A 57,121-nucleotide genomic window follows, 5' to 3' on the forward strand; every position below is an offset into this window, starting at 1 on the left:
CTGCTGCCGCGAATAGCCACTGGTCGCAGCGTTGGCGATGTTGTTACTGGTGACCGACAATGCCGCCTGGCTGGCACTCAGGCCACTCAGGCCGATGGAAATCAGGCTCGACATGATTTAGTCCTTTTATAGATTCGTGGTTCTGCCAGCCATGGCGTATTGCGGGGTTGCTTGCATTTGCCGGGCGATGCTGATGATTTTCTTCGCATAGCCCGGGTCGGTCGCATAACCTGCCTTTTGCAGCTCTCTTGCAAACTGCTCAGGGTTATCGGCCGAATTCAGGGCATCTTGATAGCGGGAATTGCTCTGCAACAGGCTTACCAGGTCGTGGAAGCTGTCCTGGTACGAGTCGTAGCTGCGGAATGCAGCCGTTTCCTTGACGAACTGGCCGTCACGGAACTCGCTGGTGATCGCCCGCGCCTGCTCGCCCTGCCAGTTGCCGGTGGCCTTGATGCCGAACAGGTTGTGGCTGCTGCTGCCATCGGTATTGCGCATTACCGATTTGCCCCAGCCGGTTTCCAGAGCGGCCTGGGCCACCAGGTAGCGCGGGTCGATACCAATGCGTTTGGCAGCCTGCTCGGCCATCGGCAGCATGGTGGCGACGAACTCGTCACTGTCGGCAAAGGCCTTGTTCGGGGCCAGTGGCGGTTGGGCCACGGCGCGGCCAAGTATGCGCAGGCCGTTGTCCGGCACGGCGAAGGCCTGGGCTACCTGCTGACCGTCACGGGCCGGCACGGCAGCGCTGTTAGCGGTGGCCGCCGACGGCACGATGCCGGCCAGCAGGCGGTCGGTGAGTTTGCTCGGCAACGCCAGTCGCCGCGCATTGAGCGCGGCAACATCGTTGCGGCCAGACGCCGAATCAGCGGCATGCGCCGGCTCCGCCACCTTGCTGCCCCACAATGCCGGGCCACTGGCATCGGCCCGTGGGAACGGGCTGGTGTTGATGGACGCACTACGGCCTTTGGTCAACTGGCGTACCAGCACATCCTGCAGGCCAATACCTCCACCTTCGCGGGACATGCTCACGGCCAGCTGCTGGTCGTACATGTCGCGGTACTGCTTCACCGTTTCGGTGTTCATCGGGTTGTCGTCGGCCAGCACGTCACTGGCCTTGCGCGAGGCCTTGAGCATTTCGCTGATGAACAGCGATTCGAACTCCTGGGCCACCTTGCGCACGTTGGCTTCGCTGTCGCGGTCACCCACCTTCAGCGAGCTGAGGCGGTTGAGGTCGGTGTAAGCACCGCTGTCGACGCTGCCGGAAACCAGGCTTTTGCTGTTCATCCGCACCGTCCTCAGATCACGATCAGGTCGGCCTGCAACGCGCCGGCCTGTTTCAGGGCTTCGAGGATGGCCATCAGGTCGCTGGGCGCTGCGCCCACCTGGTTCACCGCGCGGACGATTTCATCCAGCGTGGTGCCCGGGCCGAACTTGAACATCGGCTTGGCTTCCTGCTCGGCATTGACCCGCGAGCGCGGCACCACGGCGGTCTGGCCGTTGGAGAACGGCCCCGGCTGGCTGACGATCGGGTCTTCGGTAATGGTCACGGTCAGGCTGCCGTGGGTCACAGCGGCCGGCGACACCTTGACGTTCTGGCCGATGACGATGGTGCCGGTACGCGAGTTGATGATGACCTTGGCCACCGCCTGGCCCGGGTCAATCTCGAGGTTCTCGAGGATCGACAGGTAGTCCACGCGCTGGCTCGGGTCCATCGGCGCAGTAACCCGCACCGAACCGCCGTCCACGGCCTGGGCCACGCCCGGGCCGAGCAGGTCGTTGACCTTGTCGACGATGCGCTTGGCGGTGGTGAAGTCGGGGCGGTTCAGGTTCAGGGTCAGGCTGTTGCCCTGGTTGAAGCCGCTTGGTACTGCACGTTCGACGGTTGCACCACCAGGGATACGTCCGGCAGACGGAACGTTGACGGTGATCTTCGAACCATCACGGCCCTCGGCATCGAAGCCGCCCACCACCAGGTTGCCCTGGGCCACGGCATAGACGTTGCCGTCGATACCTTTGAGCGGGGTCATCAGCAGGCTGCCGCCGCGCAGGCTCTTGGAGTTACCGATCGAGGACACGGTAATGTCCACCACCTGGCCTGGCTTGGCGAACGCCGGCAGGTCGGCATGCACCGACACGGCCGCGACGTTTTTCAGCTGCACGTTGCCGGAGCCGGCCGGCACCTTGATGCCGAACTGCGACAGCATGTTGTTGAAGGTTTGCAGGGTAAACGGCGTCTGGGTGGTCTGGTCACCGGTACCATTGAGCCCCACCACCAAGCCGTAACCGATCAGCTGGTTGGAGCGCACGCCAGAAATGCTGGCAATGTCCTTCAGGCGCTCGGCCTGGGCGCCGAAGGCACAGGACAGGAGCAGGGTTGCGGCAATCAGCTGCCTCACGTTGAACATGGTCATCCGTACTCAGAAAGGCCAAAGCGGGCTGATGAAGAAGCGGTCCAGCCACCCGGGCTGGCTGGCATCGGCGAACGAGCCGGTACCGGAATAGGTGATGCGCGCGTCGGCCACACGGGTGGACGGCACGGTGTTGTCGGTGGCGATGTCGTCGGCGCGGATCATGCCGGCAATGCGCACCAGCTCTTCGCCAGTGTTCAGGGTCAGCCACTTCTCGCCGCGCACGGCGATGATGCCGTTGGGCAGCACTTCGGCGACGGTCACGGTGATGGAGCCGGTCAGGGTGTTGCCCTGGGTGGCCTTGCTGTCGCCCTTGGTGGCACGCTCGCCGCTGTAGCCGGCCTCCAGCGACAGGTCACCGCCGCCGAACGGGTTGTTGGTGCTCGGCGTGCTGCCGAACAACGAGGTCAGGCCGATATTGGCGTTGCTGTTCTTCTGGATCTGCGAGCCGGCGTTCTTGCTGGCCGAGGTGCGCTCGTTGAGGGTGATGGTGATGATGTCACCCACCCGGAACGCCTTGCGGTCGCTGTACAGGTTCTGCTCGAAACCGGCCTGGTAGATCGAACCGTTGTTGGCCGCTGCCGGCAACGGGGTGCGCGGCAGTACCGGCGCGTAGTACGGGTCGTTGGGCTTGGGCGTCGGCGCGACGCAACCTGCCAGCAACACCGCCCCCCCCAGGGCGAAAACGGACAACAGACGATTCATGACGCTTACCTCACGGGTGCAACAGAGTGACGGGGTTGGAGCTACCTGCTTCAGAGCTGCTGAGTAACGAACGACAGCATCTGGTCAGCGGTGGAAATGACCTTGGAGTTCATCTCGTAGGCACGTTGGGTGGTGATCATGTTCACCAACTCTTCCACGGTGCTGACGTTGGAGTTTTCCAGGGTCTGCTGCAGGGTGGTGCCGAAACCGTTCAGGCCCGGGGTGCCGACTTGCGGCGCACCACTGGCAGCGGTCTCGAGGAACAGGTTGTCACCGATCGCCTGCAGGCCGGCCGGGTTGATGAAGTCGGCGGTCTGGATGTTGCCGATCACCTGCGCAGCCGGGTTGCCGGCGGTGGTGATCGACACGGTGCCGTCCTGGCCGACGGTGAAGGTCTGCGCGTCGTTCGGCACGACGATGGCAGGCTCCAGGGCATAGCCATTGGCGGTGACGATCTGGCCGTCGGAGTTCAGGTGGAAGGTGCCGTCACGGGTGTACGAAACGGTACCGTCCGGCTGCAGGATCTGGAAGAAACCACGGCCGTTGACCGCCATGTCCAGCGGGTTCTCGGTGGTTTGCAGGCTGCCGGCGACGAAGCTTTTCTGGGTGCCGACAATACGCACACCGGTACCGACCTGCAGGCCCGAAGGCAGTTCGCTGTCCTGGGTCGACTGAGCGCCAGGCTGACGCTTGATCTGGTAGAGCAGGTCCGCGAATTCGGCGCGATCACGCTTGAAGCCGGTGGTCGAAACGTTGGCCAGGTTGTTGGAAATGACCGTCAGGTTGGTGTCCTGGGCGGACAGGCCGGTTTTAGCGACCCAAAGAGCCGGAAGCATGTTGATTCTCCTCGTGCGCCTGTTTTACGGCACCCGTTCAAAAGTGATTAGCCGATTTGCAAAACCCGAGCCATGGCTTCGTCGCCTTCCTTGGCCGCGTTCATCATCTTGACGTGCAGCTCGAACTGGCGGGACAGCGCCAGCACCGAGGTCATTTCTTCCACGGCATTGACGTTACTGCCCTCCAGGAAACCCGACACCACCCGCACATTGACGTCGGCGGCGGCCGGCTGGCCGTCGCGGGTATGGATCAGGCCATCCAGGCCCTTGGTCAGGCCTTGGGTGTCCGGATTGACCAGCTTGATGCGGTCGACCTCGGCCATCACCCGCGGGTCTTCACCCATGGAGCGAATGCTGATGGTGCCGTCGGCGCCCACTTCCACCTTCTGCTCCGGCGGAATGGCGATCGGGCCGCCGTTGCCGATTACCGGCATGCCGTTGCCGGCACGCAGGACGCCAAGAGCGTCGATGTTCAGGCTGCCGGTACGCACGTAGGCTTCGCTGCCATCGGGCGCCTGCACGGCAATGAAGCCTTTGCCGGTCACCGCCACATCCAGGTCACGACCGGTCTCGACCATCGGCCCTTCACTGAAGTCGGTGGCCGGGCGTTCGGTCATGGCAAAGGCGCGCGACGGAAAGCTGTCGCCGAACACCGGCATCGAACGTGCCTGCTCCAGGTCACGCTGGAAACCGTTGGTGGAAATGTTCGCCAGGTTGTTGGCGTGGGCCTTCTGCGCCAGCGCGTTCTGGCTGGCGCCGGTCATGGCCACATAAAGCAACTTGTCCACAGTATCTCCTCTGCGCGTAGCGGCCGCGCTGTCACTGCGCTGGTTCAAAGCAATAATCGAACCAAGTCTGAAAGCCCTTGATTACGGGGGCTTCAGCGTGGCGATGGGCAATAAACGTCAGTTTGTCGGCGGATGTTTGCCACTTGCGGCAAGGGTTTGCTCAGAAGGTGCGGCAAGCGGCGTTGTTGTAGGGGCCGGAATGGCGCACCCAGCCCTCACCAGGGTTGCTGGCCGAACACATGTAGCGACCGGTGGCCAAGCTTTGCCACTGGTAAAACGGGGCGGGAGCGGCCGCGAGCGGCAGGGCCATGGCCAACAGGGCTGTGAGCATTAGCCGTTTCATGCGTTGAGACCTCGAGAATTTGGGGCCGCTTTGCGGCCCATCGCGACACAAGGCCGCTCCTACAGAGACCGCGTGAGCATGTAGGAGCGGCATTGTGTCGCGACGGGCTGCACAGCAGCCCCAATAACCATCAGGTCATCTGGATGATGGTCTGCATGATGGTGCTTTCGGTAGAGATGGTCTTGGCGTTGGCCTGGTAGTTGCTCTGCGCCTTGATCAGGTTGACCAGCTCGCCGGTCAGGTCGACGTTGGAATCCTCCAGCGCCCCGCCGCTGATCTGGCCCAGGGTGCCGGTATCCGGAGCACCGATCACCGGTACGCCCGAGGCGTAGGATTCTTTCCAGGAGGTACCACCCACCGGGGTCAGGCCCTGCAGGTTGGCGAAGTTGGCGATGGCCACTTGGCCAATCACCTTGTCCTGGCCATTGGTGAAATTGGCGAACATCAAGCCACTCTGGTCGATGGTCAGCCCCGACAGCTCACCAGTGGCAAAGCCGTCCTGGCTTTTGGCCGTGGTAGCGCTCGCTGCGTTGTACTGAGTGGTGCCCAGCATGTCCAGGTTCACCCCGGCCAGGTTGGCAGTGGCGCCGTTCGGGCTCCATACGCCGGCAGCGTTCTTCTGCGCCGGGATCCAGTTGCCCAGGGTGAAGGTCTTGTCGGCAGCGATGGTCATGCCACCAGCTACCGGGCCTGCGGTCATGGCCGCGGTGTCCAGGGTGCCATCAGACTTGAACGGCAGCTTGTTGGTCAGTGGCGTGGTCAAGGTCGGGTCGGCCGGGTTACGCCCATCGATGGTGGTGTACATGGTCCAGGAGTTGCTGCTGGCATCCTTGACGAAGTACTGGTTCAACTGGTGCGCGTTACCCTGACTGTCGTAAACGTCGGTGTTGAATGTGTAGTTGTAGCTGCCGGTATTGGTGGGATCGAACGGCGTCACGGCCGGCGCGGTGGCACTGGAGTTCAGGTTGACGTTCTCGGAGATTTTTCCGGTCGGATTGGGCGTCAGGTTCGAGGTATCGATCTGCAGGTTGGTCAGCACGCCCTGCATGATCTTGCCATTGGCATCCACTGCATAACCTTGCAGGTTGGCGCCCGACGAGTTGACCACGTAACCATCCTTGTCGCTGTAGAACGCACCGGCACGGGTGTAGATCTTCGAACCGCCGTCGCTCATCACGAAGAAGCCGTTGCCATCGATGGCCATGTCCAAGGCCTGGCCGGTGCCGTTGATATTGCCCGGGGAGAACATCTGCGACACCGCAGCAGTCTTCACACCAGTGCCCACCACGGTCTTGCCGGCGCTGGTGCCGCGAATGGAGTTGGAATACTGGTCGGCGAATTCGGCACGCGACGATTTGAAGCCGGTGGTGGCAACGTTGGCAATGTTGTTGCCGGTAACGTTCAGGGCCTTGTTCGCTGCATAGAGGCCGCTAAGGCCGGTATTGAAAGACATGTGTAACTCCTGTCGTTTTGCTCAGGCCCTAGATGCCGATGCTTTGGATTTTGGAAAGCGCAACACTGCCCAGCCCAGCCAGGTTGAGCGTCATCTCCGAACCGTTGGTGCCCATGGTCACACTGGTGACCGAGGCCGGCAGGTTGGTGGTCATGGTGGTGGCCTTGCCATCGATCGAGGCGGTGGCCTTGAAGGTGTAGGTACCTGCTGCCACGGCTTCGCCGTCGTCGTTCAGGCCATTCCAGGTAAAGTCGATCTTGCCGGCTTTCTGCGTACCCAGGTCGATGGTGCGCACCAGCTTGTCGTCCTTGTCGTAAATGCCCACCGAGGTGGCGGTACTGGACGACGTCAGATTGACCGTGCCTTTCATTTCCTTGCTGGTGTCGACCACAGCCTTGTTGGTCTCGACAATTACGTTGCGCCCGACCAGTGACGATGCCTGCAAGGCCTGGGATGACTGCAGGCCCGCCGCGATATAGGTCACCGAATCATTCAGCGACTGCATGCTTTCGAGGCTGCTGAACTGCGCCAACTGTGCCACGAACTCGCCGTTCTCCTGCGGATCGAGCGGGTTCTGGTTCTTCATCTGGGTAACCAGCAACTGCAGGAATGCATCCTTGCCCAGGGCGCTGCCGGCACTACCGGTGCTGCTGTCGGTCTTCGACGTCTGTTTCTGCAGCGAGGTCAGGTACGCGCTACCGGCCTCGGTGGTGGAATTGGTGGTGGTCATGTCGGCTTCCTATCACTGCCCCAGGGTCAGGACTTTCTGCATCATGCTCTTGGCCGTATTCATCAGCTCGGCGTTGGTCTGGAACGCGCGGCTGGCGGAGATCATGTCAGCCATCTCTTCGACCACGTTGACGTTCGGGTAGTAGACGTAACCGTCCTTGTTCGCCGCTGGGTGGTTGGGCTCGTAACGGGCCTCCAGGTTGCTTTGATCCTCGACGATGCCTTTTACCTGCACGCCCTGCCCTGCCTCGCCCTGGTCTTCGAACAGCGACTGGCTACCGCCGGCCTGCGCGTCCTGGAAGGTGGTTGCGAACACCGGGTGGCGAGCGCGGTAGGTCTGGTCGATGCTCGAGGACACCGTCTCGGCGTTGGCGATGTTGGAAGCAACGGTGTTAAGGCGCGTGTTCTGCGCACTCATGCCGCTACCGGCAATGTTGAAGACACTGGAAAGGGACATGGTCATTCTCCCCGCAGGGCCGAAACCAGCCCTTTGAATTTACTGTTGAGCAAGGTGAAGCTGGCCTGGAAGCCGATGGCGTTTTCGGTGTAGTTCGATTGCTCGATCTGCGCGTCCACGGTGTTCTGGTCGATCGACGGCTGCGTTGGCGTGCGGTACTTGAGGGTATCGTCAACCATGGCCAGGCCCTCGGCCTCGATATGGCGGCTGTTGGTACGATCCAGGCTGAAACGGCCGCCGCTCTGCTGCTTGTCGCTCTCGGCAGCGAGCACCGAAGCGAAGTCCATGTCTCGCGCCTTGTAATTGGGCGTGTCGGCGTTGGCGATGTTGTTGGCCAGCACTTCGGCACGCTGGGCGCGGAAGCCCAGAGCCTTTTCGTGAATACCAAGCGCCTTGTCGAAGCTGATGCTCATGTCGGGGAAACCTTCGGAGGTTGACCGGAATATCGTTGGCCAAGGTTTAGCAAGGGCTGTGCCAAACAACCGAAAGCCCGGAAATACGGGCTTGGAGAGCGAGGTGCTGTCAGAGTGATGCCAGAAAAGCGGCAAAGGCCTTCCGCCTTCGGCCGCGAAAGCGGCAATTGCCGGGCGGCAAAAGCGGCAAAACAAAAAATTGACGTCAGCATTTCTCCTGCGCCGGCCTCTTCGCGGGTGCACCCGCTCCCACAGGTACCGCGCCGCCCCTGTAGGAGCGGGTTTACCCGCGAAGAGGCCGGCACAGGCAAACAAAAAGGCCGGCAACTTTCGCTGCCGGCCCTCTTGGTTACTTGGCCTGGTAGATGATCCCCGGACTGCACTGCACCATCTGGTAATGGTCCGGCAGCCCGTTCAGCGCCTCGGAAGCCCCGAGGAACAGATAGCCGCCCGGCTTCAAGGTGCTGTGGATACGTAACAGGATGTCCTTCTTCACCTGCGCCGAGAAGTAGATGAGCACGTTACGGCAGAACACCACATCGAACTTGCCCAGGCTGGCATAGCTGTCGAGCAGGTTGAACGAGCGGAACTCGACGCGGCTGCGAATCGCCGGCTTGACTGCCCAGCGCCCCGGCCCCTTGGTGTCGAAGTAGCGCTGCAGGCGCTCCTGGGACAAGCCACGGGCAATCGCCAGGCTGTCGTACTCGCCGGTCTTGCAGTTGGTCAGCATGGTGCCGGACAGGTCGGTGGCCACGATCTGCGCGCCCATCTTCAACTGGCCGAGGTTGCTGCGCTCGAACTCGTCGATAGCCATCGAGATGGAATACGGCTCCTGCCCCGACGAACAGGCCGCCGACCACATGCGCAGGCGCTGGCCAGGGTTGTTGCGGATGAACTCGGGGATGACCTTGTTCTTCAGCACCTCGAACGGGTAAGTATCGCGAAACCACAGGGTCTCGTTGGTGGTCATGGCATCGACCACCTGCTCGCGCAAGCCGCCGCGCGGTTGGGCCTGGATGCGCTGCACCAGTTCGCCCAGGCTCTTGATGCCCTGTTGCTCCATCAGCTTGTTGAGACGGCTGGAAACCAGATACTGCTTATTCTCGCCCAGCAGGATGCCACAGGCTTTCTCCAGGAAGACCCGGAACTGTTCGAAATCCAAATTACCCGTAGACACTACTGCCGCCTCTTTTCAATCACTGGTGCCGGGGGCCTGCCCCCGGCTGCTTCAATGCGCCGCCTTGATCCGGTCGACCACCCGCTGGGCCAGGTCGTCCGGCTTGAACTTGGCCAGGAAGTCATCGGCACCGACCTTCTTGACCATCGCCTGGTTGAACACCCCGGAAAGCGAAGTATGCAGGCAGATGTGCAATTTTTGCATGCGTGGGTCACTGCGGATCTCTGCCGTTAGCGTATAGCCGTCCATTTCCGGCATTTCAATGTCCGAGATCATCATCAGGAACTCTTCTTCCGGCTTCTTGCCCTCATCCACCAGCTGGCGCAGGTAGTTCAGGGCCTGACGGCCGTCATTGAGCGCCACCACCTCGACCCCCACGGTCTGCAGGCAGCGGCTGACCTGTTTGCGCGCCACCGACGAATCGTCGACGGTGAGCACCCGCAGCAGCACGGCCTTGTCCTGCACCTCGGCATCGATCACACCAGCCGACACCGACTCAGAGGACTGCGCCACTTCGGCCAGCACCTTCTCCACATCGATGATCTCGACCATGCGGTTGTCCACCCGGGTGACCGCGGTCAGGTAGTGGTCGCGGCCAGTGCCCTTGGGTGGCGGATGGATCTCTTCCCAGTTCATGTTGACGATGCGCTCCACCGAATGCACCAGGAAGCCTTGGGTCTTGGTGTTGTACTCGGTGATGATCACGAAACTGTTGCGCGTGTCTTCCTGCAGCGGCCGCAATCCGGTGGCCATCGACAGGTCGAGGATCGGGATGGTCGCCCCGCGAATATTGGCAACCCCACGCACCACCGGGTGCGCCTTGGGCAGCAGGGTCAGCGCAGGGCATTGCAGCACTTCCCTGACCTTGAATACGTTGATGCCGTAAAGCTGTTCGCCATTGAGGCGGAACAGCAGCAATTCCAGGCGATTCTGCCCCACCAGCTGCGTGCGCTGGTTGACCGAATCCATAACACCTGCCATGCCAGACTCCTTTATGTTTCAGCCTTTCGTTGCAACTCAGGTAGCGAGTCGGCACGGGCTTTGCTTTTTTGAGCGCCATGTACACGAAAACGACATTTTTCCGACGACTGACGCGCCTGCTGACTGGCTCGCTGGCCATGCTGTGCCTGCTGGTGCCCGGCGCTCGCACGGTAGCGGACGCGTTTACCTTGCCTGAACAACTTATCGGTGTCACTCAAGGGTTTCTTGAATTCAGCGTCGAAGATTATCTGGCCACCACCCAGACCGCCGGCCGTTACGAGATCCAGGTCAACCCGCTGGACCCGCGCCTGCGCATGCCGCTGTGCAGCCAGCAGCTGGACGCCTCGCTTGAAAGCCCGGCCCAGCCGTTGGGCCGCGTCACGGTGAAGGTGCGCTGCGAAGGCTCGGCGCCCTGGACCGTGTTCGTGCCAGCCACTGTGCGGCTGTTCCGCAACGTGGTGGTGGTGACCCGACCACTCAAGCGCGACAACGTGGTGGGCGAAGGCGACGTGGCCCTGCGCGAGCGGGATGTCGGAACCCTGGGCCAAGGCTTCCTGACCGAACTGGAGCAGGCGGTGGGCATGAAGATGCTGCGGCCCACGGTGATCGACCAGGTACTCACCCCGCAACACCTGGAACAGGCCGAAGTGGTACGCAAGGGCGACCACGTGGTGATCGTCGCCCGCAGCGGCAGCCTGAGTGTACGCATGCCCGGGGAGGCCCTGAGCAAGGGTGGCCTGAGCGAACAGATCCGGGTGCGCAACCTCAATTCCAAACGGGTGATCAAGGCCAGGGTGACCGGCCCTGGACAGGTCGAGGTGAGTATGTAGCCAGCCATTGATTTGCGCTGGCGGTGAGGAACCGCTTTTCCTAAACTGTGTCAGAAAACGGGTTCGCGAGCTTGCTGACAGGCGGCTATGCATTTGTGCCTAAAGTTTCTTTCGGGTTGGCCGAAAACAAGGCAAGCGTCCAAATACCCAGAGGTTTCTGATCATGGTCATCGACTTCAGTCGTTTGAATAATTCTCCGTCCGTCACGGGCGGCGTGCGCGGCAACACCGCGTCCGGCAGCGCCGAAAAACCGGCAGCCAGCCAGGAAGCGGCAACCGGCACCAGCGCCAGCGGAGAAGCGGTACACCTCAGCCAAGAGGCCCAGCAGTTGCAGAAGATCAGCGACAAGCTGCGCGACGAGCCGGTGGTCAACAGTGCCCGTGTGGCCCAGTTGAAACAGGCGATCGCCGACGGCAGCTACCAGGTCGATGCCGGCCGGGTCGCCAGCAAACTGCTCGATTTCGAAGCCCAGCGCTGACCGTTCGGCGCGCTGACTTCACGGACGCTAGAAAAGCCAAGAGTTAGCCATGCACGACACCACCTTGCTGCAACTGATCGAAGATGACATTGCCCCGCTGCAGGAACTGCTTGACCTTCTGCAAAAGGAAGCGATCGCCCTGCATGGCCGCGACATGCCGCTGCTGGAACAGATCCTGGCGCGCAAGCAGTCGTTGATCATCTTGCTCGAGCAGCACGGCCAGCGCCGGAGCCAGTTGCTCGGCAGCCTGGGCCTGAGTGCAGATCGGGCAGGTGTGCAGGCGCTGGCTGCGCAATCGGCCCATGGCGATACGATGCTGCAGCGGCTCGACATGCTTTCGCAGCTGATGGACAGCTGTCAGCAGGTCAACCAGACCAATGGCCGGATCATCCAGGTGCAGCAGCACGTCACCAACAACCAGATCCGCATCCTCATGGGCGGAGACTCTCCGTCGCTCTACGACAGCCGCGGCAGCACCTCGCCGCTGGCCAAGCCACGGGCGCTCAGCCAAGTGTGATTTTTCTATCAAGGCACGGAACATACTGGCAAAATGCCGTTAATTGCGTGTGTCGCTTTTGCCTGGAGAACGATAAGCCGTGTTCAATGAATCCGATGCCCCGCAGCCGCCAAAGGTGCTGAACACCCCTTTGGAGATTGCGGCCAATTTGCGGCAGCTGCAGGAAAGCCACGACCCCCTGATCATCACCTTCCACGACCGCAGCCAGCGCTTCCAGAGCTACGTGGTGCACGTGGACCGTGAAAGCAACACCCTGGCGCTGGACGAGATGATTCCGCGCGATGGTGAGAAATTCATCGAGAACGGCGAACACTTCCGCGTCGAAGGCTTCCATGATGGCGTGCGTATCGCCTGGGACTGCAACCAGGCGTTGAGGATCAGCGAAGTCGACGGCCACCGCTGCTACCGCGGCGCCATGCCTCAGGAGATGACCTACCACCAGCGCCGCAATGCCTTCCGCGCCGCGCTGAAGCTATCGCAGCTGGTCGATATCATCCTCGATGGTACCCACCTCAAGGGCAACGGCGCCCTGCGTGGGAAGCTGCTGGATATCTCCGCCACCGGCTGCAAACTGCGCTTCGAAGGCAATGTCGAGGATCGCCTGCAACTGGGCCAGGTATATGAACGCTTCAAGGCAGGCACCCCACTGAGCCTGGTCGATACCATGGTCGAGCTGCGCCACCTGCACTATGAAGAGCGGATCAATACCACCTTTGCCGGCGTGCGCTTCCATAACCTTACCGGGCAAGCGCAGCGCAAGGTCGAGAGCTTCGTGTACCAGTTGCAGCGTGAAGCGCGGCGGTTCGACAAGGACGACTATTGATCGTCGGCTGAATGAAAAAAACGCCACCTATCAAGGTGGCGTTTTCATTTGTGATTCTCCTGTGCCGGCCTCTTCGCGGGCACGCCCGCTCTCATAGAGCTGCACATAACTCATTGAATTAGCGGGGATTCTGTGGGAGCAGCTTTAGCCGCGAACACCGGCGCAGCCGGTGCCATGCACCGCGTTGGATTCTTCGCGGCTAAAGCCGCTCCCACAGGGTACGCGTACTGCTTGCGGATTCAGTTCTCTACGCGACAGATCTCCCACAGGTACAGCGCAAGCCTTGAGCCCGGCGCAACTTCATGTGGGAGCGGGCGCGCCCGCGAAGAGGCCGGCACAGGCCTACACCGACTTGCTGACCTCACCTTCCGGCTCAGGCTCCTTGTCAGCCCCCTTCTCCTCCGCCTCGGTATCCTCAGCCGCCACCGGCGCCTGCATTACCTCCTGCACCGTCTGCTCATCCACCCGTGGGTCCAGCGCCGCCGACAGTGGCGAACCGGCAGCCGGCATCGCAACGTGGCCCAAAGGCGCATCCTGCACCTGGTGCAGCCCGGTGACCGCCTTCGGACGAATGCGCCACACCAGCACCAGGGCAAAGAACACGAAGAAGGCATACAGCATCTGCGGGCCCAGCACCTTCATCAGCACGCCTGCCGCCAGCGGCCCGATACACGCGCCCACACCGTAGGTCACCAGCAGCATCGCGGTCAGCGACACCCGCCGCTCGCTTTCCACATGGTCGTTGGAAAACGCCACCGCCAGCGGGTAGAGGCAGAACTGCAGCAACGAAATCACGAAGCCTATGCCGAACAGCAACTCCAGCGGCACACTGGGCAGCATTGCAAGTGGCGCCGAGGCCAGCGCCAACCCCACGGCCACGCTGCGGATCAGCACCGCCCGATCGTAGCGGTCAGACAACCAGCCCAGCGGCCACTGCACCAGCAGGCCGGCAAAAATGCAGCTACCCATGAACAGACCGACCTGCTCGGTAGTCATGCCCTGACTGGAGGCATACAAAGGCGCCAGGCCATAGAACGAGCCGACGATCAGCCCCGAGCCCAGCACCGTGCTGAGCGACTGCGGCACCCGCTTGATGAAGAACTTCGGCTCCATCGGTGCCGGGCGCAACGGCGCCGGGTGTATGCGCCGGGTCATGGCGACCGGTACCAGGCACAGGGTGAAACACATGGCCACCAGCATCAGCAGCTCCAGGCCAAGCTGTGGGTGCACCACCAAAATCAGCTGGCCGAGCACCAGGCCCAGGTAAGAGGCGATCATGTAGCCACTGAACACCGCGCCGCGGTGCTTGACGTCGGCCTGCTCGTTCAGCCAGCTCTCGATGACCATGTACTGGCACATCATCCCCAAGCCGACGATCATCCGCAGCCCGACCCAGGCCGGCAACCAGCTGGTCAAACCATGGCCGAGCACCGCCGCACCGACGATGCCAGCGCAAGTGGCGTAGGCGCGAATGTGCCCTACCCGGCCAATCAACCGGTGGCCGACCTTGCCGCCGACCGCCAGGCCAAAGTAGTTGGCCGCCATCAAGGCACCCACCCACAGGCTGTCGACATGATCGGCTGCCAGGCGCAGGGCCAGGTAGGTACTGAGCAGGCCCGAGCCGATCAACATCATCAGCGCGGCGAAATACAACGACTGAAACGGCTTCCATATATTTCGCATAGGTCCCTTGCGGCTCCCGGGTCAGGTGGCGATGGGTTGCAGCCAAGCATAAAAGCAAAATTGCTGCGGCGCAGTCCCCTGCCTGACAAATCTTGAATCAAGGGCGCGTCCAGTATCGGTCATGTCGTGATCATGCACTTGCATCATGAGACCGGACTGCGCTCCAAGCGTTTCCATCTCATTGTTCGCCGGGCAAAGGCTTAGCTTGCCTCTTCCCATCCCGGGATCAACTGAGACTGGAGGTTACATGATCAAAGCTGATTTCACCGCCGAACTGCATACCCATGCAGGTCGAGTTGTAGTTGCAGAATCATCCGTCGGACAACACCCTTTCACATGGCTGGATGAGGATGGCTGGTTGTGCATCGATAATCACCGAAAGGCGCATGCGCGGGACGAGATCGTACGTATCGCGTTCGATTTCAAGTACATCACATCGGAGAAGGGACGGGACCTCTACTACATCTCATGCAACAACCACTGGAAATTCGCAGGCGCGAGGCTTGAGCAAAATCCGAGAGGCTGGCTCGGCTTGTATGGGACAGGCGTGATAGGCAGAGTCACGGATGCCGTGGCGAACTTCAAGCCGCAACTGGCAGGCCTTGGCGACTACTGGAAAATCGATACACACGATTATTGGAACGGCGACCTGAACAGCGCCGAAAGAGTTCCGTTCTACCTGCGCGACAAGCACGGCCATCGTGTTGCATCGACAAGGCCTGAAGACGCATCCACAGACCTGTGCCTCACCTTTGACAAATTTCTGAATGCAAGCGCAGCGCCGGGAGAAATACTCACGTTCTACTTGAAGAATATCCGGCTAGCCTGACACCCAGCATCACACCTGCGAAGTCTGCCAGAAGGTGCCCTGCCTCCCGGAACCAAAGAGGCGTTGCCACCGCCAACCCTCAGTCAGGCTACACCTATTCCCGCAAGGTCATGCCATTGGCAGGCAGCGGCAGGGCCGTCTTGTAGCGCACCTGCTTCAGGGCGAAACTGGAACGGATGTTGGCCACCCCTGGCAACCGCGTCAGGTAATCCAGAAACCGTTCCAGTGCCTGGATGCTGGGCAGCAGTACCCGCAACAGGTAGTCCGGATCGCCCGTCATCAGGTAGCACTCCATCACTTCGGGCCGTTCGGCAATTTCTTCCTCGAAACGGTGCAACGACTGCTCGACCTGTTTTTCCAGGCTCACATGGATGAACACGTTCACGTCCAGCCCCAACGCCTCGGGCGACAGCAAGGTCACCTGTTGGCGGATCACCCCCAGCTCCTCCATGGCCCGAACCCGGTTGAAGCACGGCGTGGGAGACAGGTTCACCGAGCGGGCCAGTTCGGCGTTGGTGATGCGGGCATTTTCCTGCAGGCTGTTGAGAATGCCGATATCGGTACGATCGAGTTTGCGCATGAGACAAAATCACCGGTTTTTTGTGTTTATGCGGAATGTTTATCTGCCCTGCTCGGCAAAGGCAACCAACTTGAGAGAAAAATTCTCCTGCCGGACCACTAAGATGTAGGGGACGCTGACCTACCAGTCACAAGCCGGTACTCAGCGGCGGCCGCTTCAGAGCTCACAAAAACAAATACCCGAGCGAGCGTAAAAAGCATGAACGAGTACGCCCCCCTGCGTTTGCATGTGCCCGAGCCTACCGGCCGGCCAGGCTGCCAGACCGATTTCTCCTACCTGCGCCTGAACGATGCAGGTCAAGCCCGTAAACCCCCAGTCGATGTCGACGCTGCCGACACCGCGGATTTGTCCTACAGCCTGATCCGCGTGCTCGACGAGCAAGGCGACGCGCAAGGCCCGTGGGCCGAAGACATCGACCCGCAAGTTCTCCGCCAGGGCATGCGCGCCATGCTCAAGACGCGGATTTTCGATAGCCGCATGGTGGTCGCCCAGCGCCAGAAGAAGATGTCCTTCTACATGCAGAGCCTGGGTGAAGAAGCCATCGGCAGCGGCCAGGCCTTGGCGCTGAACCGCACCGACATGTGCTTCCCCACCTACCGCCAGCAAAGCATCCTGATGGCCCGCGACGTGTCGCTGGTCGAGATGATCTGCCAGTTGCTGTCCAACGAGCGCGACCCGCTCAAGGGCCGCCAACTGCCGATCATGTATTCGGTGCGCGAGGCCGGTTTCTTCACCATCAGCGGCAACCTGGCGACCCAGTTCGTGCAGGCGGTCGGCTGGGCCATGGCCTCGGCGATCAAGGGCGATACCAAGATCGCCTCGGCGTGGATCGGCGACGGCGCAACCGCCGAGTCGGACTTCCACACCGCCCTCACCTTTGCCCACGTGTACCGCGCCCCGGTGATACTCAACGTGGTCAACAACCAGTGGGCGATCTCCACCTTCCAGGCCATCGCCGGTGGCGAGTCGACCACCTTCGCCGGCCGTGGCGTGGGTTGCGGCATTGCCTCGCTGCGAGTCGACGGCAACGACTTCGTCGCCGTGTACGCTGCCTCGCGCTGGGCCGCCGAACGCGCCCGCCGTGGCCTGGGCCCGAGCCTGATCGAGTGGGTCACCTACCGTGCAGGCCCGCACTCGACCTCGGACGACCCGTCCAAGTACCGCCCGGCCGATGACTGGAGCCACTTCCCGCTCGGCGACCCGATCGCCCGCCTGAAGCAGCACCTGATCAAGATCGGCCACTGGTCCGAGGAAGAACACCAGGCCACCACTGCCGAGCTGGAAGCCGCGGTGATAGCCGCGCAGAAGGAAGCCGAGCAGTACGGCACGCTGGCCAACGGTCACATCCCGAGTGCTGCCTCGATGTTCGAGGACGTGTACAAGGAAATGCCCGACCACCTGCGCCGTCAACGCCAGGAACTGGGGGTTTGAGATGAACGACCACAACAACAGCATCAACCCGGAAACCGCCATGGCCACCACTACCATGACCATGATCCAGGCCCTGCGCTCGGCCATGGATGTCATGCTCGAGCGCGACGACAATGTGGTGATCTACGGCCAGGACGTCGGTTACTTCGGCGGCGTGTTCCGCTGCACCGAAGGCCTGCAGAACAAGTACGGCAAGTCCCGCGTGTTCGACGCGCCGATCTCGGAGAGCGGCATCGTCGGCACCGCCGTGGGCATGGGTGCCTATGGTTTGCGCCCGGTAGTGGAAATCCAGTTCGCCGACTACTTCTACCCGGCCTCCGACCAGATCGTTTCCGAGATGGCGCGCCTGCGTTACCGCTCGGCCGGCGAGTTCATCGCCCCGTTGACCCTGCGCATGCCCTGCGGTGGCGGGATCTATGGCGGCCAGACCCACAGCCAGAGCCCGGAAGCGATGTTCACCCAGGTGTGTGGCCTGCGCACTGTCATGCCGTCCAACCCGTATGACGCCAAGGGCCTGCTGATCGCCTCGATCGAATGCGATGACCCGGTGATCTTCCTGGAACCCAAGCGCCTGTACAACGGCCCGTTCGACGGCCACCACGACCGCCCTGTCACCCCATGGTCGAAGCACCCGCAAAGCGCCGTACCCGATGGCTACTACAGCGTGCCGCTGGACAAGGCAGCCATTACCCGCCCCGGCAATGACGTGACCGTGCTGACCTACGGCACCACGGTGTACGTGGCCCAGGTGGCCGCCGAAGAAACCGGCGTCGACGCCGAGGTGATCGACCTGCGCAGCCTTTGGCCGCTGGACCTGGAGACCATCGTCGAGTCGGTTAAAAAGACCGGCCGCTGCGTGGTGGTACACGAAGCTACCCGCACCTGCGGCTTTGGCGCCGAACTGGTATCGCTGGTACAGGAACATTGCTTCCACCACCTGGAGGCGCCGATCGAGCGCGTCACCGGCTGGGACACCCCCTACCCCCACGCACAGGAATGGGCTTACTTCCCAGGGCCTTCGCGGGTAGGTGCGGCATTGAAAAAGGTCATGGAGGTCTGAATGGGCACGCACGTCATCAAGATGCCGGACATTGGCGAAGGCATCGCGCAGGTCGAGTTGGTCGAGTGGTTCGTCAAGGTCGGCGACATGATCGCCGAAGACCAGGTAGTGGCCGACGTCATGACCGACAAGGCCACCGTGGAAATCCCTTCGCCGGTCAGCGGCAAGGTGCTGGCCCTGGGTGGGCAGCCCGGTGAAGTGATGGCGGTCGGCAGCGAGCTGATCCGCATCGAAGTGGAAGGCAGCGGCAACCATGTGGATGCTCCCACCAAGGATGCGCCAAAGCCCGAACAGGTCCAAGCCCCCGCAGCCCCTGTGGCAGCCAGGCCAGAGCCGCAGAAGGAAGCAAGACCGGCCGCGTGCCAGGCCGCCGTCAACCACGAGGCAGCCCCGATCGTGCCGCGCCAGCCAGGCGACAAGCCACTGGCCTCGCCGGCGGTGCGCAAGCGTGCCCTGGATGCCGGTATCGAACTGCGTTACGTGCATGGCAGCGGCCCGGCCGGGCGTATCCTGCACGAAGACCTCGACGCCTTCATGAGCAAGCCGCACAGCGCTGGCGGGCAAGCGCCGAGCGGCTATGCCAAGCGCACCGACAGCGAGCAGGTACCGGTGATCGGCCTGCGCCGCAAGATCGCCCAGCGCATGCAGGACGCCAAGCGCCGGGTCGCGCACTTCAGTTATGTGGAAGAGATCGACGTCACCGCCCTGGAAGCTCTGCGCCAGCAACTCAACAGCAAGCACGGCGACAGCCGCGGCAAGCTGACCCTGCTGCCGTTCCTGGTTCGCGCCCTGGTCGTGGCACTGCGCGACTTCCCGCAGATCAACGCCACCTATGACGACGAAGCCCAGGTCATCACCCGCCATGGCGCGGTGCATGTGGGCATCGCCACCCAGGGTGACAACGGCCTGATGGTGCCGGTGCTGCGCCATGCCGAAGCTGGCAGCCTGTGGAGCAATGCCGGCGAGATCTCGCGCCTGGCCAACGCTGCTCGCAAAAACAAGGCCAGCCGCGATGAGCTGTCCGGTTCGACCATCACCCTGACCAGCCTGGGCGCACTGGGCGGTATAGTCAGCACGCCGGTGGTCAACACCCCGGAAGTGGCGATCGTCGGCGTCAACCGCATGGTCGAGCGGCCTGTGGTGATCGACGGCCAGATCGTCGTGCGCAAGATGATGAACCTGTCCAGCTCGTTCGACCACCGCGTGGTCGATGGCATGGACGCCGCGCTGTTCATCCAGGCCGTGCGCGGCCTGCTCGAACAACCCGCCTGCCTGTTCGTGGAGTGAGCATGCAACAGACTATCCAGACTACCCTGTTGATCATCGGCGGCGGCCCTGGCGGCTACGTGGCTGCCATCCGCGCCGGGCAACTGGGCATCCCCACCGTGCTGGTGGAAGGCCAGGCACTGGGCGGTACCTGCCTGAACATCGGCTGCATCCCGTCCAAGGCGCTGATCCACGTGGCCGAGCAGTTCCACCAGACCTCGCGCTTTGCCGGCCCGTCGGAGCTGGGCATCAGCGTCGCCTCGCCGCGCCTGGACATCGGCCAGAGCGTGGCCTGGAAGGACGGCATCGTCGACCGCCTGACCACCGGCGTCGCCGCGCTGCTGAAAAAGCACGGGGTCAAGGTGATCCATGGCTGGGCGAAGGTGCTCGACGGCAAGCAGGTCGAGGTCGATGGCCAGCGTATCCAGTGCGAGCACCTGCTGCTGGCCACTGGCTCCAGCAGCGTCGAACTGCCAATGCTGCCGCTGGGTGGGCCGATCATTTCCTCGACCGAAGCCCTGGCGCCGAAAACCCTGCCGCAGCACCTGGTAGTGGTGGGCGGCGGCTACATCGGCCTCGAGCTGGGCATCGCCTACCGCAAGCTGGGCGCCCGGGTCAGCGTGGTGGAGGCGCGCGAGCGCATCCTGCCAACCTACGACAGCGAGCTGACCGCCCCGGTGGCCGAATCGCTGAAGAAGCTGGGCATCACCCTGCACCTGGGCCATAGCGTCGAAGGTTACGAAGGCGGCTGCCTGCTGGCCCGTGATGGCCAGGGCGGCCAACTGCGCCTGGAAGCCGACCAGGTGCTGGTGGCCGTGGGCCGCCGGCCACGCACGCAAGGTTTCAACCTTGAGTGCCTGGACCTGAAGATGAACGGCGCCGCCGTCGCCATCGACGAGCGCTGCCAGACCAGCATGCGCAACGTCTGGGCCATCGGCGACGTGGCCGGCGAACCGATGCTGGCGCACCGGGCCATGGCCCAGGGCGAGATGGTCGCCGAGATCATCGCCGGCAAGGCGCGCCGTTTCGAACCCAGCGCGATCGCCGCGGTGTGTTTCACCGACCCGGAAGTGGTGGTGGTCGGCAAGACCCCGGAGCAAGCCAGCCAGCAAGGGCTGGACTGCATCGTCGCGCAGTTCCCGTTCGCCGCCAATGGCCGGGCCATGAGCCTGGAATCGAAAAGCGGTTTCGTGCGGGTGGTGGCGCGCCGTGACAACCACCTGATCCTGGGTTGGCAGGCGGTTGGCGTGGCGGTTTCCGAGTTGTCGACGGCGTTTGCCCAGTCGCTGGAAATGGGCGCGTGCCTGGAGGATGTGGCCGGCACCATCCATGCCCACCCGACACTGGGTGAGGCGGTACAGGAAGCGGCGCTGCGCGCGCTGGGCCACGCCCTGCATATCTGACACTGAAGCGGCCGAGGCCGATTTGGCCCGCAGCGCCCCTGGCGTTGCGGGTCTTTTTTCATGGGCGAGTCAGTGCCGGCCTCTTCGCGGGTAAACCCGCTCCCACAGGGACATCACTGCCCGTGAGAGCAGTGGCGCACCTGTGGGAGCGGGTTTACCCGCGAAGAGGCCGGCACAGGCTACTCGGCTATGGCGTTCTTGCCACTCCCCTTGGCCCGGTACAGCGCCTTGTCGGCACGCGCCAGCAGTGCATGCTGGTCCTCTCCTTCCTCCCATTGCACCACACCGTAGCTCATGGTTAGCCGGAAATCGCCCACCGGCTCTATCTGCGCCATCGCCTGGCGCAAGCGTGCAGCCACTTCCAGCGCCTCGCCCAGCGAGGCCTGCGGCAATACGATGACGAACTCGTCCCCACCCCACCGCGCCAGCAGGTCCTGCTCCCGCAGGCAGGCACGCAGGACGTCGACCACCCGCAACAGCGCCGCATCGCCATGGGCATGGCCATAGCGGTCATTGATCGGCTTGAAGTCATCCAGGTCCATGGCTATCAGCGACAACGGCTGGCGAAATCGCTGGGCACGCTCGCACTCCAGTTGTAGCGCCTTCTCCAGCCGATAGCGATTGGCAATGCGGGTCAACGCATCACGCTCGGCCAGCTCGCGGTTTTCGTCCAACTGCCGCTGCAACTGCTGGTTCACCCAGGACAGCTCGCGAGTGCGTTCGGCCACCTGGCTTTCCAGCGACTGGTTCCTCTGCTGCAGTTGCGCCACAAGGCGCTTGTTGGCGTCAATGTTGCGGTGGGCACCAAGCATGCGCGCTACCGAGCCGTCCTCGTTATGGGCAATGATGTAGCCGCTGTCTTCTATCCACAGATAGCTGCCATCCTGGCAACGGCAGCGGTATTCGACCAGATAGTGCTCGTTACGCTGGTTGATGTACGCCTCGAAATGCGCCATCACCCGTGGGTAGTCCTCCGGGTGGATCACGCTTTCCCAGGTGAGCACCGAGTTGGCCATGGAGTGGCTGGGGTAGCCGAGCATGGCGTACCAACCCGGGTTGCGATAGACGTAGCCGGTATTGGCATTCCAGTCCCAGATACCATCGCTGATAAGATCGAACAACGTACGCAACTGCTGCTCACTGAAGCCGGCAGGTACCGGCCGGGTTTCCTGACTCATTGACGCTCTCCCTGACGGCTGGCGCACCCGAACAGAATAGCCCCGACGCCCTGTTTTTGCGGCGCTGTGCGAGCAGGCATGGATCGACGACGCTCAAGCCAGATGCAACAGCGCCTCCTCCACCGCGGCAACCACCTGGTTGCCCTTGGCACCCGGCAGCCGCCATGCGGCGATGGTCACACCCAGTGGCACAGCGCGATCAATGGGGGCGACCAGTTCACCGCTGTCCAGGTAGCGCTGCACCAGGCTTCTGCGCCCTATAAGCACCCCTGCAGCCAGCAAGGCTTGCTGCAGGGCGATCGAGTACAGGGAAAAACCCGGTCCACGGGCAACGAACTTGTGCCCAGGCATCACAGCCCCCGTCCACACCGCCCAGTCGTTCCAGCCCACGTCGGCGATGCAACGGGCGTCGGCAAGATCCTCGGGCTTGGTGATGCTGTTGGCCAGGGCCGGCACGCACACGGGCAGGATTTCTTCCGTGGCTATCCTGCGTTGCCAGCGCTCGGGCTTTTCGGTGTAGAACAGGCACAGATCGAACGGGCTGCGCTTCAGGTTGGGCGGCTCATCCACCGCAGTCACCGAGATCTCGATGGGTGCCAGCAAGCGGGTCAGTTCCGGCAGGCGTGGCCCGATCCACAACTGCGCCAGAGCAGGCGATGTGACGATATGCACCCGCTGCGGTGCCGCCAGGCGGCGCAGTGCGCGCGCAGCGGCTTCCACGGCGTCGAATGCCTCGGTGAACTGGCCTTTCACGCTTTCGCCCAAGGGCGTCAGCCGTACGCCTTTGGCATGGCGCTCGAACAAGGCCGCGCCGTATTCGTTCTCCAGGGTCTTGACCAGGGCGGCGATGGCCCCCGGTGTCACCTTCAGTTCGAGTGCAGCACGGGCGAAACCGCCCAGGCGGGCTGACGCTTCGAAGGCACGCAAGGCATTGAGCTGCAGCGAGTGCCGGGTAGAAGTATCGAGGTACACGGTTTCAGGCCTATTTTTTTTAGGCCTACTATTCCAGAAATCTGGCGTTGTGGCCAACTGTCGCGCGCATTAACGTGGACGTGCCGCCCTTGTACCGCCTGCACACTTTCAAGGATTTCAAATGCCGTATCCAAGCGCGCTCCAAGCGTTCAGGCAAGGTGCCCGCAGCGCCCTGCCATTGACCTCCGGCATAGTGCCCTTCGGCCTGATCACCGGGGTCACGGCGATCGGCATGGGCCTGTCGCCAACCGATGCCATCGGCATGACCTTGCTGTTCTACTCCGGTTCGGCGCAGATGGTGGTGATGCAGTTGATGCAAAGCGCCGCCCTGCCGGTGACCATGGTAGTCACCGCGCTGGTGATCAACCTGCGCTTCCTGATGTACAGCGCCAGCCTGGCCCCGCACCTGGGCCAGTTGCCCCGCCGCCGCAAGTGGCCGATGGCGTACATGCTGTCGGACCAGTCCTTCGCCCTGTGCATGCTGAAGATGGGCACGGGCGGGCTGGGACAGTATGCCTACCCCTACTATGCCGGTACGGCAATCACCATGTTCTTCGGCTGGAACCTCTCGGTGCTAGCGGGCATGTATCTGGGAGCGAGCATTCCTGAAGACTGGTCGCTCGGCTTTGCCATTCCCTTGTCGTTCCTGGCCCTGTTGATACCCGGCATTCGCAATGCAGCCACGCTTGGCGCAGCGCTGACCGGCGGTGTGCTCGCCGTACTGGCCGTCGACCTGCCCTACAACCTCGGCCTGCTGGTTGGCGCGCTGGGCGGCATCGTCGCTGGGCTAGCCATCGAGAACTGGCAAAAACAGCAAACCGCGGCAGAAGCCAATACCGAGCAGGAAGCATCATGAGCGAAACGACCCAGTGGATGACCTTCATTCTGATCGGCCTGGGCACCTTCGCCATCCGCCTGTCGTTCATCGAGTTGCACACGGCATTGCGCATCCCCCCACTGTTTCGCCGCGCCCTGGCGTATGTGCCAGCCAGTGTGTTGGCCGCATTGGTACTGCCGGCCGTGGTATTCCCCGACCGGCAGGCAGGGTTCGACTGGATGAACCCGCAGATACCAGCGGCGATACTGGCCGCGCTGGTGGCGTGGCGTACGCGCAGCACGATGCTGACGCTGATTGTGGGCATGGGAGTACTGTGGGCCTTGAAGCATCTGGGGATGTAGGAATACGCAGCTTCAAGGCTTCCCGATTTCGCGTCACCAACACCGGGTGAACGCGGTAAGGGAACGAAAGGAATGGCGTCCCAGGCAGGAATTGAACCTGCAACCTTCCCCTTAGGAGGGGCTAGGCTTTGAAGGTCACTTAAGGACACAAAATATCAGTGCCCTAAAAAAATCGCTCTAAGCCCTTGGAAATCCTGGATTTGCTTCCATAAGTGTTAGTAGCGAAACGGCACACGCGCTCGCTTGACGGACGATGAGAGACAGTCTCAGACGTTGAGCGTCACGAGAAGTAGTGTCCAAAGTAGTGACCAAAATTGACCTAAAGGGAACGCCAAGATGGCAGGAAACACAAGCGACAAAACGGTAAACGATCAACGACTGCGCGGCTTGGGTGACGGTGAGATCCTAACAGAGAGCATCCTCGGCAGGGGTAACGGATCAATCCTCTTCAAAAAGGTAGGAGCGGTCGTGACTGCTTACTACCGATGGACCATCGACAAAAAACCGGGCCAGCTCAAGATCGGGGCGTATGCTCTAACCAAGCGGTCGCCAGGACTCAATCTGCAAGAAATACGTGACCGGGCAGGCGACCACGTTAAGGTCCTCAAAGCTTACGGAAATCCAAAGGTGTACTACGCCAGCCAAGCTCGACTGGCCGAATATCAGCGAGAAGCGGAAAAGGAGGCAGCAGAGGCTGACGCCAGGCGTGGGACGTTCAAAGACTTGCTCGATTACTACGTGGCAGATCTGAGAGATCGGGGCAAAGTGAAAGCTAGTAACGTCGCCAGCGATTTCCGAAACCATATTCTGGAACCGTTTCCAGACCTGGCATGCAAGCCTGCGAAGGACATTACTGAACACGATATAGCTAGGATCATGACAAACATTCTGGCTTCAAAACCTAGGCGCCGAGGCAAGAACAACACGACACCAGCGCCTGTAACATCAATGAAGTCCACAGCCGACACCGTACACACCTACTTGTGCGCAGCGTTCAAGAAAGCGCAAAGCACTGTTATCGACTTAGAAAGCAGTATCACTGATCGCAAGGATTTTGAAGTTAAGACAAATCCTGCCAAAGGAGTTAAGGCTCTTGTAAACGTGTACATGGGCACTACGGAGTCGCTGGAGCAGAAAGAGCTTTCAGAGCTTCTCAAGTATCTGCACACGCTTCCGGAAAGACAGCGTGCAATGGCGCTCGCGCCGATCTACCTAGGTGGGCAGCGGCTGAAAATGCTGGCTCCTACTCTTTGGTCAGATATAGATGAAGATGGAATCATGATGCTTGATATCAAGGGCAATGCGCCACCCCGCCCTCACTACGTACCGTTGACGCCGCGCATTCGTACCATTATGAGTCCACTTTTCGATCTTCGGTTGAGCCCCAAAGGCCCGTTTGCAGTCACGGAAAACCTCGCAGGACAGGGCTATCTGATCAAAGTCTACGCAAAGGCCGGCACAGCCCTTAGTAAAGAAAAGAAAACTCGCTACTTTAGCTGGAAAAATATTCGTGTTTCCGCTGAAACCTTGATGGCAGGACTGGGAGTCAAAGCTGAAATTCGAGCACATATTCTCTCTCACGGCCGGGAACAAAATGGAATCCAATCGAAGCATTATGATAGGAATACTTATTACCGAGAGAAGACCGAAGCACTTACGATATGGAGCGACTACTTAGATGGGCTGCTGGAAGGAAAAATCCGGAGCGATATCAAAATTTACACACTTGCAGATCTACGCAAAGTAGACAGCCGAGCAAATTAATCGTCAATACTATTGACATCTCAAAAAAACATTGACCTTCATCATCTTCCCCTTTACTATAAATATTCAACCAGCCATAGGGGGCAAGATGAGTCATGTAATTATTGATCGCTTTTTGAGTATTTCGGACGTTGCCGAGATTCTTGGAGTTTCCAAAAAAACTGTCGAGCGAATGGAGAAAAGGGGTGACATACCTAAAAAAACCAAGTTGAGCCATAAAACCGTGGGATGGAGATCAAGCAGATTTCAGGAGTTCATGAATACGCTTTAAATCAACTCAGAGGAACTCATGATCAACCACTCTTAAAAAAGGCGCCTCTATGGTGCCTTTTTTATTAAGCCAGAAGAGTCGAGACGGCAAACTATCGTTTGGTTGCCGACCAGATCAATTGAAGTGCCTAAGAAAGTTTTTGCCTCCGACGAGAGGCATGCGAGCCTCACGCAATTGAGCAGACCCTGCCTCGGGGCAGGAGGCGCCCAGGTGGCCTGGTCCGCCCAACACGCCACCTAAACACTCAGGCAACCGGTCACGCCCGAGATCCATCCCTAGCGCTGCGAAAAAGAAAAGGTTCCGACCAATAGAATCCCCTAAACCAGGACACGATCGATCAGAACCCCTTTTTGCAAGATCGCAGTATTGCGACACCTAGGGATTCTCCGATCAAGTCAGCACAGGCCATCTGACCTGTGCTGAAATAGCCCTCCGTCCAACTGCCTTCTACAAGTCCGCCATCCCATGAGTCAGATGAGCTTTTCCGATTTCGAGTACGCCGGCAAGCGCAAGCAAACCCGTCGCGAGCGTTTCCTGGCCGAGATGGAACAGGTGGTACCGTGGAGTGGACTGGTGGCGTTGATCGAGCCTCACTACCCAAAGGCTGGCGGTGGCCGCAAGCCTTATCCTCTGGAAACCATGCTGCGCATTCACCTGCTGCAGAATTGGTTCTCTTTGAGCGATCCCGCCATGGAAGAGGCGCTGTACGAGATCACTTCGATGCGCCAGTTCGCTCGTCTGACGCTCAGCGCTCCGATCCCCGAAGACACGACGATCATGAACTTCCGGCACCTGCTGGAGAAGCATCAGTTGGCAGCCGGCATTCTGGAAACCATCAACAATTACCTGCAAGACAAGGGCCTGTCGTTGCGCCAGGGCACCATTGTCGACGCGACCATCATCCACGCGCCCAGTTCGACCAAGAACAAGGAAGGCAAGCGCGATCCTGAAATGCATCAAACGAAGAAGGGCAACCAGTACTATTTCGGCATGAAGGCCCACATCGGCGCGGATGCTGAATCGGGTCTGGTGCATCACGTTCATGGCACCGCCGCGAACGTAGCTGACGTGACGGAGGTCGCTCAGCTATTGCATGGCGAAGAGAATGTCGTGTGTGCGGATGCGGGTTACACAGGCGTGGAAAAGCGGCCAGAACACGAGGGACGGCAGGTGATATGGCAGGTCGCTGCCCGCCGCAGCACCTACAAACACTTGAGCAAACGCAGCGTGCTCTACCAAGCCAAGCGCAAGATCGAAAAGGCCAAGGCGCAAGTGCGTGCGAAGGTGGAGCACCCGTTCCGGGTGATCAAACGCCAGTTCGGCTATGTAAAGACTCGTTTTCGCGGCTTGGCCAAGAACACGGCGCAACTGACCACGCTGTTTGCCCTGTCGAATCTGTGGATGGTGCGCCGGCAATTATTGCCTGCTGCGGGAGAGGTGCGCCCGTGAGTCCGGATAACCAAGGCTTTGCCTTGGTTATCCAATAATCAGCGACTGAAAAGCGGGCTTTTCGGCATCCCTAAGCCGCCCATTTCCGACTGATGAGCAACTTGTTCGGAGTTTCCCTAGGGAAGGTCTGAAGTAACCCTGTATTTCCGGTCGACTTCAGCCCTTGCTGCTTTTGAAAGCGGGCCGTCGATCAAAATCGACCAGGTAACCCGCTCAGTTCTCCGTTTTTGGCCGCCGCGAGCACCTCGCAGCAGCCATTTTCCGCATTACAGGTGCACCTGTCCTGCGGTAGTCAGCAAATGTCGGCGCGCCATCCATAGGTTCGACAGCGCGAACAGCGTCACCAGCTGAGCGGTGTTCTTGGCCAGGCCACGGAAGCGCACCTTCACGTAACCGAACTGGCGCTTGATCACTCGAAACGGGTGCTCGACCTTCGCTCGCACTTGTGCCTTGGCCTTCTCGATCTTGCGCTTGGCTTTGTACAGGGCGCTGCGTTTATCGAGCTTCTTGTAGGTGCTGCGGCGTGCTGCGACCTGCCAGATCACTTCGCGGCCCGCATGTTCGGGGCGCTTTTCGACGCCGGTGTAGCCGGCATCGGCGCAGACGACGTTCTCGTTACCGTGCAGCAGTTTGTCGACCTGGGTGATATCCGCCACGTTGGCTGCCGTGCCTACCACGCTGTGTACCAGCCCCGACTCATCATCCACGCCGATGTGCGCCTTCATGCCAAAGTAATACTGGTTCCCTTTCTTGCTCTGGTGCATTTCCGGGTCGCGCTTGCCGTCCTGGTTCTTGGTCGAGCTGGGTGCGTGGATCAGTGTGGCATCGACGATAGTGCCCTGGCGCAGCGACAGGCCGCGATCCCCCAGGTAGCCATTGATTACGCCGAGGATGCCGGCTGCCAGCTCATGTTTCTCCAGCAAACGACGGAAGTTGAGGATGGTGGTTTCGTCGGGAATGCGCTCCAGGCTCAGCCCGGCGAACTGACGCAGGATGGTCGTCTCGTAGAGCGCTTCTTCCATGGCCGGGTCGCTGTAGCCGAACCAGTTCTGCATCAGATGGATACGTAACATGGCCATCAGCGGATAGGCTGGACGACCACCTTCACCCTTTGGGTAGTGTGGCTCGATCAGGGCAATCAATCCCTTCCACGGCACCACCTGATCCATCTCGATCAGGAACAATTCCTTACGGGTCTGCTTGCGCTTGCCGGCGTACTCGGCGTCGGCGAAGGTCATCTGCTTCATGGAAAAACTCGGCTGGCGGGATCGGCGTATTTCACCAGATTCGGGAAGTCTTTTTCAGACCTTCCCTAGAGTAGCATTAGTACCGCTACACCTAAGCGGTGTCTGAACTACTACGGTATTGCCACACCTAAGCGGTGTTTGAGCTACTGCGGTATTGCCACACCTAAGCGGTGTATGAGTTTAGCGGTAGACTGTTTAACTGGGTCTATTTACTCATATGCCAAATAATCAAGTCAAGGAAAAACTGAAAAAAACCCGGAATCACCTTCAAATGTCAATGCTATTGACAGGCTTTTATACCTAACGAAAAATCTTTTATTTAGTGCAGGATACGCCACATAGGTATCCAAGCTCAGGCCACCTCGAACTGATCCAAGCGGAGTGGTTAAGGATTGACTCTGCGCATACCCCAATTGGGAAATAAAAGGGCGCTAGCCGCCCGCATCGCACTCCTACCCCATTGATGTCAATGTTGGAATGATATGATGCGATATCAATCAAAGTCACATCATCTACCCATAGAAAAACAGACAAGTCAATGACTTCAAAGAAATTAATCTTCCACTTCGTCAATATCATTTACATATTTCGGAAAGTGTAAATGACATTGACGAAGTTAGACGGACGCATGAGTTCAAAATCAGCGTAACTGCTGAACCTTTCCAAAGGGGTTCGGTGCCCAACCCCCCTTTTATTCGCGTCCTTGAAGGACAACCCACCACTAGGTGACCCTGCCCAATCTCGGAGCGGAACGGGAGGCCTGCGCATTGACCAGGGCAGCTGCTCGCGCCCCTCCCCCAGAAACTACCTACAGCGTCAGATGAACCATGGGGGTGGCGAAGAAGGCTTGGTCGCTCGCAGTACACAGCATCCTTAGGTGGTCTTCGTCAGCACCCACCAGCACTACCCGAAGCCCTCGATGCCTTGAGCTGTTAAGCTCGTCCCGCGCGGCTTTAAGCGCGTACAGAATTGCTTTCCCCTCAGGTGTATCTTGAGCCCGCTGGACCTCATCGATGATAAGCACGATTACCTTCTGCGACAGCTCAGATAGCATCACCAAGGCGCTGCACAAGGTGACAGCTCTACCTATGCCCACCTGGTTTTCAGGGAGAGCGGCGGCTGCGTTGACGGCCTCATCCGCACCAACGACCACTCCCCTATCCATTCGCTGAATGGCCTCACAGACTAAGCTTGAAATGATCGAATCTGCGGAGCTGGCACCGTCTAAAGAGGCAAAAATCACTAGCGCCCCCCTTCCCTTCAGTGCAGCTTGGAGATTGTCTGAAACGAACAAAGCCCCTTCAGCGTCAGCGGGCCTAGTCAAAACAAGTCCAGAGGACGCAGCGCTGCCGATAGCATCCAGCAGGATGCGATCAGCCAGCTTTTCAGCTAGCTCATCACGTGGGTCGTGAGGACTGCTCATATTCATCCCGATTCGCGAGGACGGTATCAAATTCTAAGTCGCTCATTGAGCTGCTAGGCTCTGTACGTAAAGTATTGTCGCAAGCACCGCATAGCGCAGGCCAATGAGACCATCGCCGCAAAACTTGTTGCGAGCTTGTCGAAGCGCGTCACGATGCGACGGTTCTCCTTCAGCCAGCCAAACATGCGTTCGATGATGTTGCGCTGCCGATATTTGGGGCGATCAAAAAGTCGAGGCAATCCTGGCTTGGTTTTGCGCTTCATGCTTCGCAACGGAATGACTGGCTGCATGCGATAACGATCACAATACTGGCGCAGCGCTTCAGCGTCGTAACCCTTGTCAGCCAGCAACCAGCGGCAACGCTTGCGTGGGCGACCGCGCAGGCTGGGTATGCAAGCCTGATCGAGTAGCGGTTGGGCATAGGCTATATCGCTGGCTTGTCCGCCTGACAACAGGAAACGCAGAGGCACACCATTGGCGTCGCACAGCATGTGAATCTTGGTCGTCAGGCCACCCCGGCTGCGCCCGAGCGCGTGGTCTTGCGGTTCTTCAAATCCCCTTTTTTCCCGGCACCTGATGAGGCCCGGGTTGCTCGTACGGCAGTGGAGTCGATCATCCATGTTTCCAAGTCAATCAAACCCTGCTCATTCAATCGGATATGAAGACGCTTGAGCATCTGATCAAAAGCTCCGCAATCACGCCATCCCCGGAACCGTTGATAGATCGTTGACCAAGGGCCGAATCGTTCGGGCATGTCTCGCCAGGCTGCGCCAGAGCAAAGCACCCAGAGAATACCGTTTAGCATCAGGCGATCATCGGCCCGAGGGCGCCCGGTGCGCTGATTTTTGGTGAAGATATCTGCAACCAGATCCCAGGCTGCGTCGGGAAGTTCATACCGCTTTGCCATCTTGGCCTCCTGGCTTTAATGGCGGTGTATTTTACAGAAAATCGTATTTCTTGGGTTTACGTACAGAGCCTAGCAACCAAGTCGATGGAGGCCAACAGTCTGGCATTCTATGCTATGCCAGTACCCGGCCTCTGGCCGTTATTGACCCAGTCCCCCTTCCCTCACCGCGATCAACGTTGAGATGTAAGCTACAGCTCTGTGTTGCCAGACTCGCTTCGCGGAATGACACCAGCCTTTGATCAGCATCTGCTTGAGAATGACTAGGCTTTTGCAATTGATGATCTCCAACGCTGATTTGGAGCCATTCAGAAATTCCCGCCAGGTCAATTGCTGCTCCAGGGTGGGCACAGGGCATCGGGCTGGAGGCAGTGGTCTCCTTCCAGGCTCACTGCACCTAACACGGCAGCATGTGCACGCAATTGGCTCGCAGCGAACTGCCCTGCTGTGATTTCCTCTGTAGGTGCTATGTGGCATGACTCTCAGTGAGACCAGAACGATGAGTAATAAGGCATATTTCGCAGTGAGCGTCACTGGGGTAGCGATGCTGGCAGGGGCAATCTCATATGCCGACTCGACAATCAGCTTAGTTATGTTTGCTTTGAAAATGATTGGTACATACGGCGTACGAGAAATCTTGGGCTACCTAGTGGTTACTGGGATTATAAGCGGATTTTCAATTTTGGCTATTCCACTACTCTTCGTCACCGGCACTATATTGGCGACTGGAGCATGGATAGATCCCAAAGATAGGTAGTAGTTAGATTTACTGATGGTGCTGCTTTGATAAGACAGTCATCCAGGTGCCGGAATGGTGAACCGTCTCATTACTTCTATTGACTATCCCCGATGGATCGATGTCGTTCAATAGCGATTATTCCCGAGCGACAGCTTTCGACCCATAGCTGCCTTTCGCGGAAGACAGCTAAACTCACTGGGACCCTCTAACGTGGCATTGGGATTTGGGATAGGAAGCTTAATGGAGCCTCGGGGTGAAGGCCTTCATCACTGAAATCAAACCGCCAATACCCCACATCATGCCAAGCACCGAGCTTGAATCCGACCTGCGGAAACGTACCGATGTGCTGGAAGCCGAGTCGCTCGTGCAGCCCGACACTGCCTTCATTCGGCAAGGCAATGCCGGCATACGCCGAGCGATATCCCAGACGCTTCAGAACCGGCAGCAGCACGTCATAGAGTTGGCGAGCAATCCCGCTGCGGCGTTGCCCTTCAGCGACATACACCGTCACATCCACCACCCACCGGTACGCCGCACGCGCGCGGTGCTGACTGGCGTAGGCATAGCCGACTACTCGTCCTTCTCGCACAGCCACCAGATACGGGTAGGTTTGCAGCGTCGTGGAGATCCGCTCACGCATTTGCTCCACGCTCGGCACTGCCTCTTCGAATGAGATAGCCGTGTTGAGCACGATGGGCGCGTAGATGATCTGGATCTCTTCTGCATCCTCTGGTCTGGCGACACGAATATCGATTCCGCTATGCATCCGGCTGCTCCAAGGTGTTCAGGTGTTCAACTACTTCGTTGACCGTGCTGCGCGCGGTACGGGTGACGCCGATCAACGTCGCCGAGGCCAGGCCGGTCCAGTCGCCATATCCGACCAGCCAGAGGCGCGGCTCGCGAATAGAGTGCCCCCCATCAACCTCGACCCTACCGTTGTCATCCAGCACGTCCAGTGCCTTCAGATGATCCAGCGCCGGCCGGAACCCAGTACACCAGACCACAGCATCGACCTGGGTTTTCTCACCGTTGAGCCAAGCGACCCCGTCCGGCGTGAATGAGGTAAAAGGCCTTACAGCACGAAGGGCCCCGCGCTCGCGAGCGCGGACCACTGAGGGCACCATGACGATATCGCCAAGCCCACCGACCGGTGCGTCGATAACACGGCCCTCCTGTTGAGCCTTGAGGCGCTCGGTAGCCCGCTCGAACAGCACCCGGCCATCAACGTCATCAGGCAGAAACGCCGGTTCCTCCGTGGTTACCCACGTTGCGTCGGCGACCTCGGACAGCTCCGCATAGATTTGCGCCCCCGAGTTGCCACCACCAACGACCAGCACGCGCTTTCCTTGGAAAGCCTCGGGTGATTGATAATGGGCGGAGTGAATCTGCTGTCCCTGGAACAGCTCTATCCCCGGATAAGCCGGAACATAGGGGTTGCTCCAGGTCCCCGTTGCGCTGATGACGACACGAGCCTCCCAGTCGCGGTCCTTCGAGCGTACACGAAGACCACGCCCGGTCCGCTCCACAGACGTGACGCTGACGGGACGAGCGATAGAAAACCCGTAGCGTGCCTCGTACTGCTCCAGATAGCTGACCACGTGATCCCTATCGGGATTACCTTCGGTGACTGGCGGCATCGGCCAGCCCGCGATCGTGCTCCATGCGGAGGGCGAGAACAACGTCAGCGAGTCCCAGCCATGGCGCCAAGCCCCGCCCGCAGCCTCTTCGGCATCGAGCAACAGGAACGACAGCTTGGCTCGCTTGAGAAAATAAGCCACCGTCAGCGCGGACTGCCCGCCGCCAATCACGATGACATCGAGTAGTTCGCCTTCGGTGGCCATGGTTTTTCCTGTCTGGCTGGAGCGCTCAGTCTTCGCTGAACTGGTTGATGTAGTTGATGTGCGCAGGCTTCTGAATAGCCCGAGGGCGAAGCTCCTGCACCCAGGCGATCGCCTCGCGGCGCGGCATTCCGGATTCGATCAGCAGACGGGCAGCGAACAGCCCGGTGCGGCCGGAGCCGCCCTTGCAGTGGATTGCCAGGGCCTTGTTGGAAGCGAGCAAAGCGTCCAACTGGTGGCGAATCTCTCCCAGCCGAGCCTCGAAGTTTTGATCAGGAGCCTGATCATCCTCGATCGGCAGCTGGAACCACTCCAACCCATGCTGCTTGGCCGCGATGCCAAGCTGGGCAACTCCGTTTTCCTGAAGCTCTGCGTCCGACATCAGCGTAACAAGCGCTACGGCACCGGCCTGCTTGAGCGTATCCAGGCTTTCAGCGAGAGCGCTGGTCTGGGTGCCCGGACAAGGCGTAAAAATCAGTACACCCGGAGCATGGGGCAAGGATTTCAATGAGTAAGGATGCGACATGCTCATGACCTCAAATAGACCGAATATTGACTCTCTTGGATAGTTCTTCCGCCGACTCTTTGCGTTCGGAGTAGCGGTCTACCAAGTAATCCTGGCGATCACGCAGCAGCAGCGTGAACTTGGTCAGTTCCTCCATCACGTCGACCAGCCGATCGTAGAAAGACGACGGTTTCATGCGTCCGGCTTCATCGAACTCCAGGAAGGCTTTTGGCACCGACGACTGGTTCGGGATGGTAAACATACGCATCCAGCGGCCAAGCACGCGCAGTTGGTTCACCACGTTAAAAGACTGCGAGCCTCCACACACCTGCATCACCGCGAGGGTCTTGCCCTGGGTTGGGCGAACGGCGCCTATGGCCAGCGGTACCCAATCGATCTGCGCTTTGAAGACAGCACTCATTGAGCCGTGACGCTCGGGGGAGCACCACACTTGGCCCTCGGACCATTGCATCAGCTCGCGGAGTTCCAGCACCTTCTCGTGGGAGTCCGGAGCGTCATCCGGCAGCGGCAGGCCGGAAGGGTCGAAGATACGGGTTTCAGCGCCGAACTCTTCCAGCAGGCGCGCAGCTTCCTGGACCATCAAGCGGCTGAATGAGCGCTCGCGGGTCGATCCGTACAGCAACAGGATGCGCGGTTTGTGTGTGGAAGGATCCTTCGGCGCCAGCCGCTCCAGCGACGGCAGATCAATCAGTTCTGGTTGGACATTTGGCAGGTGGTCGTTCATTTCTGTCTCCATTGATCCAGGGCCTACAGCGCGCCGATTCGGGCAAGTTCGGCTTTCAGTTCGTCCTGGCTCAGTTGCGAGAAAGGCAGCGCAATGAAGGCGCGCACGCGCTCATCGATCTTCGCAAGTGTGGTCTGGAAGGCTTCTTCGATTTCTGTCTCACTCCCGGTGACCGCTGAAGGATCGGCCAGGCCCCAGTGGGCTTTGAGCGATGGACCGAAGAAGATCGGGCAGGCTTCGCCGGCAGCGCGGTCGCACACGGTGACAACGATGTCGGGAGGAGAACTCTCGAAGGCATCCGAGGCCTTGCTTGAAAGACCAGCGGTGGGGATACCGGCGGCTTCCAAGGTTTTCAGTGCCCGCTCATTGACCTTGCCGCTTGGGAAGCTGCCAGAACTCACAGCTTCCATACCCTCGGGGGCCAGGTGATTGAACAGCGCCTCGGACAGGATGCTGCGGCAGCTGTTGTGGGTGCACATGAACAAGACTTTCATCAGGTATCTCCGGTTCAAAAGCTCAAGCGGATGGCCAATGCGGCCAAGGTGGCAAGCAGGATCGGCAGCGTCAGGACGATGCCGGTGCGGAAGTAGTAACCCCAGGTGATGACGATGTTCTTGCGGGCCAGCACGTGCAGCCACAGCAAGGTGGCCAGGCTGCCGATGGGGGTGATTTTCGGACCGAGGTCACAACCGATGACGTTGGCGTAGACCATGGCCTCGCGCACGATGCCGGTGGCCTCGGCGGAATGGATCGACAAGGCCCCTACCAGCACAGTGGGCATGTTGTTCATGACCGACGACAGGCCAGCGGCGAGCAGCCCCGTTCCGAGGGATGCGCCCCAGATCCCGTAGCCGGCGAAGACATTGAGGATCTGCGTCAGGTAGTCGGTGAGGCCGGCGTTACGCAGGCCATAGACCACAAGGTACATGCCAAGAGAGAACACCACGACCTGCCAAGGCGCGTCCTTGAGCACCTTGCGGGTAGAAATCACGTGCCCGCGCGCGGCGATCAGGTAGAGGATCAGCGCACAGACAGCAGCGATGGCGCTGATCGGAACGCCCAGCGGCTCGATGGCGAAGAAGCCGACAAGCAACAGCGCAAGCACCCACCAGCCGGCAACGAACGTCGCCTTGTCGCGGATAGCGGCCTCGGGAGCCTTCAGTTGGTCGAGTTCATAGGTACGCGGCAGGTCCTTGCGGAAGAACCACAGCAGCATTCCCAGGGTGGCGGCGATGCTGACCAGGTTCACCGGCACCATGACCGAGGCGTACTCGCTGAAACCAATGCCAAAGTAGTCGGCGGAGACGATGTTCACCAGGTTGGATACCACCAGCGGCAAGCTCGCGGTATCGGCGATGAAGCCCGCCGCCATGACGAATGCCAGCGTCGCCGCCGGGGAGAAGCGCAGGGCCAGCAGCATGGCGATGACGATCGGGGTCAGGATCAGTGCCGCACCGTCGTTAGCGAACAGCGCCGAGACGGCGGCGCCCAGCAGGATGATGAAGGCGAACAGCTTGCGGCTGCTGCCATTGCCCCAGCGGGCCACGTGCAATGCCGCCCACTCGAAGAACCCCGCCTCATCCAGCAGCAGGCTGATGATGATGACGGCGATGAAAGTGGCGGTAGCGTTCCAGACGATCTGCCAGACCACGGGGATATCGGAAAGGCTCACGACGCCCGCCAGCAGCGCCAAGACGGCCCCCAGTGCGGCACTCCAGCCCACTCCCAGCCCTTTGGGCTGCCAGATGACGAGAACGATCGTCACCAGGAAAATCAAAAATGCGATCAGCATGACTACAACTCAATCAGCGAAGGGAAGTCTCAAGCACAAGCAACAGGGCTCTGCGGCCGCTCGCCGATTTCGGCAAGGCGCAATGCATCGGGGCTCAACCATTCCTGGTTGGCATCGACCACTCCCTTCAGCATCGCGTCAACCCACTGCGGCAGTTCGGGGTGCAGTCGGTAGTACACCCACTGACCCTTGCGGCGATCCATCAGGATTCCAGCCTCGCGCAACTGGGCCAGATGCCGGGAGATCTTCGGCTGGCTCAACTCCAGCGCGTGGGTAAGTTCGCAGACACAGAGTTCGCCTTCACGGGCGATCAGCAGGGTCATACGGGCCCGGGTGTCATCAGCCAGGCATTTGAAAACGATGGGGGGAGTTAGTGTTTCCCGCATGGGACCTCCTGGGGAATGCGTGTACGGCCAATATCTGGAAATCCGAATATATGACTATTCGAATATGCGGTAAAGCAGATATTTACAATCGCCTCGCGTTACGGGACGTCATAAAACTGGAAAAAGCCCGCGCTCTGGGTCCTATACTGGGCGTCGATACCACCCCCAGAGTCGCCAATGAACCAGTCTGATATCTCTGTCCGATTGCTTGGTACCGATCAAATCCTAGGCCTAGCTGCGCATCTGACTGCTGCGGGCTTGCCGACCCAAGACCTTTTGCAGCCCGGTCGAATGTTCTATTCCTTTCACCGGGGAGAAACGGAGCTGGGATACGGGGGCATTGAAGGAAGCGGTCGGACTCGTCTGATTCGCTCACTGGTTGTCGTACCGGCCCAGCGAAATTCAGGGATCGGTAACCTGCTGCTCAGAGCACTTGAGCGAATAGCGGAAGCTGACGGAGCGCAAAGCCTTCATCTGCTGACCACCACAGCACCCGACTTCTTCGCGGCTCGGGGATATGAGCAGAGAGACCGATCCCAAGCCCCAAAAGCAATTTCCAGTTCGGAGGAGTTCAACAGCCTCTGCCCGACGTCTGCGGTTTACATGGTGAAGGAGCTTGGCGACATAAACTCGGTGTCACCACAGGTAACTCGCCTCCACGGACGTCAGTGAGTTCATTCTCAGGTGTCCCAGGAACGAGTCCTGCGCCCCCCGAAAGATGGATCCGCGAAATCACTCCGCTATATGTGAAATTTGCAGTGGCGGAGACAGGCACGTTATCCGGCAAAAATGCGAAGGCGAAGGCCGAAATCAAGGTCATCACCGACGCACTCGGTCCTGTGGCGAAGGATCTCATCAAGAAGAAATTTGAGGAAGGCGATTCAGAGTAATCGCTGCCGTTGTTCTGCTTTTGGGCGAGCCCTGTCCCCAGATTTTGTAGTCAGGGCTCACGCAAAGCCTGCCGCTTATCATCAGTCACAATTTTGCCGTGTTTCTGACATAAGCGCCCCTTAGCGTTTCAAGGCCAATACGCTCAGGGGCTTTATGTACGGAAACAGCCGGCCCCGAAATCAGTACCTAGACGTCCGATCACAGGCGTGCCTAGACAGCCGTGTGGTTAACATTAGCAGTAAGAGCGCCGCCATGAGCTATTATCGGCATCACCTCTTGAGCCTGCATAGCTACCACAGGGACCGTATGAGCAAGAAACTCCAAGAACTAATCCCTCTCCTCGATTACTTGCGCATCCACCGGGTCATACGAAGCACCCTGGACTCCGCTGGAGCGGACACGGCCCACGCCTGCTGGCTCTTCAGCATGGCCGGCGCTGCAATCCTCCGTCATCATTACCATAAAGAAGCTCATCCAATTGCAGGCGCGCTGTGCCTCATGGCTGACGAGAAAAAATCCAACGTCCTTTGCTTTGCTACCATCGAGAACGATGAGGTGCAAAGCTCCGAGATCGGATTTCACGCAATGATTGCCTGCGAAGAGCATGTAGTGGATTTCATGAGCCCAATCTTTCCAGAGACCTCGAAGTCCGCCAAGCACGACTTCATCACGCCAGCCAGATCCTTCCAGAGACGCATTGACTCGATGACCTCAAGCCCAGCGGACCTCAAGAAGGACGGTGATTTCTTCTTCGACCCCAACATGCAGCTCACTGACCACCTGGAGCTGAAGGTCGCACAGAGCCTTTTTCAGAAGGACGTAATCAACGCATGCGTGGCCTGGTACGTACGTCCGCCAAAACCCATTCCCGCATGGGTGGTCATGGGAGATCCCAAAGGCAAAGGCAGCAAGGTGATGCTTAAAGAGGCATCAGTGGTCGGGGCTTGGTAAAGAGCCGTAACGGGGTCATAGCTGCTGCTTGGCCCCTTACCCCACAAGCCAGCCCCCAAGACAACGGCCTCATTTAAACGATCTTTTGACCTCATAGGGTCCTTGCATCCCGCATGATCTGTCAGGAGGAGCAGGCAGGGATCGGTCATCAGTGAAATAAGGATACTTTCTGTTAACTTCGTTGGCAGTGCAGTCTTTGGTTTCAGATGTAGCACCTTGATGGAAAGCCCACCAAGTGAGACCAGCCAATTTCCAGGCTTCAGATTCAGCCTTTGGTCGAAGTTGAGTGTAGATAGCTACCCTCTCATTGTACATATCGAGATCTTTATCAGCACGCCCACCCGTTTGGTTACGAGCAGCATGAAAACCCATCACCAAATATTTATCGTACAAAATCCGCTCTCGACCAGCCAATATCATCCAAATGCATGCCGACTGGCACAGCCCAGGAATATCCTCAGCACCGTCATCCGGCTTATACTTAGATGCCAAGCAGGTATTAAAGGCATGTCCGTAGATAATGTCAGCAATTTCCATAGCCTGAGCACTACTCCCTCCTTGAGAAGAAATGCACACTATTTTGATATCAGGGTGCTTTCTTAATTCCGCCCCTATCCTGTAACGAACCCAATCCGACGAAATCCCCTTTACTTCGCCATGAAGAAGTAAGACCTTTTGATCACACTGGTTTCCGGCGCAAGCCCAAGCAGAAACCACGCTCATTCTCGGATAATAGGCAAAAACCACAAAGGATATCAGCCCCAGCGCCACAAGAATCATCACCCAGAAGCGGTGCTTATAGAGAAAAGTCTTAACCAGCTCCGACAAAAAACGACCCATCCCTTTACAAAACATAATCATAATCAATCGAAACCAAATCACACACCAACTAAAACACCAATTAAAACCACGCACCACCAACCCTTGCGACCATGCCGGACCGCTCAACAAGATTAGTTAAATTCGCTCCACCGAAACCACCTCAGTATACTTATATTTCTTCTTATATTTTTTCCTAGCATCCATTTCAACGACTAGCCAACTTAAACTACTACTCTCATAGCTGACCACTTCGAAGGCTCCCTCGTACTCGTTGCGTACGTGCAGAGCAACTCTAATTTTGGCCCCCAAGTATTTTGATTCCGCATTAGCAGGACTACGAGGTGAGCGCTGAGTATGTTTTTGCGGGTTACCATTTCCCACTCCAAAAAGCGCGGCGCGCATTTCTTCTTCACTTGAGTTGGTGTTCATGGCTCAAAACTCACATCAGTTGATTTGCGCCCCAGATCGCATTCGCATTACTGTAGCATTTGGAAATAGTGGTATGCACTGCCATTTGAGAGATCACCTAAGGCGAATGATCCCTGCTGGGGTGTCGAGGCGAAGGGCGGTGAAGGGAAGCAAGTGAGCCCTCAGGAGAGAGCTGGAGCAGCGCAGAATCGCGCTGAGAACTGAAGGCAGGCGCAATCGCAGGTTTTTTTCGAGCGCGTTTTTTCTTTTTGCCGAACAGAATCACTGAGTAAGGCTACGATCTCACTGACGAGTCACCACACCGCTGGGCACCTTCCGCAGAGCGGGTATATGGAGAAACCTGCATGCGCAACACTGCCAAAAACACGTAGCAAAATTGAGATCCGGTCTAGCCCGACGGACTCCCGCTGACAATACAGGGTCCGAATCAGCCCTCACCGAAGTATTCAATGGGACAGGAAATCTCAGCAATCGCGCCTTCCGAACAGAGCTGTAATGTCTCTGCGAACGCCCCAGTGTCCAAAACAGCTTGAACCATGTCTACCAGCGCAAAAATAGCGATGTTCATGCCATCCTGCTCGTTAGCGAACGGCCCAAGATCTCTACGCACGGCCTCGCCTTTCTTCTCGTCATGGTGGTAGTGGTATGAGTTGAGCCAATCCATCACGACCTCTTGGGACAGTGGTGACCGTCCAGGCCCCCGTAAGCGTATGAGGTTGTTCATTCGCTTCAACAAGAAGCCGTCACGAAGCTCATCCAGGTGACGGTGGAAGGCACTATGCCTCAGATGCCTTTTCAACATTTTCAGGACAGAAGGCAGGTAGCACCGTTCATTCTGCAAAACGAATGGTCGAAGCTTGAGCAACATGGCCCAGACAGGCTCCTCATCAATGCACTTGCCGCCAACCTGCCCCCCACCATCACGTGTCCATCTCAGGCTGATGGACCCACCCCGCTCCTCACGTACAAATCTGGTGGACCGGAGCACGTCAGCATTCTGCTTGAACTGAGCCAATAACGCCCAATCTGCATCTGGCAGATTCAAGGATATGGATTCTTGGCGCAGGCCGTTGTTAGCGACCAGTTTCGTTTCGATCAGCACGACTTGTGGCTCCGCCTCGCAAGGCCCCCGATCGTATTACGAATTTATGCCGTTGCGAATCGTGCCGCATTAAAAAGCCGCAGTCAGAAGTAGCATGCTACAGAACCAGTGCCTGCGGCCGCGATCACCTACCACATCGGACGAGGAGTACGTCAATATTTAACGAGAACAGTCACCCATAGAGATGCGTGCTCGCCCCAAAGTACTCGATTTAGACATAAGGAGAGGCAGTGATGAAGGCAAACATACCACCGAACGCGAGCCCTATGCAGAGGATGACCGCGATAGCTGAAGGATCCCGAGCGATGATCACCGCGACTCGATCCTGAGCGATGCCGAGAAGAAAGCTGGCAAAACGATGTTCGTCTGCTGCTTCGGCGGCAAAAGCCCCCCTCTGGTATTTTGACCAACGGATTCCTGGCCACTGGCTGCGGATTCCACGCCATTCGGACACTCAGCCCACGCTGATCCGGACACCTGTTCCACGATCATTCGGACAGGCAGTCGGAGCGCAGCGACGCAGGGGTTGCATTGTTAGTCTGAGGCGCCCGGCGCCGTCAATTTCTTCACCCGCTTTCTCATCGACTCGCCCTTGAGGTTGATCCGGTAGGCGTTGTGCACCAGGCGGTCGAGGATGGCATCGGCCAGGGTTGGATCGCCGATCAGTTCGTGCCAGTTGTCCACGGGCATTTGGCTGGTCACGAGGGTCGAGCGCTGGCCGTAGCGGTCGTCCAGTAGCTCCAGCATGTCGCGGCGCTGTTCGGCGGTGAACGGGGCCAGGCCCCAGTCATCAAGGATCAGCAGGTCGGTCTTGGCATAGCCGCTCATCAGCTTGGCGAAGCGCCCGTCGCCATGGGCTAGGCCCAACTCTTCCAACAGGCGCGGCAAGCGCAGGTAACGCACGCTGTAACCCTCTCGGCAGGCCTGGTGTGCCAGGGCGCAGGCCAGCCAGGTTTTACCCACGCCGGTGGGCCCGTTGATGATCAGGTTGAGTCCGTCGCGTAACCACTGACCGCTGCTCAGCTGGAGGATCAGCGCCTTGTCGAGTCCGCGCGGGCTGCGGTAGTCGATGTCTTCGAGGCAGGCGTTGTGCTTGAGCCGGGCCTGACGCAGGCGGCTGCTGAGGCGCTTGTCGTCGCGTTCGGTCAGTTCGCGGTCGACCAGCAGGCCGAGGCGTTCCACGAAGCTCAGGCTGTCGATGTCGGGGGTTTTCAGTTGCTCGGCGAGTGCCTTGAGCATGCCGGTCAGGCGCAGGGTCTGGAGCTTGTCCAGGGTCGGATGGGGCAGCATGGTGGGATTCCTTGTGTTCAGTGGTAGTAGCCGGGGCCGCGCAGATTGGCGTGGTCGTCCGGCAGCAGGGGCAGGTTGGCTTGAGCCAACGGCAGGCTTTCCAAACCCTGGCGCAGGATCGATTCGAGGCTCTTGTAGCTGCACGCACCGAGGCTGAGGGCGCGACGGCAGGCCAACTCCAAGCGCACTTCGCCATGGGTCTTGCCCAGGCGCAGGATGCCCAGGCAGGCCCGGTAGCCTTGGGTTGGGTGGATGCGCCGTTCGAGGATGTGGCTGATCACGCCGGCCGTGTTCGGCCCGGTCTGCTCAGCCCAGCGGATCAGCCGTTGTGGCGTCCACTCGGCGTGCTCGCGATGGCTCTTGGGCATGTGCTCGGCCTGTGTGCTGTGCCGGCCCTTGTGCGGTGAGCGAAGATGGCTGGCCACCCGCTGATTGGCGTGGAAGCACTCCACCGTGCGCGCTGTCAGGCGTACTTCCAGTTGTTTCTTCACCAGTTGGTACGGCACCGAGTAGTAGTGCCCATCAACCTCGACGTGGTAGTCGATGTGCACACGCGCCTTCTTCCACTCGGCATACACGTAGGGTTGCTCCGGCAGCGGCCGCAGCACCGGACGATCCAGGGCTTCGAAGGCCGAGTGCCGGGAGCCCGGCAGCTTGCGAAACGGTCGTCGGTTGAGGCGCTCCAGCAATAAGGCGATGGCGCTGTTGAGTTCGTTCAAGGAGAAGAACTGGCGGTTCCTCAGCGCGGCGAGGATCCAGCGCTCGACCACCTGCACGCCGACCTCGGCCTTAGCCTTGTCGCGCGGCTTACGCGCCCGCGCCGGCACCACCGCCACGCCATAGTGCTCGGCCAGATCGCGGTAGCTCGGGTTGATGTCCGGCTCGTAGCGATGGCTCTTACTCACCGCGCTGCGCAGGTTGTCCGGCACCACGATCTCCGGCACGCCCCCGAGGAAGGCGAAGCAGCGGGTATGCGAGCCCAGCCAGTCCGGCAGCTGCTGCGACCAGGTGGCTTCGGCGAAGGTGTAGCTGGAGGCGCCGAGCACCGCGACGAACACCTGCGCCTGGCGGATCTCGCCGCTGTGCCGGTCGATCACCGGCACCGTCTGCCCGGCGTAGTCGACGAACAACTTCTCGCCGACGCGATGTTCCTGGCGCATCACCACGTCCAGCTTGCCCTGCCAGGCCCGGTAGTGCTCGCAGAACCAGCTGTACTGAAAACCCTGCGGCTGGCTCAGGCGATACTCCTGCCAGAGCAGCGCCAGGGTCACGCCGGGGCGACGCAGCTCGGCGTGCACCCAAGACCAATCAGGCAGTGGCCGCTGCTCACTGGGCACCGCAGGGGCCAGTGGGAACAGTTGCTGTTCCAGTTCGGAATCGGACAACGAGCAGGGCCAGGCTAGACCGCTGGCGGCAAAGCGACAGAGGTAATCACCGGCACTGCTGTGGCCTATGCCCAGACTGCGGGAGATCTTACGGACAGACAGCCCGCAATCGAACTTGAGGCGCAACACCTCACGGATTTTACGCATGGACAAACGCTCCACGACGACCTCTCTGCTTCGAAAAAGAGGTCGATGGTAGTGAATAAATCCTGCGTAGCTGCCTGCCTGGAAAGTGTCCGGATGGCCGTGGAATCGGTGTCCGGATGCTCGTGGAATGAGTGTCCGGATCAGCGTGGAATCACTGTCCGGATGTGCGTGGAATGGGTGTCCGAGTCAGCGTGGAATCCGCACACTGGCCACCACAAAGGCATTCATGCGATCATCACCCTGTACTTTGCCCCACTTGCGACGGATCCGCACTTGGTTCGTGCCGGCGTCATGTCAAAGTGGCTGGTGTGCAGTTCGTGGTATGGATCATCACGGGTGGGTATGTGGAAGTCTTCAATCAGTTTGACGCCTATAGCCTCAAAGCGCGCGTATTCCCTGCGTTGATAGCGGGCCTGCCGACATTGACTCTATTGTTCCTGATAGTGCCTTGGGACCATCTGGACCTCTCCCACCTAATTGCCGTTGCAATGGGTGGTGTCCTTCTGTTCGCTTTTGCCGACATGGCCAGGCACCGCGGGAGGAAGGTTCAAGAGAGGTTAGGCACGGGGGAAACGCCGGAGCAGTGGCTTCGCGGTAATCCAGACGTACCGGAAGGCTCAAAGGATCGCTACCGGGATTTCGTTGCTGACCAACTGAACCAAGTTGCTCCCACGGTCGAAGACGAGACGCTTCGCCCCGCTTTGGCGAAGGACTTCTATCGAAGCGCAAACGCTTGGCTTAGAGAGCAAACGCGAGACCATAGTACCTATCACCTGTTGTTTGGCGAGAACATTACATATGGATTTCGCCGAAACCTCCTTGGCCTCAAGCCAACCGCACTTGTCTGCAATATCATCGTACTGGCAGTTTGCTCGGGAATTTTCTACTTCCGCCCTGCCTACTTCACATCACTCCCGAATATTGATGAAAAAATCATGATGGCCTTCGCTGCTGTGATTTTACATTCGGCATATATGATCGTAGCCGTGCACAAATCCGTTGTGCGCGAGGCATCTCGCGCCTATGGCCGCCAATTAATCCTCAGCTGCGAGTCATTGATACGCAACGCGAAATAAACCCAACCCGATCAATAAAGGATGAACGATGGCGATGATAAGATCATTCACCGTTGGTAACGGTGATATGTTTTACATTAAGCACGACAGCGACAACTTCACCATAATCGACTGCCAGCTATTCGGTGATCATAAGGAATGGCTGGTTGATGAGCTGATCCAGGAATCCAAGGGGAAAGGAATCGTACGCTTTATCTCAACCCACCCTGACGAAGATCATCTTGAGGGTATCGAGTACCTTGACGAACGGATGCCGATTCAGAATTTTTATGTTGTAAAGAATGACGCAAACAAATCAAACGAGAGCGAGTCATTTAAGCATTATAAAAAGCTTCGAGACGGCGACAAAGCCTTCTACGTTCACAAAGGCTGCAACAGGCGCTGGATGAATCAAGGCGACGATGAAAGAAAGTCAGCTGGCATCAACATTCTCTGGCCAGATCTTGAGAACGAAGACTTCAAGGAAGCTCTGCGTGCATCCACTGACGGCCTTGAGTTTAACAACACGTCGCTGGTTGCGCGCTACTCGTTGAGCGGCGGCGTCAGCTTTCTTTGGTTAGGCGATCTAGAAAAACCGTTCATGGAGAAGATTTTCGATCATATCGAGCTGAAAGAAACAACTGTCGTCTTCGCACCTCATCATGGCAGAGACTCAGGTAAGTTGCCCAATAAATGGCTCGACAAGCTGAAACCAAAAATCATCGTGATCGGTGAGGCTCCTAGCCGACACCTTAACTATTACACCGGCTATAACACCATCACCCAAAACAATGCCGGTGACATCACGTTCATCCCCGAGAATGGAAAAATTCATTGTTACTCGTCCTGGGAAAGCTATGGAAAACGTGATTGGCTGAAGGACGAAGGCAAGCCAAACGAGGAATTTGGCGTACGGGATCTAGACTACTACATTGGCACGCTGGTGGTTTAACGGCACCTATGCCCCCTCAGTTGCGCAGGACAAGCCCCGTGCAGCTGAGGGTTTACAGATCATTGGACTCTTTCGACCTCTTTCGCCTCATGAAGCAACGCTGAAGGCCAGTGTTGCTTCACTTGGGCATGGACAATTTGCTCGCCACGACGCACTAGCCGCTCAATCCAGTCCTTGTCCATGGCATTGAAATTCGTAGGGTATCCTGCCGTTACATCTGCCCTAACCATATCGGGGTTCTTGTATTGCAAGGTGCTGTCCTTCTGGCCCAGGTATGGCAAAAGAAAACCCTTCAGCTTACCCGCAGACTTTAGGTCAAAGAGCCGCGTCATAGCCAGGTTCTGAGATCTGGCAAAAACACTCTCGAACGAGGCCATCATTCGAGAAAGTAACGCAGACGCCGGCTCTGTCACCTCCAATGCATACCCAGCCCTGCATGCAATGATCCAGTCATGCCGTTTGACAGGTAGGCTCTCGGAAAAATCACGTTCCGGCCACAATGGGTTCAGCCCGAGGTTGTCGTACACCCCACCATCACTAAGCGTTATGCGGTGGGTGGATTCACAGCCATTCTTGCTAAAAGTCATTCGTTGATCGAGGGCAGGCAAAAACAGCGGGTAGGCTGCCGAGGCCACCACGGCGTCGGCCAGCTCGACACCATCTGTACTTGCTGAGCCGTAACGCCAACAGTGCAGACTTTCACGTGTGTAGTAGAACGCTGCTTTAGACCGAAGCTCGCACGCAATAACAATCAGTCTAGGACGGTCGACCCGGAGATCCTTGAGTAAGCAGCCATTGAACGTCTTGCTAAGGGTATTCCGCAGAATCGTAGTTCGACTGGCTTTACGCAGGAAAGGGGCTGTATTGGGCCATTGCTCGCCAGGCCTAGATTTTCCGACCCAGCCCAAAACCTTCCGAGCGACGAATGCGACAGATCTCTCCGCCAGGAGCGCTGTCGCGACGCCCACCGCCTTCACTCCATCGGTTGAAGTCACCGCCCTTATGAGAGCCGGCTTCATGAAGCCAGTTCTCAAAATTTCACGAACTCTCGCCTCGAAGGACTCGAAATCACCAGGATGGCTGCAATAAAGGCCTGCCAAGACACTCCCGCCGGAAACTGCGGTGATTGTTGATACCTTTTGCAGTATCCCCAAATCGTGCAGGGCCCGCAGGCAGCCCAAGTGGAATGCCATTGCCCGCGCCCCGCCGCCAGACAGCGCAAGTGCGATGCTGTCAGAGCCACTCCCCTCAGTAATCAGCAGGTTTTCACTCATGCCCATGGGCAATCACTCCTTCCACAATTCCTCGCTCCTGCCATCCCGTGCGGATCCAGCTATCGCGCTCACCACAAATCGCCATAACGTACGGCGCACCAGCAGGGCCGATATGCTCCCTGAGATGAGCAAACACCACCTCGTCATCATCACTCGGTCGTGCAGGTACACGACCTGTGTGGCTGTGCCACTCGCCGATATACTGCAATCGCCCAGCCGAAGCATCCGCCAACCGCTCAATCCGAGGTTTCAGGTCTTTGATTCCGCGGATGAAATACGTCGGCGTCTGCTTGCTGTCAGGTGGTGCAGGGAGGGCCGCCACGACATGCGCCACATTGCGTACAAGATCAAAGGTGCCCAGCAAAACTCCGCCGGTTTCGTTCGTCCCTGCCTTCTCTCGGAGGCCTCGCATCGTCCGTACAGCGTCGCCTGAGATTGTCACTTGCACCCCTTCCGATTCGAAACGAGAAACTGGGTGCACAGGTAAAACGACCGAATCCACCGCTCCAGAGTCCGGGCTTAACCTCCAGGCGCGAATACTGGCATGCTCTTCATCCAGAACTCGCGCCAAGTGCCCAGCAGCTAGTCCGCAGAGCGTGTGCAATTGCCAAGGAGGCAGCGGCCGAGATAGGTCCTGGCATGCGTTGGCATAGCGGATCCGGTCCATTCGTGCGGCAGCTAAATGCCCTTCTAGGGCTGCATCAGTCGCGATCGCCCAAAAGTACTGAGCCTCGACCTCATCAAGCCTGATCGCCCTGGAAGCTCCCTCTGCCAGGACGATGAGATCGGAGCCGTCGGGACCAAAAAAGGCACTAATGGCCCTTTTCACCGGTTGATCCGACAACCAGCCCAATACCGCTGGTGAGGCGCTAAAGTCGACCGACACTTCCGAACTCTGGAGAGCAGACTCCAGCCTGGCGGCGTCATCACCAGGATTGAAGACATCGACCGAGATCGAGGTATTGCCTCCCTCATCGAAAACAGCGTCCAAATCGATCTGATGAACCACTGCTTTGGGGAAGCCCACAGCGTTGTTTCGCTGAACTTGGCGAACTGTGTTATGTGGCATGGTGAGGTCGCCGTCCACGACGATCCAGGGCCCCAGGCCAGAGCGTGTAGCGATCATGGAAACATTGGAGCCGATTGCTCCCGCGCCGATGGCCAGGAGTGGCGTATCTGCGGTGCGGGAAGTCCCGGAGAAGAGCCGTGCAGTGGATCGTTTCAACCTTTGGACAACCCGCCAAGGATCCAAGCGAATTTCCACCAAGTTGGCCTTATCTGGTGCTCCTAAGATCTTCGCGGTGGTGAAGCCAGTACCAGTATCGGTAATTGTGACGTCGAGGCGCTCCCCCAGCTCCGCAACTGTGCCTGCGAGGGTGTAGCACCACACCTCCAGCTCTTCGTCTTTCCCATCGGCCACTCGACGCTTCGGCACGGTGAGAATCAGCAGAGGTAGGCGGCTCCGCGCTTGCTCTAGCTGAGGGGCTTCAAGCAGCCATTTCGCAAGCCCCTCCACTAAGTTGAAATCCATTCCGAGGCAAAGATGCTGTAAAGCCGCTAGGTCATAGGGGGTTTCACCCAGGCCACGATGAACCTGGCCAGGCAAACGAGGAGCGTAAATCGCGAAACTTTTCTCCTCCGCCCGAGCCGGCTCAGTGGGCTTCTCTCTAGACATGCTCAGCGTTGTGCGCCCTTCGTGCTTGTACGCAACGCCAATGTGCCAGGGACCATGCAGATCGCCCGAGGGAATGACGAGCGTATTGGAACTTGTACGAATCAGTGGTTCCAGGAACTGCTCATCATCATGAATTGTACCGGCGGCCATCGACGCGAACCAGGCACGAATGCGCTCAATGAGCGCCTGCCCCGTCAGGTTGGTTGCAAGATCAGACCATCCCTCCTCCCAAATGCACAGGCACAGCCCACCATCGACGTCACGATCGAGGTTGGTATGCACCATGCCCACCGGGAAATCTTCGCGACGCGATAGCACGCGCGGTGGCCAAGAGTCATCGTTGACCACGAAGATGATCTGGATCGGCTCCTTGGAGCGGATCGGCACCTTCCGGCGCTGAGGAAGCTCCAACTCCAGTTCGATATCCAAAATGTCACGGGTGTCGTCACATTTGATGCTTGTCAGCTTGGCATAGGGATAGACTTTGGACTCTTGCAGGTACTGCACGACAGAGCGAGCCAGCCGAGTGCGAAGCGTTTCATGTTGCCCAGGCATCATCAGGCTCGGCCCGCGCGTGGAGCAGGAGTAGCGATCACGATGTTCTGTGCTTTTTTGCGGATCGTGTAGCCAGTGCTCTTGATCTCGATGACCAGCGGCTCCGGCTTGGTCTTAGTAGGATGTTCCATCGAGACGACCCACTCGCCATCGAGCTTGCGAGCCACGCTTTTGTAGTAGGCAGCCGCTTGGCGATGAGGGGGCTGGACGTCCTCGTCGTCGCTAGGAATGGGCTTAGACGTGCTGACCAGCAACCCACCAGGCTGCCCTGCCTCTTCGTACAGCCATTTCGACGTTTCAGTCGGCTCAGTCTTATCGTCGCCCTTCTCGCCAGAAAGCGCGGTATAGCTGCAATGGTGAGGGATGTTGTTGATGTCCCATTCAAGCCGAGACTCATGACCGTGGTACCGAGTGACCTCCACGATGTCGTCGATCACTTCGTGGGTCACGTCAGCCGACAACACCATCTTGGTCTGCTGACCACCCACCTCGAACGTCGCCTGCATGAACAAGGCGTCGTTATTGCGTACCCGCACTACGTTTTCTTCGTCCCGCTTACCAAAAGGCGAATGTACGAAGAATTCCACACCATCGTGCTCACGGTTGAACTCCGGGCACAAGGTGCCGGCGTCGCTGATGAGGTTGCGGCGTTTCGCGGGCTCGATGTCGCGTTCAGTGAGGAAATCGTCCAGCTCCTCAGGTCGCGAGAAGACACGCACCCCTTCACCTTTCAGGAACCGGTGGCGTGCTTCCGCACGAAGTGTACGCGCCTGCCCTGTCACCCCTTTCTCAAGCACCGCATGTGCTGGGATCCACAGGGTTTTGATCTTGATGCGGTCGTCGCCCTGGTATTTCTCAGCGTGTTCAAGCCAAAAAATTTCCTTGGCCCGGTGGCAGTGATCCCGATCCAGGTGGGTGAAGGCTACGACGTCGATGACCTTGTCATCACCCAGGATGTCCCGCAGCTCCTTCTCCAAGTCGCAGCGCTTGTCCTTGTCATCGTTAGGGTTATGCATGTCGGCGAAGTCGAAGAGGATTCGACGCCCGTTGGCTAGCTCGATCAGGCAGGTATCAGCGTTGCCGATGGGGAAAAACCGAACGATATGCATACTATTTCCCTTAGGATGGATGGACATTCGAGTGGCACCAGGCCAGTATTTCACCGCTGAAGCAACATACTACATCTTGCGTTTCGCTTTCAAGCAGGACACAACATAAGCGATTTCATCAGTTATTTGCCGGTTTTTTGGCGCCTTAAAACCGATCGTAGAAAGCGTGAGATGGGGAAGGTTGGAGGGCAGCGATTCCCAACGAACCCACTGGGCCCTTCGCGGCGAAGACCGCGGTCAAACCTGGATGAACCCGATCACATGCCGCCAGCAGTGCGAAGTCTTGTTGACGGCCCTATGAAGACGACCCCTAGCAATGTGCAAATTCTGCACATTGCTAGGGGGAGCAGTCCGCTTCTGGTGACATACCTTCGCGAAAGTCGGGCCGTTGAGTTAGGCCGACTCAGGGACAGGGAGCTGCTCGCTCCGCTCGCAGAAAGAATCCAGTCCTTTCAGCCTGGTGATTAGGCGGGAACATCGACCTACCAATAGCTGGCATTAGGGATAGCGTCAGAACTCAGGTGTTCTGGGCAGCGGATCTGGATCCACACCTCGCTGGAGCGGGTTCGCTTCCAAGGCACATGCCCGAAAAGTGTCAGCGATCACGTGCGCGCCATCCATCAGTTCTATAAGCCGGCGCAGCGCCTCTACAGACAACGTGAACTGCCAGAAAAACTGCTTGCCTATAAAGCACTGAAACCGGATCGACAAAAAATGGCGGCCGGACGCTATTCATAGGCCAAGTAGCGTAAAGGTCTGGATACTGATCTATCACCCCGTGGCGTTTTGCCCGTACCCAAGGATGCAAGCAACGATCCGCTCTTCCCAACGCCGACGAAGGTCAACGCCTTGGAGTTTCTTCAAGATCACGTCAAGATCGATCGGAGTAGATCTGAGCGATGGTTCCAAGTCACGTAGTCGAGTCATCGATGCCCGCTTCCCTTTTTTTTGTAATAGCTCCGCGCTTCGAGGTTTCACCAGTTCCAACCAGAGACCGGCCAATTGACCCCAGTCAGGGGTTAATTCTTCTCCTTCTCTACTAAAAAGGTCCAGCAGCTGCTTAACCTGTTCGGCCTGTTCTTCTGAGCCAATCCAGCCAGGACTGCGCGACCACAGCGTTATCGCCCATTCGAACTGGGCAATCGCCCGCTGCTTCCGCCTCGGCAGTAGCATTTTCTCCATCTCGCCCAGCCTGGCCAGAAAGGATTGCAGCATGCCCATCGCAGCCCTTGTCGGGCCGAGGTTCTGCAAATCGTCTGACAAACGCGCCCTTAGCTCCGTTGCAATCTCGCGGAGATTTATGACGGGCTGATCATCAGAGCCGGATAGGAAAACCCACCTTGGTGCCCGCGCATTCTCACCGGCCAAGCAGAGAAACACCCAAGGTTCGCTCGAAGGGACAACGCTTACACGCGACAGAACCTTGTTTGTTTCGTTCCGATAAAGCTCATACACATCAGGGTTGATCAGCGCTTCGGGACCTGAGGCCAAGCCTCGGATCGGCGCGAATGCATCTTCAATTCCATCCCAGTTACGAGCAGCACGTTCCCGCATCAGCTTATCAAAATGCTCCCAGGTCACGATCTGTGCTTCATGGTTCCCGCAGATGTCATCTGGAAGCTGTAAATTTCCACCAATTAAGCTTTCCACCTGGAAGATGCGGTGAACAAACGTTTCGTCTGATCTCAATGCGAACTCTCGGCTGTCCTTGGGCCACCAGCATTCAATCTCAGCATGGCAGGAGTCCATGCGATCAATACGGCCTACCCTTTGCTCGGCGATACGCACCACGCTCGGCATGTCCAAGTGAACAAGTGTGGAAGCTCGCTGAAGGTTGACCGATTCTGACAGCGCCTCGCTGCACAAAACGATCAGCTTGCCTTCCGACTTGGCGTTGGGATTCAGCAAAGATTGGATATGCTCATGACTGCGGCGATTACCTCCGATACCTAGCAGCACGCTGAACGCCCGGCGATCTGACTGCTTTTGGTTTAAGAGATGCTGGAAATAGCGCAGTGTTATCGGATAGTGATCAAAGGCAAGAATGTGATCATGGCGCTCCAAAAGCTCAATCAGAAACTGTACCTTCCGTTTCTCCCGATTACCGCTCATGCGCTCTAAGCGCTCAAGAATGGCGGTGTAGATCAGACACTCTTCCTCGCAAGCGCGGCGATGCTCGGCTGGGTCTGAAAGCCAGCGGGGTAGCTCGACTCCTAAATGGTTTTCGGGGATCTTGCCCGCCAGCATCGCTGTCCGCTCCAGCATGTTGCCAGTTTGGTGGTCCCCCTTCATTTCCTCACTGTTTAATCCCATTCGACTCCAAGCGGCGCCCTCGCCTTCTATGTGCCGGTACAAGGCCAGCCGAGAGGACCGAAGACTGGACATCACCTGGTACAAGGCTAGTGAGCGTGCTGCTTTCAAACGAAACCTTAGGTAGCGTTCTGGTGTAACTCCATTCTCTTTGAAAAAATCTGGTAGTGCCAAAGCAGTCTGGAAGCGCGACATCCCTTTGAACTGTAGCGCCAACGCCCGAATTTCCCTTGCTAGCCTCTTGTCCTGATTAGGCTCGTCGAGGGAATAACATTCCGAAAGCTGGTTCGGGTATCGGCATACCCGCCCGCCTGGAAGCCGATAGGCTTCGGGATCCGCATCGACCATCGCATTAAACTGCACCTTCGTCCGGCGAACGACGAAACTGCCAATTCCAGCTTGAAGCTGTGGTATGTCATCGTCGCGAGTTTCGGCACCACCATGCCCAAAGCTTGTTAAACGCTCGAAGACAGCAAGCACGTCATCGTCAAAATTATCAGCGCCAAGAATATCAATGAGCCGAAGCAGATCCGCTATAGAGCGATTGATCGGCGTAGCAGTAAAGAGCACCACCTGGTCAGCCAGATTGAACTTCAAAGTTTTGGTTCGCCGGGACCCCTGATTCAGGAAATTGTGCGCCTCGTCAACAGCCAAGATTTGTGCGGAGGACAGGTGAATTGCCAAGCTGGACTCGTCCTCAGGATTCAATCTGCTCAATAGTCCATGGGACGTAATGGCAATGTTGTACCCGCATTTCGCGGTCTCCCATTCCCAATTCTTCCTCACGAGCGGTGGGCAAATGAGCAGCATCGAGCCTTTGCGCGCCCTAGCTAGTGACCAGTTTCGATCATGTATCGTGCGGATCAGGTGCGAGCCCATCCTTGTCTTCCCAGACCCAGTCGCGTCGGCCACCAGAACTGCGCCCACTGTGTCCAGTAGGTAGAGCGCCTGCGCAATGCCTTGGCGTTGCGATGGCCAAAGATTTATCGGATCGGCGTCGAATAACGAATCCAGATAGGACTTTGCGGATTCCACGCCATTCGGACACTCAGCCCACGCTGATCCGGACACCTGTTCCACGATCATTCGGACAGGCAGTCGGAGCGCAGCGACGCAGGGGTTGCATTGTTAGTCTGAGGCGCCCGGCGCCGTCAATTTCTTCACCCGCTTTCTCATCGACTCGCCCTTGAGGTTGATCCGGTAGGCGTTGTGCACCAGGCGGTCGAGGATGGCATCGGCCAGGGTTGGATCGCCGATCAGTTCGTGCCAGTTGTCCACGGGCATTTGGCTGGTCACGAGGGTCGAGCGCTGGCCGTAGCGGTCGTCCAGTAGCTCCAGCATGTCGCGGCGCTGTTCGGCGGTGAACGGGGCCAGGCCCCAGTCATCAAGGATCAGCAGGTCGGTCTTGGCATAGCCGCTCATCAGCTTGGCGAAGCGCCCGTCGCCATGGGCTAGGCCCAACTCTTCCAACAGGCGCGGCAAGCGCAGGTAACGCACGCTGTAACCCTCTCGGCAGGCCTGGTGTGCCAGGGCGCAGGCCAGCCAGGTTTTACCCACGCCGGTGGGCCCGTTGATGATCAGGTTGAGTCCGTCGCGTAACCACTGACCGCTGCTCAGCTGGAGGATCAGCGCCTTGTCGAGTCCGCGCGGGCTGCGGTAGTCGATGTCTTCGAGGCAGGCGTTGTGCTTGAGCCGGGCCTGACGCAGGCGGCTGCTGAGGCGCTTGTCGTCGCGTTCGGTCAGTTCGCGGTCGACCAGCAGGCCGAGGCGTTCCACGAAGCTCAGGCTGTCGATGTCGGGGGTTTTCAGTTGCTCGGCGAGTGCCTTGAGCATGCCGGTCAGGCGCAGGGTCTGGAGCTTGTCCAGGGTCGGATGGGGCAGCATGGTGGGATTCCTTGTGTTCAGTGGTAGTAGCCGGGGCCGCGCAGATTGGCGTGGTCGTCCGGCAGCAGGGGCAGGTTGGCTTGAGCCAACGGCAGGCTTTCCAAACCCTGGCGCAGGATCGATTCGAGGCTCTTGTAGCTGCACGCACCGAGGCTGAGGGCGCGACGGCAGGCCAACTCCAAGCGCACTTCGCCATGGGTCTTGCCCAGGCGCAGGATGCCCAGGCAGGCCCGGTAGCCTTGGGTTGGGTGGATGCGCCGTTCGAGGATGTGGCTGATCACGCCGGCCGTGTTCGGCCCGGTCTGCTCAGCCCAGCGGATCAGCCGTTGTGGCGTCCACTCGGCGTGCTCGCGATGGCTCTTGGGCATGTGCTCGGCCTGTGTGCTGTGCCGGCCCTTGTGCGGTGAGCGAAGATGGCTGGCCACCCGCTGATTGGCGTGGAAGCACTCCACCGTGCGCGCTGTCAGGCGTACTTCCAGTTGTTTCTTCACCAGTTGGTACGGCACCGAGTAGTAGTGCCCATCAACCTCGACGTGGTAGTCGATGTGCACACGCGCCTTCTTCCACTCGGCATACACGTAGGGTTGCTCCGGCAGCGGCCGCAGCACCGGACGATCCAGGGCTTCGAAGGCCGAGTGCCGGGAGCCCGGCAGCTTGCGAAACGGTCGTCGGTTGAGGCGCTCCAGCAATAAGGCGATGGCGCTGTTGAGTTCGTTCAAGGAGAAGAACTGGCGGTTCCTCAGCGCGGCGAGGATCCAGCGCTCGACCACCTGCACGCCGACCTCGGCCTTAGCCTTGTCGCGCGGCTTACGCGCCCGCGCCGGCACCACCGCCACGCCATAGTGCTCGGCCAGATCGCGGTAGCTCGGGTTGATGTCCGGCTCGTAGCGATGGCTCTTACTCACCGCGCTGCGCAGGTTGTCCGGCACCACGATCTCCGGCACGCCCCCGAGGAAGGCGAAGCAGCGGGTATGCGAGCCCAGCCAGTCCGGCAGCTGCTGCGACCAGGTGGCTTCGGCGAAGGTGTAGCTGGAGGCGCCGAGCACCGCGACGAACACCTGCGCCTGGCGGATCTCGCCGCTGTGCCGGTCGATCACCGGCACCGTCTGCCCGGCGTAGTCGACGAACAACTTCTCGCCGACGCGATGTTCCTGGCGCATCACCACGTCCAGCTTGCCCTGCCAGGCCCGGTAGTGCTCGCAGAACCAGCTGTACTGAAAACCCTGCGGCTGGCTCAGGCGATACTCCTGCCAGAGCAGCGCCAGGGTCACGCCGGGGCGACGCAGCTCGGCGTGCACCCAAGACCAATCAGGCAGTGGCCGCTGCTCACTGGGCACCGCAGGGGCCAGTGGGAACAGTTGCTGTTCCAGTTCGGAATCGGACAACGAGCAGGGCCAGGCTAGACCGCTGGCGGCAAAGCGACAGAGGTAATCACCGGCACTGCTGTGGCCTATGCCCAGACTGCGGGAGATCTTACGGACAGACAGCCCGCAATCGAACTTGAGGCGCAACACCTCACGGATTTTACGCATGGACAAACGCTCCACGACGACCTCTCTGCTTCGAAAAAGAGGTCGATGGTAGTGAATAAATCCTGCGTAGCTGCCTGCCTGGAAAGTGTCCGGATGGCCGTGGAATCGGTGTCCGGATGCTCGTGGAATGAGTGTCCGGATCAGCGTGGAATCACTGTCCGGATGTGCGTGGAATGGGT

Annotated in this window: 57 protein-coding genes (2 of these 57 running past the window's edge); 17 read left to right on the plus strand and 40 right to left on the minus strand. The window is 59.0% G+C overall.

Annotated elements, in window-relative coordinates:
- The 13 genes from flgK to KDB76_RS20845 all read right to left on the minus strand — a co-directional run.
- Positions 1-114: the 5' portion of a flagellar hook-associated protein FlgK gene (flgK, locus tag KDB76_RS20785; RefSeq protein WP_038410055.1), read on the minus strand. Its footprint begins 1,929 nt before the window's first position; the window shows 114 of its 2,043 coding nt (coding positions 1-114); it begins with the start codon at positions 112-114; its stop codon lies off the left edge, out of view.
- A 12-nt stretch (positions 115-126) separates the two neighbouring features.
- A complete protein-coding gene (gene flgJ / locus KDB76_RS20790) occupies positions 127-1,281 on the minus strand; it encodes a flagellar assembly peptidoglycan hydrolase FlgJ (RefSeq protein ID WP_013973618.1) in 1,155 nt (384 codons plus the stop codon).
- 11 nt (positions 1,282-1,292) lie between these two features.
- On the minus strand, positions 1,293-2,408 hold the full coding sequence (locus KDB76_RS20795) for a flagellar basal body P-ring protein FlgI (RefSeq protein WP_013973619.1): 1,116 nt from the start codon (positions 2,406-2,408) through the stop codon (positions 1,293-1,295).
- Positions 2,409-2,414: 6 nt separating this feature from the next.
- Positions 2,415-3,110, minus strand: a complete 696-nt coding sequence (flgH, locus tag KDB76_RS20800; protein ID WP_038410056.1) for a flagellar basal body L-ring protein FlgH — start codon at positions 3,108-3,110, stop codon at positions 2,415-2,417.
- A gap of 50 nt (positions 3,111-3,160) precedes the next feature.
- Entirely contained in the window at positions 3,161-3,946 is a 786-nt protein-coding gene (gene flgG, locus KDB76_RS20805) for a flagellar basal-body rod protein FlgG (protein WP_038410057.1), read from the minus strand.
- Positions 3,947-3,993: 47 nt separating this feature from the next.
- Complete coding sequence (gene flgF, locus KDB76_RS20810; RefSeq protein WP_038410058.1) at positions 3,994-4,734, minus strand: flagellar basal-body rod protein FlgF; 741 nt, start codon at positions 4,732-4,734, stop codon at positions 3,994-3,996.
- Positions 4,735-4,894: 160 nt separating this feature from the next.
- The gene (locus KDB76_RS20815) at positions 4,895-5,077 is read right to left on the minus strand and encodes a hypothetical protein (protein ID WP_038410059.1); all 183 of its coding nucleotides are present in this window, start codon (positions 5,075-5,077) and stop codon (positions 4,895-4,897) included.
- A gap of 130 nt (positions 5,078-5,207) precedes the next feature.
- Positions 5,208-6,530 carry a flagellar hook protein FlgE gene (gene flgE, locus KDB76_RS20820; RefSeq protein ID WP_038410060.1) on the minus strand — a complete coding sequence of 441 codons (1,323 nt, stop codon included), beginning with the start codon at positions 6,528-6,530 and terminating at the stop codon, positions 5,208-5,210.
- 28 nt (positions 6,531-6,558) lie between these two features.
- A complete protein-coding gene (gene flgD, locus KDB76_RS20825; RefSeq protein ID WP_038410061.1) occupies positions 6,559-7,260 on the minus strand; it encodes a flagellar hook assembly protein FlgD in 702 nt (233 codons plus the stop codon).
- 12 nt (positions 7,261-7,272) lie between these two features.
- A complete protein-coding gene (flgC, locus tag KDB76_RS20830) occupies positions 7,273-7,716 on the minus strand; it encodes a flagellar basal body rod protein FlgC (protein ID WP_025340101.1) in 444 nt (147 codons plus the stop codon).
- A 2-nt stretch (positions 7,717-7,718) separates the two neighbouring features.
- Positions 7,719-8,129 (minus strand): flagellar basal body rod protein FlgB, encoded by a 411-nt coding sequence (flgB, locus tag KDB76_RS20835; protein WP_023661397.1) that lies wholly within the window; start codon positions 8,127-8,129, stop codon positions 7,719-7,721.
- A 349-nt stretch (positions 8,130-8,478) separates the two neighbouring features.
- On the minus strand, positions 8,479-9,306 hold the full coding sequence (cheR, locus tag KDB76_RS20840) for a protein-glutamate O-methyltransferase CheR (RefSeq protein ID WP_015271244.1): 828 nt from the start codon (positions 9,304-9,306) through the stop codon (positions 8,479-8,481).
- Between the two features lie 51 nt (positions 9,307-9,357).
- Positions 9,358-10,287 carry a chemotaxis protein CheV gene (locus tag KDB76_RS20845; protein WP_038410062.1) on the minus strand — a complete coding sequence of 310 codons (930 nt, stop codon included), beginning with the start codon at positions 10,285-10,287 and terminating at the stop codon, positions 9,358-9,360.
- Positions 10,288-10,364: 77 nt separating this feature from the next.
- On the opposite strand from KDB76_RS20845, the gene flgA reads away from it, so the two are divergent.
- The 4 genes from flgA (at position 10,365) to KDB76_RS20865 (ending at position 12,935) form a co-directional block, all read left to right on the plus strand.
- Positions 10,365-11,117, plus strand: coding sequence for a flagellar basal body P-ring formation chaperone FlgA (flgA, locus tag KDB76_RS20850; protein ID WP_023661395.1), 753 nt, complete (start codon positions 10,365-10,367; stop codon positions 11,115-11,117).
- Between the two features lie 163 nt (positions 11,118-11,280).
- A complete protein-coding gene (flgM, locus tag KDB76_RS20855) occupies positions 11,281-11,595 on the plus strand; it encodes a flagellar biosynthesis anti-sigma factor FlgM (protein WP_023661394.1) in 315 nt (104 codons plus the stop codon).
- Between the two features lie 49 nt (positions 11,596-11,644).
- Positions 11,645-12,112, plus strand: a complete 468-nt coding sequence (locus KDB76_RS20860; RefSeq protein ID WP_013973632.1) for a flagellar protein FlgN — start codon at positions 11,645-11,647, stop codon at positions 12,110-12,112.
- Positions 12,113-12,191: 79 nt separating this feature from the next.
- Positions 12,192-12,935, plus strand: a complete 744-nt coding sequence (locus KDB76_RS20865) for a flagellar brake protein (RefSeq protein ID WP_024087489.1) — start codon at positions 12,192-12,194, stop codon at positions 12,933-12,935.
- A gap of 342 nt (positions 12,936-13,277) precedes the next feature.
- On the opposite strand, the gene KDB76_RS20870 is transcribed toward KDB76_RS20865, so the two are convergent.
- Positions 13,278-14,618: an MFS transporter gene (locus tag KDB76_RS20870; protein WP_003257254.1), complete on the minus strand. Its 1,341-nt coding sequence runs from the start codon at positions 14,616-14,618 to the stop codon at positions 13,278-13,280.
- A gap of 247 nt (positions 14,619-14,865) precedes the next feature.
- Between KDB76_RS20870 and KDB76_RS20875 the strand changes: the two genes are divergently transcribed.
- Positions 14,866-15,447, plus strand: coding sequence for a hypothetical protein (locus KDB76_RS20875; protein ID WP_024087491.1), 582 nt, complete (start codon positions 14,866-14,868; stop codon positions 15,445-15,447).
- A 94-nt stretch (positions 15,448-15,541) separates the two neighbouring features.
- On the opposite strand, the gene bkdR is transcribed toward KDB76_RS20875, so the two are convergent.
- Complete coding sequence (bkdR, locus tag KDB76_RS20880; RefSeq protein ID WP_012273540.1) at positions 15,542-16,027, minus strand: Bkd operon transcriptional regulator BkdR; 486 nt, start codon at positions 16,025-16,027, stop codon at positions 15,542-15,544.
- Between the two features lie 198 nt (positions 16,028-16,225).
- On the opposite strand from bkdR, the gene KDB76_RS20885 reads away from it, so the two are divergent.
- Genes KDB76_RS20885 through lpdA form a run of 4 tightly spaced genes read left to right on the plus strand, consistent with a single transcriptional unit; the run spans position 16,226 to position 21,187 of the window.
- Positions 16,226-17,458 carry a 3-methyl-2-oxobutanoate dehydrogenase (2-methylpropanoyl-transferring) subunit alpha gene (locus KDB76_RS20885; protein WP_013973636.1) on the plus strand — a complete coding sequence of 411 codons (1,233 nt, stop codon included), beginning with the start codon at positions 16,226-16,228 and terminating at the stop codon, positions 17,456-17,458.
- A gap of 1 nt (position 17,459) precedes the next feature.
- Positions 17,460-18,518 carry an alpha-ketoacid dehydrogenase subunit beta gene (locus KDB76_RS20890; RefSeq protein ID WP_015271253.1) on the plus strand — a complete coding sequence of 353 codons (1,059 nt, stop codon included), beginning with the start codon at positions 17,460-17,462 and terminating at the stop codon, positions 18,516-18,518.
- Positions 18,519-19,805: a dihydrolipoamide acetyltransferase family protein gene (locus tag KDB76_RS20895; protein ID WP_023661390.1), complete on the plus strand. Its 1,287-nt coding sequence runs from the start codon at positions 18,519-18,521 to the stop codon at positions 19,803-19,805.
- Between the two features lie 2 nt (positions 19,806-19,807).
- On the plus strand, positions 19,808-21,187 hold the full coding sequence (lpdA, locus tag KDB76_RS20900; protein ID WP_038410063.1) for a dihydrolipoyl dehydrogenase: 1,380 nt from the start codon (positions 19,808-19,810) through the stop codon (positions 21,185-21,187).
- Between the two features lie 179 nt (positions 21,188-21,366).
- On the opposite strand, the gene KDB76_RS20905 is transcribed toward lpdA, so the two are convergent.
- Together KDB76_RS20905 and KDB76_RS20910 are read right to left on the minus strand one after the other, a co-directional pair.
- Positions 21,367-22,365 carry a diguanylate cyclase gene (locus KDB76_RS20905; protein ID WP_023662128.1) on the minus strand — a complete coding sequence of 333 codons (999 nt, stop codon included), beginning with the start codon at positions 22,363-22,365 and terminating at the stop codon, positions 21,367-21,369.
- Positions 22,366-22,458: 93 nt separating this feature from the next.
- On the minus strand, positions 22,459-23,337 hold the full coding sequence (locus tag KDB76_RS20910) for a LysR family transcriptional regulator (protein WP_023662127.1): 879 nt from the start codon (positions 23,335-23,337) through the stop codon (positions 22,459-22,461).
- Between the two features lie 121 nt (positions 23,338-23,458).
- Here KDB76_RS20910 and KDB76_RS20915 point away from each other — a divergent pair, with 121 nt between their 5' ends.
- From KDB76_RS20915 to KDB76_RS20935, 4 genes are all read left to right on the plus strand, one after another.
- Positions 23,459-24,193, plus strand: coding sequence for an AzlC family ABC transporter permease (locus KDB76_RS20915; RefSeq protein ID WP_038410064.1), 735 nt, complete (start codon positions 23,459-23,461; stop codon positions 24,191-24,193).
- Positions 24,190-24,516 (plus strand): AzlD domain-containing protein, encoded by a 327-nt coding sequence (locus tag KDB76_RS20920; RefSeq protein WP_003257245.1) that lies wholly within the window; start codon positions 24,190-24,192, stop codon positions 24,514-24,516. The genes KDB76_RS20915 and KDB76_RS20920 overlap by 4 nt, the downstream gene beginning before the upstream one ends.
- A 336-nt stretch (positions 24,517-24,852) precedes the next feature.
- Complete coding sequence (locus KDB76_RS20925; protein WP_212632165.1) at positions 24,853-26,280, plus strand: hypothetical protein; 1,428 nt, start codon at positions 24,853-24,855, stop codon at positions 26,278-26,280.
- Positions 26,281-27,016: 736 nt separating this feature from the next.
- Positions 27,017-28,000, plus strand: coding sequence for an IS5-like element IS2000 family transposase (locus KDB76_RS20935; protein ID WP_013973047.1), 984 nt, complete (start codon positions 27,017-27,019; stop codon positions 27,998-28,000).
- 266 nt (positions 28,001-28,266) lie between these two features.
- On the opposite strand, the gene KDB76_RS20940 is transcribed toward KDB76_RS20935, so the two are convergent.
- The 10 genes from KDB76_RS20940 to KDB76_RS20985 form a co-directional block, all read right to left on the minus strand.
- Entirely contained in the window at positions 28,267-29,247 is a 981-nt protein-coding gene (locus KDB76_RS20940; protein WP_038410028.1) for an IS5-like element ISPa16 family transposase, read from the minus strand.
- 808 nt (positions 29,248-30,055) lie between these two features.
- A complete protein-coding gene (locus KDB76_RS20945) occupies positions 30,056-30,670 on the minus strand; it encodes a hypothetical protein (protein WP_212632167.1) in 615 nt (204 codons plus the stop codon).
- A gap of 53 nt (positions 30,671-30,723) precedes the next feature.
- A protein-coding gene (locus KDB76_RS20950; protein WP_086005488.1) for an IS5 family transposase occupies positions 30,724-31,577 on the minus strand; the annotation gives its coding sequence in 2 pieces (ribosomal slippage) (positions 30,724-31,233 and positions 31,236-31,577; 852 coding nt in all).
- Positions 31,578-32,518: 941 nt separating this feature from the next.
- Entirely contained in the window at positions 32,519-33,079 is a 561-nt protein-coding gene (locus KDB76_RS20955) for an arsinothricin resistance N-acetyltransferase ArsN1 family B (protein WP_212632168.1), read from the minus strand.
- Complete coding sequence (locus tag KDB76_RS20960) at positions 33,072-34,154, minus strand: ArsO family NAD(P)H-dependent flavin-containing monooxygenase (protein WP_212632169.1); 1,083 nt, start codon at positions 34,152-34,154, stop codon at positions 33,072-33,074. Before KDB76_RS20960 ends, KDB76_RS20955 begins: the two co-directional genes overlap by 8 nt.
- Positions 34,155-34,179: 25 nt before the next feature.
- Positions 34,180-34,683, minus strand: coding sequence for a cyclin-dependent kinase inhibitor 3 family protein (locus KDB76_RS20965; protein WP_086978009.1), 504 nt, complete (start codon positions 34,681-34,683; stop codon positions 34,180-34,182).
- A gap of 4 nt (positions 34,684-34,687) precedes the next feature.
- Positions 34,688-35,401 (minus strand): arsenical resistance protein ArsH, encoded by a 714-nt coding sequence (gene arsH / locus KDB76_RS20970; protein WP_027917258.1) that lies wholly within the window; start codon positions 35,399-35,401, stop codon positions 34,688-34,690.
- A 23-nt stretch (positions 35,402-35,424) separates the two neighbouring features.
- The gene (locus tag KDB76_RS20975; RefSeq protein ID WP_027917259.1) at positions 35,425-35,895 is read right to left on the minus strand and encodes an arsenate reductase ArsC; all 471 of its coding nucleotides are present in this window, start codon (positions 35,893-35,895) and stop codon (positions 35,425-35,427) included.
- 14 nt (positions 35,896-35,909) lie between these two features.
- Entirely contained in the window at positions 35,910-37,193 is a 1,284-nt protein-coding gene (locus KDB76_RS20980) for an arsenic transporter (RefSeq protein ID WP_086978007.1), read from the minus strand.
- A gap of 29 nt (positions 37,194-37,222) precedes the next feature.
- Positions 37,223-37,579, minus strand: a complete 357-nt coding sequence (locus KDB76_RS20985) for a metalloregulator ArsR/SmtB family transcription factor (RefSeq protein WP_212632170.1) — start codon at positions 37,577-37,579, stop codon at positions 37,223-37,225.
- 668 nt (positions 37,580-38,247) lie between these two features.
- On the opposite strand from KDB76_RS20985, the gene KDB76_RS20995 reads away from it, so the two are divergent.
- Together KDB76_RS20995 and KDB76_RS21000 are read left to right on the plus strand one after the other, a co-directional pair.
- Positions 38,248-38,469, plus strand: a complete 222-nt coding sequence (locus KDB76_RS20995) for a hypothetical protein (RefSeq protein ID WP_212632172.1) — start codon at positions 38,248-38,250, stop codon at positions 38,467-38,469.
- A 307-nt stretch (positions 38,470-38,776) separates the two neighbouring features.
- Positions 38,777-39,421: a DUF2026 family protein gene (locus tag KDB76_RS21000; protein ID WP_249206208.1), complete on the plus strand. Its 645-nt coding sequence runs from the start codon at positions 38,777-38,779 to the stop codon at positions 39,419-39,421.
- Between the two features lie 69 nt (positions 39,422-39,490).
- Here the strand turns inward: KDB76_RS21000 and KDB76_RS21005 are convergent, their stop codons facing one another.
- From KDB76_RS21005 to istA (KDB76_RS21030), 6 genes are all read right to left on the minus strand, one after another.
- Positions 39,491-40,372, minus strand: a complete 882-nt coding sequence (locus tag KDB76_RS21005) for a hypothetical protein (RefSeq protein ID WP_212632174.1) — start codon at positions 40,370-40,372, stop codon at positions 39,491-39,493.
- 6 nt (positions 40,373-40,378) lie between these two features.
- A complete protein-coding gene (locus KDB76_RS21010; RefSeq protein WP_212632175.1) occupies positions 40,379-40,672 on the minus strand; it encodes a hypothetical protein in 294 nt (97 codons plus the stop codon).
- A 427-nt stretch (positions 40,673-41,099) separates the two neighbouring features.
- A complete protein-coding gene (locus tag KDB76_RS21015; protein WP_212632176.1) occupies positions 41,100-41,774 on the minus strand; it encodes a hypothetical protein in 675 nt (224 codons plus the stop codon).
- A 211-nt stretch (positions 41,775-41,985) separates the two neighbouring features.
- Positions 41,986-42,228, minus strand: coding sequence for a hypothetical protein (locus KDB76_RS21020; protein ID WP_212632177.1), 243 nt, complete (start codon positions 42,226-42,228; stop codon positions 41,986-41,988).
- Between the two features lie 80 nt (positions 42,229-42,308).
- Positions 42,309-43,064, minus strand: a complete 756-nt coding sequence (gene istB, locus KDB76_RS21025; protein ID WP_038408850.1) for an IS21-like element helper ATPase IstB — start codon at positions 43,062-43,064, stop codon at positions 42,309-42,311.
- A 17-nt stretch (positions 43,065-43,081) separates the two neighbouring features.
- Positions 43,082-44,596 (minus strand): IS21 family transposase, encoded by a 1,515-nt coding sequence (gene istA / locus KDB76_RS21030; protein WP_038408847.1) that lies wholly within the window; start codon positions 44,594-44,596, stop codon positions 43,082-43,084.
- A 308-nt stretch (positions 44,597-44,904) separates the two neighbouring features.
- On the opposite strand from istA (KDB76_RS21030), the gene KDB76_RS21035 reads away from it, so the two are divergent.
- Both KDB76_RS21035 and KDB76_RS21040 read left to right on the plus strand, forming a co-directional pair.
- Positions 44,905-45,672, plus strand: coding sequence for a hypothetical protein (locus KDB76_RS21035; RefSeq protein WP_212632178.1), 768 nt, complete (start codon positions 44,905-44,907; stop codon positions 45,670-45,672).
- A gap of 28 nt (positions 45,673-45,700) precedes the next feature.
- A complete protein-coding gene (locus tag KDB76_RS21040) occupies positions 45,701-46,603 on the plus strand; it encodes a hypothetical protein (RefSeq protein WP_212632179.1) in 903 nt (300 codons plus the stop codon).
- 59 nt (positions 46,604-46,662) lie between these two features.
- Here KDB76_RS21040 and KDB76_RS21045 read toward each other — a convergent pair whose 3' ends face one another.
- The 7 genes from KDB76_RS21045 to KDB76_RS21075 all read right to left on the minus strand — a co-directional run.
- Entirely contained in the window at positions 46,663-47,883 is a 1,221-nt protein-coding gene (locus tag KDB76_RS21045) for a patatin-like phospholipase family protein (RefSeq protein ID WP_212632180.1), read from the minus strand.
- Positions 47,870-50,059 (minus strand): Mov34/MPN/PAD-1 family protein, encoded by a 2,190-nt coding sequence (locus tag KDB76_RS21050; RefSeq protein WP_212632181.1) that lies wholly within the window; start codon positions 50,057-50,059, stop codon positions 47,870-47,872. Before KDB76_RS21050 ends, KDB76_RS21045 begins: the two co-directional genes overlap by 14 nt.
- A 50-nt stretch (positions 50,060-50,109) precedes the next feature.
- The gene (locus KDB76_RS21055) at positions 50,110-51,243 is read right to left on the minus strand and encodes a hypothetical protein (RefSeq protein ID WP_212632182.1); all 1,134 of its coding nucleotides are present in this window, start codon (positions 51,241-51,243) and stop codon (positions 50,110-50,112) included.
- Positions 51,244-51,987: 744 nt separating this feature from the next.
- Positions 51,988-54,612: an SNF2-related protein gene (locus KDB76_RS21060; RefSeq protein WP_349254003.1), complete on the minus strand. Its 2,625-nt coding sequence runs from the start codon at positions 54,610-54,612 to the stop codon at positions 51,988-51,990.
- A 42-nt stretch (positions 54,613-54,654) separates the two neighbouring features.
- A complete protein-coding gene (istB, locus tag KDB76_RS21065) occupies positions 54,655-55,410 on the minus strand; it encodes an IS21-like element helper ATPase IstB (protein ID WP_038408850.1) in 756 nt (251 codons plus the stop codon).
- A gap of 17 nt (positions 55,411-55,427) precedes the next feature.
- Positions 55,428-56,942 carry an IS21 family transposase gene (gene istA / locus KDB76_RS21070; RefSeq protein WP_038408847.1) on the minus strand — a complete coding sequence of 505 codons (1,515 nt, stop codon included), beginning with the start codon at positions 56,940-56,942 and terminating at the stop codon, positions 55,428-55,430.
- Positions 56,943-57,082: 140 nt separating this feature from the next.
- Positions 57,083-57,121, minus strand: partial view of a phospholipase D family protein gene (locus KDB76_RS21075; RefSeq protein ID WP_038409053.1) — the end only. It continues 726 nt past the right edge of the window; the window shows 39 of its 765 coding nt (coding positions 727-765); its start codon lies beyond the right edge, outside the window; its stop codon occupies positions 57,083-57,085.

It is taken from the genome of Pseudomonas sp. JS425 (assembly GCF_018223845.1).
GTDB classification, from domain to species: Bacteria; Pseudomonadota; Gammaproteobacteria; order Pseudomonadales; family Pseudomonadaceae; genus Aquipseudomonas; species Aquipseudomonas asiatica.

Coding starts and splice junctions, on each gene's coding strand:
- flgJ (WP_013973618.1), bottom strand. CDS start 1,281: ATGAACAGCAAAAGCCTGGTTTCCGGCAGCGTCGACAGCGGTGCTTAC.
- KDB76_RS20795 (WP_013973619.1), bottom strand. CDS start 2,408: ATGACCATGTTCAACGTGAGGCAGCTGATTGCCGCAACCCTGCTCCTG.
- flgH (WP_038410056.1), bottom strand. CDS start 3,110: ATGAATCGTCTGTTGTCCGTTTTCGCCCTGGGGGGGGCGGTGTTGCTG.
- flgG (WP_038410057.1), bottom strand. CDS start 3,946: ATGCTTCCGGCTCTTTGGGTCGCTAAAACCGGCCTGTCCGCCCAGGAC.
- KDB76_RS20815 (WP_038410059.1), bottom strand. CDS start 5,077: ATGAAACGGCTAATGCTCACAGCCCTGTTGGCCATGGCCCTGCCGCTC.
- flgE (WP_038410060.1), bottom strand. CDS start 6,530: ATGTCTTTCAATACCGGCCTTAGCGGCCTCTATGCAGCGAACAAGGCC.
- flgD (WP_038410061.1), bottom strand. CDS start 7,260: ATGACCACCACCAATTCCACCACCGAGGCCGGTAGCGCGTACCTGACC.
- flgC (WP_025340101.1), bottom strand. CDS start 7,716: ATGTCCCTTTCCAGTGTCTTCAACATTGCCGGTAGCGGCATGAGTGCG.
- flgB (WP_023661397.1), bottom strand. CDS start 8,129: ATGAGCATCAGCTTCGACAAGGCGCTTGGTATTCACGAAAAGGCTCTG.
- KDB76_RS20845 (WP_038410062.1), bottom strand. CDS start 10,287: ATGGCAGGTGTTATGGATTCGGTCAACCAGCGCACGCAGCTGGTGGGG.
- flgA (WP_023661395.1), top strand. CDS start 10,365: ATGTACACGAAAACGACATTTTTCCGACGACTGACGCGCCTGCTGACT.
- flgM (WP_023661394.1), top strand. CDS start 11,281: ATGGTCATCGACTTCAGTCGTTTGAATAATTCTCCGTCCGTCACGGGC.
- KDB76_RS20860 (WP_013973632.1), top strand. CDS start 11,645: ATGCACGACACCACCTTGCTGCAACTGATCGAAGATGACATTGCCCCG.
- KDB76_RS20870 (WP_003257254.1), bottom strand. CDS start 14,618: ATGCGAAATATATGGAAGCCGTTTCAGTCGTTGTATTTCGCCGCGCTG.
- KDB76_RS20875 (WP_024087491.1), top strand. CDS start 14,866: ATGATCAAAGCTGATTTCACCGCCGAACTGCATACCCATGCAGGTCGA.
- bkdR (WP_012273540.1), bottom strand. CDS start 16,027: ATGCGCAAACTCGATCGTACCGATATCGGCATTCTCAACAGCCTGCAG.
- KDB76_RS20885 (WP_013973636.1), top strand. CDS start 16,226: ATGAACGAGTACGCCCCCCTGCGTTTGCATGTGCCCGAGCCTACCGGC.
- KDB76_RS20890 (WP_015271253.1), top strand. CDS start 17,460: ATGAACGACCACAACAACAGCATCAACCCGGAAACCGCCATGGCCACC.
- KDB76_RS20895 (WP_023661390.1), top strand. CDS start 18,519: ATGGGCACGCACGTCATCAAGATGCCGGACATTGGCGAAGGCATCGCG.
- lpdA (WP_038410063.1), top strand. CDS start 19,808: ATGCAACAGACTATCCAGACTACCCTGTTGATCATCGGCGGCGGCCCT.
- KDB76_RS20905 (WP_023662128.1), bottom strand. CDS start 22,365: ATGAGTCAGGAAACCCGGCCGGTACCTGCCGGCTTCAGTGAGCAGCAG.
- KDB76_RS20915 (WP_038410064.1), top strand. CDS start 23,459: ATGCCGTATCCAAGCGCGCTCCAAGCGTTCAGGCAAGGTGCCCGCAGC.
- KDB76_RS20920 (WP_003257245.1), top strand. CDS start 24,190: ATGAGCGAAACGACCCAGTGGATGACCTTCATTCTGATCGGCCTGGGC.
- KDB76_RS20925 (WP_212632165.1), top strand. CDS start 24,853: ATGGCAGGAAACACAAGCGACAAAACGGTAAACGATCAACGACTGCGC.
- KDB76_RS20935 (WP_013973047.1), top strand. CDS start 27,017: ATGAGTCAGATGAGCTTTTCCGATTTCGAGTACGCCGGCAAGCGCAAG.
- KDB76_RS20940 (WP_038410028.1), bottom strand. CDS start 29,247: ATGAAGCAGATGACCTTCGCCGACGCCGAGTACGCCGGCAAGCGCAAG.
- KDB76_RS20945 (WP_212632167.1), bottom strand. CDS start 30,670: ATGAGCAGTCCTCACGACCCACGTGATGAGCTAGCTGAAAAGCTGGCT.
- KDB76_RS20955 (WP_212632168.1), bottom strand. CDS start 33,079: ATGCATAGCGGAATCGATATTCGTGTCGCCAGACCAGAGGATGCAGAA.
- KDB76_RS20960 (WP_212632169.1), bottom strand. CDS start 34,154: ATGGCCACCGAAGGCGAACTACTCGATGTCATCGTGATTGGCGGCGGG.
- KDB76_RS20965 (WP_086978009.1), bottom strand. CDS start 34,683: ATGAGCATGTCGCATCCTTACTCATTGAAATCCTTGCCCCATGCTCCG.
- arsH (WP_027917258.1), bottom strand. CDS start 35,401: ATGAACGACCACCTGCCAAATGTCCAACCAGAACTGATTGATCTGCCG.
- KDB76_RS20975 (WP_027917259.1), bottom strand. CDS start 35,895: ATGAAAGTCTTGTTCATGTGCACCCACAACAGCTGCCGCAGCATCCTG.
- KDB76_RS20980 (WP_086978007.1), bottom strand. CDS start 37,193: ATGCTGATCGCATTTTTGATTTTCCTGGTGACGATCGTTCTCGTCATC.
- KDB76_RS20985 (WP_212632170.1), bottom strand. CDS start 37,579: ATGCGGGAAACACTAACTCCCCCCATCGTTTTCAAATGCCTGGCTGAT.
- KDB76_RS21000 (WP_249206208.1), top strand. CDS start 38,777: ATGAGCAAGAAACTCCAAGAACTAATCCCTCTCCTCGATTACTTGCGC.
- KDB76_RS21010 (WP_212632175.1), bottom strand. CDS start 40,672: ATGAACACCAACTCAAGTGAAGAAGAAATGCGCGCCGCGCTTTTTGGA.
- istB (WP_038408850.1), bottom strand. CDS start 43,064: ATGCTGCCCCATCCGACCCTGGACAAGCTCCAGACCCTGCGCCTGACC.
- istA (WP_038408847.1), bottom strand. CDS start 44,596: ATGCGTAAAATCCGTGAGGTGTTGCGCCTCAAGTTCGATTGCGGGCTG.
- KDB76_RS21040 (WP_212632179.1), top strand. CDS start 45,701: ATGGCGATGATAAGATCATTCACCGTTGGTAACGGTGATATGTTTTAC.
- KDB76_RS21045 (WP_212632180.1), bottom strand. CDS start 47,883: ATGGGCATGAGTGAAAACCTGCTGATTACTGAGGGGAGTGGCTCTGAC.
- KDB76_RS21055 (WP_212632182.1), bottom strand. CDS start 51,243: ATGTCCATCCATCCTAAGGGAAATAGTATGCATATCGTTCGGTTTTTC.
- KDB76_RS21060 (WP_349254003.1), bottom strand. CDS start 54,612: ATGATCGTGGAACAGGTGTCCGGATCAGCGTGGGCTGAGTGTCCGAAT.
- istB (WP_038408850.1), bottom strand. CDS start 55,410: ATGCTGCCCCATCCGACCCTGGACAAGCTCCAGACCCTGCGCCTGACC.
- istA (WP_038408847.1), bottom strand. CDS start 56,942: ATGCGTAAAATCCGTGAGGTGTTGCGCCTCAAGTTCGATTGCGGGCTG.